Below are 56585 nucleotides of genomic sequence, written 5' to 3'. Positions count from 1 at the left end.
CTCCGGCTGGTCCGCGGACCACGGCGACGCCCGCCCGGTCCTCGGTGCCCCGGCGGTCAACACCACCGTCAGCGAGCTGTCCGTGACGTGGAGCGAGCACCTGCACCGCTTCATCGCGATCTACAACAACCGCGCCAACAACATCGTCATGGCCCAGGCCGAGAGCCCGGAGGGCCCCTGGTCCGGCGAGGACATCCTGGTGTCGTACCGCCAGGTCCCCACCCTCTACGGCGCCTTCGCACACCCGTGGAGCCCGGCCGTCCGGACCGACGGCGCGGAGCTGTACTACACGATGTCCACGTGGGACGCCTACAACGTCTTCCTCATGCGGACCGACCTGTCCGACATCCCGCCTCGCACCTTCCCTAATCCCCGCGCGCGGGTGCGCACCGTCGACGACAGCTGGACCCGCAACACCCCCGACCCCGCCGAGACCGGTGAGACCGTCCTCGTCGAGCGTCGACCCCTCCCGGGAGCCTGAGATGACCCGCCCACTCCCCCGCCTCCTGGGGGCACTCACCGCCGCGTCCGTCACCCTGGCCGCCGCTGTCACCACCGTCGGCACCACCGGGGCCGGGACGGCCTCGGCGGGACCGTGCAGCGAGATGTTCGGCAACTTCGGTTCGCTGCTCGAACACCGCACCGGCGCGGGCATGGCCACCGGGTCGCTCGGCTCCCTCGGATCGTCCGGCGACTCGGGCCTGCTGGGCTCCACCTCCCGCGCCCTCGGCTCGGCGGACCGGTCCGGGTCGCTCGTCCGCGAGCTCGAGACCGGTTCGCTCGGCAACGGCCTCTCGGGCTCCCTCGACCCCATGATCGGCTCGGTCTACGGGATGCCGCCCTGGATCACCGGCGAGGAGGGCACCGTCCCCGTCCTGCGCGGCCCCACCCGGTTCGAACAGCTCGTCACCGGGCCCACCAGTCCCTCCGACTCCATCGGCCGGTTCGGAGTCGGCGGCACCGACCTCGGCATCATGTGGGACAACGGTGACCCCGACGACCCGCAGGTCCTCATGGCCTTCGGGGACACCATGGGTGACTGCACCGTGCCCGGGACCCAGTGGCGGTCGAACGTGCTGTTCCGCTCGGGCGACACCGACCTCACCGACGGCATCACCATCGACTCCGCGGCCATGGGCACCGACGGCCTGGCGAAGTCCATCGTCCCGCGTTCGGGGTTGCCAGGCGAGGTGACCATCATCCCCACCGCGGGCATCGCCGTGAACGGCGTCCAGTACCTGCGGTTCATGTCGGTCGCGCACTGGGGCCAGCCGGGATCGTGGACCACCAACTACTCCGGACTGGCGTACTCCACCGACAACGGGGAGAACTGGACCGTCGTGCCGTCGATGGCCCGGCCGATCACCGACACCGTCCCCACGGGCCCCGGATCCCCCGCCGCCGACGCCGCGTGGCGGGGCGCGCAGATGAGCTCGTTCCTCGCGACCGACGACCACCTGTACGAATACCTCACCCCCTCCGGGCGGCAGGGCGCGGCGATCGTCGCACGCGTCCCGCTGGCGGGGTCACCGGGTGCCGACGACCTCGACGCCCCCGGGCCCCCGCCGGTCGCCGGCGTGCTCGACCCCGGCGCGTACGAGTACTGGGACGGCCGGGCCTGGGTGCGCGACATCCGCGAGGCGAGCCGCGTGCTGCCCGCCCCGGCCAGTGAGATCTCCACCATGTGGAACGCCCACCTCGGCAAGTACACCGCCATGTACTCCCAGGGCTACGACTCCGTCGTCCTGCGCACGGCGGACCGTCCCGAGGGGCCGTGGAGCGCGGCCACCACCCTGGTGGACTACTCCATGCTCCCCGGCGTCTACGGGGCCTTCATGCACCCGTGGGCTCAGGGCGAGGACCTGTACTACCTCGTCACGACCTGGAACGCGTACAACGTCTTCCTCGTCCGCACCCGGCTCACCGAGCTCTTCCCGGAACGCCCCCGCGCCCGCGTCGGGGTGCCCGCACCCGGGGAGGCCGCGCCGGTCGAGTCCGAGATCGTGCGCCGCGTGCCCGTGTCCGAGCTCGTGAACGGGATCGTCCCCACCGAGTGACCCGCCCCGCCCAGCCCCCGCCCGGCCCCGGCACGGCCCCCGCACGGGGCCGGGGTGGGCTGGGCCGAGGCGAGCCGGGGCCGGGCCGGGCCCCGACCTAGCGGTCTCGCATCGACGCCTCGGTGAGCGTCCGCTCGAAGCGGCGCGTCTCCTCCCGGTTGGCGCGTCTGAGGATCTCGGAGTACTCCGCGCGGGCCCCGGGGTCGGCCCCGATCACCTCGGCCATCAGCAGGGCGAACTCGTGCTCCGGGTCGTCCTCGGCCACCACCGTCACCTCCAGCGGCCGCAGGGGGTCGCACCAGTGCAGCAGCGGACGATCGCTCGTACGGTCGCGTACGTAGCCCGCCCCGGTCAGCTTCGCGAGCGCGGCCTCCACCGCAGCCGCGTCGGCGACCGTCACCTGCAGGTCGATCACGTCGGGCGCGTCGAGACCGTCCACCGCCGTGGGCCCGACGTGGTCGATCCGCGTGGCGAGACCCCCCACCACGTGTCGCAGCCGCGCACAGGCCCGCTCGGCCTCCCCCGCCCACTCCGGCCGGAACGGGACGACGGTGCGGTCACCGATGACCGGGGTACCGGTGCGCAGATTGTGCTCGAACGGATCCAGACGGACCTCGATGAGCGCGTTCGTGAGGTCGATGGTCGTCTGCCGGTCCCCGGAGTTGTCGATCAGGACGTCGGCCGCGGCGCGGCGGGCCTCGTCGGTCGCCTGACGCGCCATGCGGGCGCGAGCGTCGTCCTCCGGCATGCCCCGCTGCTCCACGAGCCGCTGCAGGCGGATCGCCGCCGGCGTGTCCACGACGATCACCAGGTGGTACCCGGGGGTCATCCCGCCCTCCACCAGGAGCGGCATGTCGTGCACCACGATCGCGTCCTCCGGAGCGGACCCGAACAGCTCCGCCGTCCGCTCCCCGATGAGCGGGTGCGTGATGGCGTTGAGCGCGGCCGTCCGCTCGGCATCCACGAACGCCTTCGCCGCGAGGGCCGCACGGTCGAGCGCCCCGTCCGGGCCGAGGATGTCCTCACCGAACTCGGCGACGAGCATCGCCAGCCCGGGGCTGCCCGGTTCGACGACCTCGCGGGCGATGCGGTCGGCGTCCACGACCACCGCTCCCGCCTCCGCGAGTACCGCCGTCACCGTCGACTTGCCGGCGCCGATCCCACCGGTCAGACCCACCATCAGCATGGTCTGGAGTCTAGGTCACCGTCCGGTCACCCGTCCGGATGGCCGCCCGCACCGACGACCGGGCGGCCGTGCCGGGACGGAAATAGACCGCGACCCCGGAGGGCACCCACCGTGGTGGGCGACCCTCCGGGGTCGCGGCCGAGGTCGCCGGCGCGCTCAGGCGCCGTCAGCCTGCGAGCCGATCACTCGCCGCCCGCGAGCTTGGCACGCAGCGCGGCCAGCTGCTCGTCCGAGGCCAGCGAACCGCCGGTGGTCTCGGACACGCCGGCATCGGCGGCCGGGCGGGAGGACGGGGCGGACTCCGACGAGTAGTTGGTCGGGGCGGCCTCGGCGGCCTCCGCGGCGGCGACGCGACCCTTCTCGATCTGGGCCGTGTGCATCTTGTGGCGACGCTCGGCCTCCGCGTAGCGGTTCTCCCACTCCTCACGCTGCTTCTCGAAGCCCTCGAGCCACTCGTTGGTCTCGGGGTCGAAGCCCTCGGGGAAGATGTAGTTGCCGGCCTCGTCGTAGCTGTCGGCCATGCCGTACTTCGACGGGTCGAACTCCTCCGTGTAGTCCTCGTCCGCCTGCTTGAGCGACAGCGAGATACGACGACGGTCGAGGTCGATGTCGATGACCTTGACCATGGCGTCGTCGCCCACGGAGACGACCTGGTCGGGGACCTCGACGTGGCGCTCGGCCAGCTCGGAGATGTGGACCAGGCCCTCGATGCCCTCCTCGACGCGCACGAACGCACCGAACGGGACGAGCTTGGTGACCTTGCCCGGGACGATCTGGCCGATCGCGTGGGTCCGGGCGAAGTGCCGCCACGGATCCTCCTGGGTGGCCTTCAGCGACAGGGAGACACGCTCGCGGTCCAGGTCGACGTCGAGGACCTCGACGGTGACCTCCTGGCCCACCTCGACGACCTCGGACGGGTGGTCGATGTGCTTCCAGGACAGCTCGGACACGTGGACGAGGCCGTCGACGCCGCCGAGGTCGACGAACGCACCGAAGTTGACGATCGAGGACACGACGCCCTTGCGGACCTGGCCCTTCTGCAGCTGGTGCAGGAACTCCGAGCGCACGGCGGACTGGGTCTGCTCCAGCCACGCACGGCGCGAGAGCACGACGTTGTTGCGGTTCTTGTCCAGCTCGATGATCTTGGCCTCGAGCTCCTGGCCCACGTAGGGCAGGAGGTCGCGCACGCGACGCATCTCGACGAGCGAGGCGGGGAGGAAGCCACGGAGGCCGATGTCGAGGATGAGACCGCCCTTGACGACCTCGATGACGGTGCCCTTGACGGCCTCGTCCTTCTCCTTGAGCTCCTCGATCGTGCCCCAGGCGCGCTCGTACTGGGCGCGCTTCTTGGACAGGATCAGGCGGCCGTCCTTGTCCTCCTTGGTCAGAACCAGGGCCTCGACCTCGTCGCCCACCTCGACGACCTCACCCGGGTCGACATCGTGCTTGATGGAGAGTTCGCGCGAGGGGATGACACCCTCGGTCTTGTAGCCGATGTCGAGCAGGACCTCGTCGCGATCGACCTTGACGATCGTGCCCTCGACGATGTCACCATCGTTGAAGTACTTGATCGTGGCGTCGATGGCGGCGAGGAAGTCCTCAGCGGAGCCGATGTCGTTGACGGCTACCTGCGGGGACGTGGTGTTGGTGGTCATAGGGTGGGGTGCTCCGAGGTGGATAGGAATCGTAGGTGGACGGACTGAACGCGAACGCTTACGCACGCGTCCGTCAACTGTACGCTTCTGCCGTGACGTCCACAAACCCCCCAGGACATGGAGAATCGGTGCGGGCCTCCCGCGCGTGGTGGGATTCGGAGGCCTCCGGCTACCACGAGGAACACGGCGACTTCCTCGGCGCCCACTCCCCCGACGGCGAGTTCATCTGGTGCCCGGAGGGCCTGCACGAGGGTGACTGGCATCTGCTCGGCGACGTCGAGGGACGCGACGTGGTGGAGATCGGCTGCGGTTCCGCTCCGTGCGCCCGATGGCTCGCCGGACAGGGGGCCCACGCCGTGGCCGTGGACCTGTCGGCGGGGATGCTCCGCGTGGGTGCGGAGGCGGCGCGCCGTTCGACCGGCCCGGCGGCGTCGGTGCCGCTGATCCAGGCCGATGCGCAACGACTGCCGTTCGCCGACGCGAGTTTCGACGTGGCGTTCTCGGCGTTCGGCGCGATCCCCTTCGTGGCGGACTCCGCGGGTGTGATGGCGGAGGCCGCGCGCGTGTTGCGCCCGGGTGGGCGATTCGTGTTCTCGGTGAACCACCCGATGCGGTGGATCTTCCGGGACGACCCGGGCCCCGACGGTCTGCGGGCCGTGTTCCCCTACTTCGACCGGTCGCCGTACACGGAGTACGACGACGACGGCGAGTTGGCCTACGTGGAGCACCACAGGACGGTGGGCGACCGGATCCGCGAACTGGTCGCGGCCGGGTTCGTGGTGCGGGACCTCATCGAGCCGGAGTGGCCGGAGTGGCTCGACCGGGAGTGGGGTCAGTGGAGCCCGCTGCGGGGCGCGATCTTCCCGGGCACCGCGATCTTCGTGGCCACCCTGCCCTGACGCCGGTTGTCCACCGGCGGTCCCGCGTGAGCCGCGGGACCGCCGCGCGTCAGAGGATCTTGGACAGGAAGTCCCGGGTGCGCTGGTGGCTCGGCGCGGTGAGCACGTCGGCCGGCCTGCCGGATTCCACCACGACACCGTTGTCCATGAACGCGACGGTGTCGGCGACCTCGCGGGCGAAGCCCATCTCGTGGGTGACCACGACCATGGTCATGCCCGCGTCGGCCAGCTCGCGCATGACGCCGAGGACCTCGCCGACGAGTTCCGGGTCGAGCGCCGACGTGGGCTCGTCGAACAGCATCAGCTTGGGGTCCATGGCCAGCGCCCGGGCGATGGCCACCCGCTGCTGCTGCCCTCCGGAGAGCTGCGCCGGGTAGGCGTCGGCCTTGGCACCCAGCCCCACCCGGTCGAGGAGGTCGCGTGCTCGTTCCGTCGCCTCGGCCCTGCTCAGCCCGTTGACGAGCATCGGCGCCTCGATCACGTTCTCCAGCGCCGTCCGGTGCAGGAACAGGTTGAAGTGCTGGAACACCATCCCGATCTCACGTCGCTGACGCGCCGCCTGCTTGGGGGAGATCTCGTAGAGCTTGTCCCCCTTCTCGCGATAGCCCACCAGGTCGCCGTCGACGTACAGCCGACCGGCGTCGACCTTCTCGAGGTGGTTGATGCAGCGCAGGAAGGTCGACTTCCCGGAGCCCGAGGGCCCGACCAGGCACAGCACCTCGCCCGCGGCCACCTCCAACGAGATCCCCTTGAGCACCTGCAGCGAACCGAAGTTCTTGCAGACCTGATCGGCCTTGACCATCGGCGTCATGCCATTCCTCCGGACTGGTCGGTCCCTCTGGCCGCCGCGAGCGCGGACGGGGTCAACCCGTCGGCCTCGGCCAGCGCCCGTAGCTGCTTGGCGTTGAGCTGCCGGGTGGCGCCGCGGGAGAACCGCTTCTCCAGGTAGTGCTGGCCCACCATGAGCACGCTGGTGATGACCAGGTACCACGTGGCGGCCACCAGGAGCAGCGGGATCGGCTGGAAGTTCACGCCCGAGATGTCGCGGGCCTGCCCGTAGAGCTCGCCCGAGAACGGGATGGCCACCACGAGTGAGGTGGTCTTGAGCATGGAGATGAGCTCGTTGCCGGTGGGCGGGATGATCACGCGCATCGCCTGCGGCAGGATGGTGCGCCGCATGGTCTGACCCCACGTCATGCCGAGCGCGGTCGACGCCTCGGCCTGTCCCTCCGGGACGGACGAGATGCCGGCGCGGACGATCTCCGCCATGTACGCGGCCTCGTTCATCGCCAGGCCCACCACGGCCAGCCAGAACGCCGAGTACAGGACCATGGTGTCGTCGAAGCGGACGAACTGGATGTCGGTGAACGGGATGCCGAACTGGACCTGGCGGTAGATCGTGAAGATCAACCCCCAGAACAGCAGCTGCACGTAGACGGGGGTCCCGCGGAAGATCCACAGGTACACCCAGGCCACTGCCTTGAGCACCGGGTTGGCGCTCATCCGCATCACCGAGAGGATGACCCCCAGGATCACGGCGAGGATCATCGACAGGACGGTGAGCGCGATCGTGTAGAACACGGCCGTGCCGAACCGGGTGTCGAACAGATAGCGCGCATAGGTGTCCCAGCCGTAGGCGGGATTGGTCGCCGCTCCCCAGACGAACAGGAACACGAGGACCAGGACGATCGTCGCCGACACCCATCGCCACGGGTGCCGGAGCGGGACGGCCTTGATGGGTTCCGGGGCGTCCGCCGCGGGGGCCCCGGCCCCCTTCTCCGCGGTGCTCACGTTGTGGACCCTCAGCCCTTCCGGATCTCGGCGTCGTCGATCATGCCGTCCTCGACGCCCCAGTTCTGTGCGATCTTCTCGAAGTCACCGGTCTCGATGAGCTTGTCCGCGGCGGCCTCGAGGGCGACGGTGAGCTCGGAGCCCTTGCGGACGGGCCAACCGTAGGGGGCGGCGTCGAAGACGTCGCCGGCCAGCTGCATCTTGCCCTCCGACTGCTTGACCGCGTACGCGGTGATGGGCGAATCCGCCGACATCGCGTCGACCTTGCCGAGCGCGACGGCCGTCGACGCCTCGTCCTGGGAGTCGAACTGGACCTTCTCGATCGGCGGCTTGCCGGCGGCGACGCAGGCCTCGCTGCGGGCGGGCACGTCCTCCTGGTCCGAGACGGTGGTCTGCTGGACGGCCACGCTCAGCCCGCACGCGTCGTCCGGGTCCACGTCGGAGCCCGCGGCCGAGGCCCACTGGATCCCGGCCTCGAAGTAGGTCACGAAGTCGACGGTCCGCAGCCGCTCGTCGTTGACGGTGAACGAGGAGGCGCCCATGTCCATGGTGCCGCCCTCGATCGCCGGGATGATCCGGTCGAAGTCCGACTCGCGGAACTCCGCCCGGAGCCCCATGATCTGGGCGACAGCGGTCATCACGTCGATGTCGAACCCGACTATCTCGCCGTTCTCGTTCTTGAACTCGTTCGGCGCGTAGGGCGGGTTGGTGCCGATCACGATGACGCCCTTGTCCCGGATCTCGGCGGGGACGAGCGCGGCGATCTGCTCGTCGGCCTCCAGGGAGACCTCGTTCCTGGGCTCCCCGGAGTCCTGAGGCCCCTCGGTGTTGGTGGTGCACCCGGTGAGGGCGAGGGCCGCGGTGGCGGACAGTGCCAACGCGGCGCGCAGGCCGCGGCGTGAGGTGAGCGTCATGATGGTGCCCTTCCAGGCGTCGGGGTGGCCGAATCTGCAATGAACCTAGGGCATCAGGGGATCGTCACAAAATGAATCGCGCATGAATGGTCAGTGTGCCGCCGAGTCCCAGTCGGGACCGGTTCCCGTCGACACGTCCAGCGGGACATCCAGCTCGATGGCGGAGTACATACGGTCCACCACCAGGTCGCGCACCTCGTCGAGCTCGCCCGGGGCGATCTCGAGGACCAGTTCGTCATGGACCTGCAGCAGGAGGCGACTGTTCAGTCCGCGTTCGGTGAGGTCCGCGTCGACCTTGAGCATCGCGGCCTTGATGATGTCGGCGGCCGTGCCCTGGATGGGCGCGTTGAGGGCGGCGCGTTCGGCGTTCTCCCGCTTGAGACGGTTGTCCGAGTTGAGCTCGGGCAGGTAGCGGCGACGACCGAAGAGGGTCTCGGTGTACCCGTCCTTGCGGGCCTGCTCCACGACGGCCCGGAGGTAGTCACGGACCCCGCCGAAGCGGGAGAAGTAGGCCTCCATCTGCTCGCGCGCCTCGCCCTGGCTGATGCCGAGCTGTGCGGCGAGTCCGAACGCGCTGAGTCCGTAGGCGAGGCCGTAGCTCATGGCCTTGACGCGGCGCCGCAGCTCCGGGGTGACCTGGTCGATGGGGACGCCGAACGCCCGGGAGCCGACGAACGAGTGGAGGTCCTCGCCGGTGCGGAACGCCTCGATGAGCCCGGCGTCTCCGGACAGGTGCGCCATGACGCGCATCTCGATCTGGCTGTAGTCGGCGGTGAGCAGGCAGTCGTATCCCTCGCCCACGACGAACGATCCGCGGATGCGTCGCCCGTCCTCGGTGCGGACCGGGATGTTCTGCAGGTTGGGGTCCGTCGACGACAACCGCCCCGTCGCGGCGACGGTCTGGTTGAACGTGGTGTGGATGCGCCGGTCGTCCCCGATGGTCTTGATGAGCCCCTCGACGGTGGTGCGCATCTTGGTGGTCTCGCGGTGGAGCAGCAGGGCCTCGAGGAACGCCCGACCCGGGGTGTCGCCGGTCTCCTTGGCGAGGAGTTCCTCGAGTGCCTTGGCGTCGGTGGTGTACCCGGTCTTGGTCTTCTTGGTCTTCGGCATGCCGAGGGTCTCGAACAGCACCACCTGGAGCTGCTTGGGCGACCCGAGGTTGATCTGCTCGCCGCCGATCGCGGCGTAGGCGGCCTCCGCGGCCCGCCGTCCGCGGTCGGCGAAGTCGTCGCGCAACCCGTCGAGCGCGGCGGCGTCGACCGCGATGCCGATGGACTCCATCCGGGCGAGCACGGGGACGAGCGGCAGTTCCATCTCCGCCATGAGTGTCGCCCCGTGCACCTGTTCCAGCTCCACGTCCAGTCGCTCGGCGAGATCGACCACGGCGCGGGCCCGGGTCGCCGCGGCGTCGGCGGCCTTCTGCGCCGCCTCGGCGTCGTCGACCTCGTCGAGCAACGACAGCTGCTTCTCCGCGGCCTCCGCCTCGGGTAGCTCACGGCGCAGGTGTCGTTGGAAGAGCTCGGCGAGGCCGTAGCTGCGCTGGCCCGGGCGGACGAGGTAGGCCGCCAGTGCGACGTCCATGGTGACGCCGCCGAGCCGCAGGCCGCGCCCCATGAGCGCGTGGGTGGCGGCCTTGGCGTCGTGCACCGCCTTGTGCACGGCGTCGTCTCCGAGCCAGCCCTGCAGGGCCTGCTCGTCCTCGGGGCCGATCATCGCCAGGTCGAGGTGGGCGGAGGCGCCGCCCGCGGCGGCGATGGTGACTGTCTGGGCGTCGCCCGCGCCGGGTCGGGAGGGGCCGACGACGACGAGGCCGTGCCGCTGCCCGGCCGGCGCGTGGGCTGCGAGCCAGTCGGAGACCTCGCCCGCGTGCAGGAGCGCGGCCTGCTCCAGTTCGACCTCGGCGGCGGGCTCCGGCGCCCCCTCGGGCAGGAACGCCGACAGGAACCGGTCGCGGGCCTGGGGGCCGAACTCCAACCGGTCGAACAGGGCGTTGACGTCGCCCCGCTCCGGGGTGGAGCGGGCCAGGTCGGTCAGCTCGACGCCCAGGTCCAGGTCGCGGGTGAGTTCGGTGATACGGCGGTTGAGCTGGACCTGCGGGAGGTGCTCGCGGAAGCTCTCCCCCACCTTGCCCTTGATCTCGTCGGCGTGGGCGATGAGCTCGGACAGGCTGCCGTACTGGGTGATCCACTTCGCCGCGGTCTTGTCGCCGACCTTCGGCACCCCGGGGAGGTTGTCGGAGTTGTCACCGCGCAGGGCGGCGACATCCGGGTACTGCGTCGGGGTCACGCCGTACTTCGACTCGACGGCCTCGGGCGTGTACCGCGCGAGCTCGGAGACACCCTTGACCGGGTAGAGCACGGTGACCGAGTCGGTGACCAGTTGCAGCGCGTCGCGGTCCCCGGTGCAGATGAGGATCTGCGCGTCCCCCACCCGCGCCGCGTCGGTGGCGAGCGTCGCGATGATGTCGTCGGCCTCGTGACCCTCCAGCGAGAGCGTGCGCACCCCGAGCGCTCCGAGGGCCTCCTGGATGAGCTCCACCTGCCCCTTGAACTCCTCCGGAGCGGCCGAGCGGGTGGATTTGTACTCGGGGTACTCGGCCGTGCGGTGCAGCGTCGCGCGCGAGACGTCGAACGCCACGGCGAGGTGCGTGGGCTCCTCCTCGGTGACCAGGTTCGCGACCATCGACAGGAAGCCGTAGACGGCGTTGGTGTGCTGGCCCGAGGCCGTGGAGAAGTTCTCCGCCGGGAGCGCGTAGAACGCGCGGAACGCGAGTGAGTGTCCGTCCAGGAGCAGCAGACGGGTGGGCCCGTCCCCCGTGGCGCCCCGGGGCGCGGTGCTGGCGGCGGTGTCGGAGTCTGTGGTCTGGCTCGTGGTGCTCACACGGCCACTCTAGGGCGGGCGTCGGACAGGCGCTCATCGGTCGTCGGTTAGACTTCCCGACCAGCGGCTCACCCCGCTCGCCCCCGTAGCCCAATTGGCAGAGGCAACGGATTCAAAACCCGTCCAGTGTCGGTTCGAGTCCGACCGGGGGCACGGTGACGGCCCGGCCCACACGACGCGATCGTGTGGGCCGGCGGTCGTCGTACCGGTTTCGGTACCTCAGCCCTCGAGGTCGCCCTTGAGGTTGGCCAGCAGCTGGTGCTGGATGCGCTTGAGCCCTGCCGGTGCGAAGGTCCGCTCGAAGAAGCCGCCCACGCCCCCTGCACCCTCCCACGACGTGGTCATCTCGACCAGGGATCCGCCGGTGGCCTCCCGGACGGTGTAGGTCGTGGCCATCGAGGAGTTCTCGTCCTTCTCCACCAGCGACCAGTGTGCGCCGGCGTCGTCGACCGTCACCGTCGCCTTGACGTCGCGGTTGCGCTTCTTCGTGGCCTGCAGGTTCCAGGCCGCGACGGTCCCGTGCCCCTGGCCGCCCTCGATGAGGCGGTAGGCGCTGAACTGCTCCGGCTGGATCCGGGGGCGGACCTGGGCGTAGTCGGCGATCGCCGTGGTCACGGCGTCGACAGGGGCCTCGATGACAATCGTGTTGGTGGCGGTGACCCTGGCCATGGTGATGACTCCTCCTCATGAGGTCCGACCGTGTCGCACCGCCCGCGGTGGCGGAGGTGGCGCCGGGGAGCGCGTCAGACCCACCCCATCCTGCCCGACGACGGAGCGAGGTAGCGGCCCGCGGCGGCACCGCCCGGCGTCACACCGGACGGGCCACCGCGGGCCGGTCGCTCGCGCGGGGTGTCAGTGCCCGCGCCTGATCCACTCCTCGAGGTGCGGGGACTCGTCCCCCACCTTGGTGCCGTCGCCGTGACCGGTGTGCACCAGCGTCTCCGCCGGGAGCGTGAGGATCCGCTCGCGGATGGAGGTGATGATGGTCGGGAAGTCCGAGTACGACCTCCCCGTCGCGCCCGGGCCACCGGAGAACAGCGTGTCGCCCGAGAACAGGACGCCCGCCTCGGGCACGTGGAAGACGCACGACCCCGGCGAGTGACCGGGGGTGTTCATCACGTCGACCCGCGTCCCGGCGATCTCGAACTGCTGGCCGTCCTGCAGATCCCCGTGGGAGACGTCCGGGTGCGTCTCGTCCCACAGCATCTTGTCGCCCGGGTGGACGAGGATCGGCGCATCGAGCTTCTCCGACAGCTCCGGTGCCACGGTGATGTGGTCGTTGTGGGCGTGCGAGCACAGGATTCCCTTGACCCTGCGCCCGCCGACCGCGTCGATGATCGGTTGAGCCGTGTGGGCGGCGTCGATCACGAACACCTCGGAGTCGTCCCCGAGGATCCAGATGTTGTTGTCCACCTCCCACTCTCCACCGTCGAGTGCGAAGATCCCGCTCGTGACCACCTTCTCGATGCGCAGCCCGCCGGCGTGGCCGGCACTGGTGTAGGTCTCGCTCACAACGTCACCACCGATCGCAGTACGGAACCGGACTTCATGGCCTCGAACGCCGCCTCGACGGCGTCGATGCCGATCCGCTCGGAGACGAACTTCTCCAGCGGGAGTCGACCCTGCAGGTGCAGGTCGACGAGCATCGGGAAATCCCTCTCGGGCAGGCAGTCGCCGTACCAGGACGACTTGAGCGAACCTCCGCGCCCGAAGAAGTCCAGCAACGGCAGCTCCAGCCGCATCTCCGGCGTGGGGACCCCCACGAGCACGACCGTCCCGGCGAGATCACGGGCGTAGAACGCCTGCTCGTACGTCTCGGGCCGGCCGACGGCGTCGATCACCACGTCGGCACCGAAGCCCCCGGTGAGCTCCTGGATCGCGGCCACCGGGTCCGTCTCGCGCGAGTTGACGGTGTGGGTCGCACCGAAGTCCTTCGCCCACTCGAGCTTGGTGTCATCGATGTCCACCGCGATGATCGTGTTGGCGCCGGCCAGGTGGGCACCGACGATCGAGGCGACGCCCACACCGCCGCAGCCGATCACCGCGACGGACTGACCGCGGGACACCTTGCCCGTGTTGATGGCGGCGCCGATGCCCGCCATCACGCCGCAGCCGAGGAGCCCCGCGACCGCGGGGTCGGCCTCGGGGTCGACCTTCGTGCACTGCCCCTCGTGCACCAGCGTCTTGTCGATGAACGCGCCGATCCCGAGGGCCGGCGTGAGCTCGGTGCCGTCGGTGAGGGTCATCGACTTCGACGCGTTGCGGGTGTTGAAGCAGTACTCCAGCTGTCCGCGCTTGCACGCGCGGCACTCTCCGCACACCGCGCGCCAGTTGAGGACGACGTAGTCCCCCTCCGCCACGTGGGTCACCCGCTCACCGACGGTCTCCACGATGCCGGCGGCCTCGTGGCCCAACAGGAACGGGTACTCGTCGTTGATGCCGCCGTCCCGGTACGCCAGGTCCGTGTGGCAGACGCCGCACGCCTGTACCCGCACGATGACGTCGTTGGGGCCCGGGTCGGGTACGACGACGTCGACGAGTTCGACCTCAGCGCCCTTACTGCGCGCGATGACACCCTTGACGGTCTGCGACATGGATCGCCTCTTTTCCGATAGCTGTGGACTACGGGTCCACTGTGTCAGAAAGTCGCGGGCCACGGCCCCCGACGCAGCGCGCCCCGCCTCCTTCCGGGGAGGCGGGGCGCTGTCGGCGGCACGGCGGGCGGTGCGGGGTCGCGACCTGCCGGTCCGCGGGGCGCGGGCGGGTCGGTCAGACCGCGACGCCGTTGGCGCGCAGCCACGGCACGGGATCGATCCACTGGCCGGCCGGGTTGCGGACACCGAAGTGCAGGTGCGGGCCCGTGGAGTACCCACGGTTACCGACGGTCCCGATGACCTGACCGGCGGTCACCCGCTGGCCGACGGAGACGTGGTTCTGATCGTTGTGGCCGTACTCGAGCAGGTGGCCGTCGTCGGTCTGGATACGGATCCACAGGCCGTACCCGGAGGCGGGACCGGCGGCGACGACGGTGCCCGACTTGGCGGCGAACATCGGTGTGCCGATGGGGGCTCCGAAGTCCGTCCCGTTGTGGAAGGTGCCCCAGCGCGGGCCGAAGCCGGAGGTGATGGGGCCGTAGGTCGGGGCGTGGGCGCCTCCCACGGCCGGCAGGCCGACCGAGCCGAACATCGCCGGGTCGATCGCGTAGTCACGCAGCTGCTCGGGGGACAGCCCCATTCCCTGGACGACGCCCTGCGCCATCTCGGTGAGCTGGTCCACGCCGATCTCGGCGGACTGGGCGGAGGCGGCGGGCGCGGCGGCCAGCGCCGCACCGCCCGTGAGTGCCGCACCGGCGACCGTGCCGGCGACGAGCCGTCCCACGGCGTGGGACGAGCGGGCGGCACGGTGGCGACCGGTGGTCGCGCAGGAGCCCTCGACGCCGAGTCGGTCTGCGAGCTCGGCGAAGGTAATGCGAGTGGCGTCGGACATCAGGGGAAACCTCGGGGTCTGGAGGGGGCTGAGCGGTGAGCCGTCCGGATCCCCGGCGGCCTCCAAGAAGGTAACAGAATTGTCTCGACACTGTCACGCCCACAGCACGAAATAGACGGAAAGCACCGGTGAGCGGGGGTGCTCGCCGGTGCCTCCCGTCGTTATCCGATGGTGACTACCCCGGGCCGCACGTCGCGGCCCCGGCGCAGGTCAGTGGTCGGCCTCGCCGATCCGGTGGACGAGGATGAAGTTGGTCGAACCCTCCACCCCCGGGACGTTGCCCGCGACGATGACGATGAGGTCGTCCTCGTTGTAACCCTCGACCGGCAACAGCAGCTCGTCGGTGACCTTCACCAGCTCCGCGGTCTCGGTGACGCGATCGGTGAGGAACGTCTCGGTGCCCCACGTCAGCGACAGCTGGCTGCGGATGCGCGGGTCACCGGTGATCGCGATGAGGGGCAGGTGGCTGTGCAGACGCGCGAGCCGACGCACGGTGTCACCCGTCGAGGTGACGGCGACGAGCGCCTTGGCTCCGAGCCGCTCCCCGATCTCGCGGGCCGAGTACGAGATCACGCCCCGCTTGGTGCGCGGGATGTGCACCAGATCCGGGGCGGCGGTGGAGTCCGACTCCACGGCCAACGCGATCGAGGACATGGTGCGGACGGCGTCGATGGGGTACTTGCCCACGGAGGTCTCCCCGGAGAGCATGACCGCGTCCGCACCGTCGAGGACGGCGTTGGCCACGTCGGAGGCCTCGGCCCGGGTCGGCCGGGAGTTGGTGATCATCGACTCGAGCATCTGTGTGGCGACGATGACCGGCTTGGCGTTCTCACGGGCGATCTGGATGGCCCGCTTCTGGACCAGCGGGACCTCCTGCAGGGGCAGCTCGACACCCAGGTCGCCACGGGCCACCATGATCGCGTCGAAGGCCAACACGATCGACTCGAGGTTCTTGACGGCCTCGGGCTTCTCGAGCTTGGCGATGACGGGAACGTGGATCCCGACCTCGTCCATGACCTCGTGCACCAGGTCGACGTCCGCGGGTGACCGCACGAAGGACAACGCGATGAAGTCCACTCCCAGGTTGAGGGCGAACCTCAGGTCGGCGATGTCCTTCTCGCTCAGCGCGGGCACGGAGACGTTCATGCCGGGCAGCGAGACGCCCTTGTTGTTGGAGACGGTGCCGCCCTCGGTGACGACGCAGTGGACGTCGTCGCCCTCCACCCGCTCGACGGTCAGCCCGATGTTCCCGTCGTCCACGAGCAGACGATCGCCGGGACGCGCGTCGGCCGCCAACCCCTTGTAGGTGGTGGAGACGCGGTCCTTGGTGCCCTCGACGTCCGCGACGGTGATGACGACGCGGTCGCCCTCCGCCCACTCGTGCCGGCCCTCGATGAACCGACCGAGCCTGATCTTGGGGCCCTGGAGGTCCGCGAGCACGCCGACGGCGCGACCGGACTCGTCGGAGGCCTTTCGGACCCAGTTGTAGTTGGCCTCGTGGTCGGCATGCTCTCCGTGGCTGAAGTTGAGGCGGGCGACGTTCATGCCCGCGTCGACCAGCTCACGGATGCCGGCCTCCGAGGCGACGGCGGGACCCAGGGTGCAGACGATCTTGGTACGACGATTCACCCGACCCAATCTAGCCCCCTCGACCGGCGGGCCGGTTAACCCGAGGTCAACGACCGGCCAACGGGGGTGCGTCGCCGGGGCCGTCGGTCGCGCGGTCGTCGACGGGATCGTCCGCCGCACGCAGTTCCGACGGAGCCTCGCGTCCCCGGCGCGCGCGCCAGAAGTACAGCAGCGCGGCGACCATCACGACCACCGAGACGATGGTGTTGATCCGCAGACCGAACACCTCCGTGGCGGCGTCCGCCCGCAGCAGCTCGACCCAGAAGCGACCGAAGCAGTACAGCGCGACGTAGAGCGCGAAGAGCCGACCGTGACCCAGCCTGAACCGGCGGTCGATCAGCACCAGTGCGACGGCGACGAGGACGTTCCACAGGAGCTCGTAGAGGAAGGTCGGGTGCACGGTCGCGAGCACCTGGCCCGTCGAGCGCCCGATGGTCTCGGAGTAGCCGTACGTCTCGTCGTAGCGCTGGTAGATCTCCAGGGCCCACGGCACGTCGGTCTCCCGGCCGTAGAGCTCCTGGTTGAAGTAGTTGCCCAGACGGCCGATACCCTGCGCGAGCACGACGCCCGGCGCGATGGAGTCCCCGAGCGCGCCGAGTGCGCGGATCCCCTGCTGCCGCAGCCCGATGTAGGCGCCGAGGGCACCGAACGCGACGGCACCCCAGATGCCGAGGCCGCCGTCCCAGATCTTCAGCGCGTCGACCGGATCGCGGCCCTCGCCGAAGTAGCGGTACCAGTCGGTCGCCACGTGGTAGACGCGTCCGCCGACGAGCCCGAAGGGGATTGCCCACAGGGCGGTGTCGATCACGACGCCCTCCCTGCCACCGCGCGCCACCCAGCGCTTCTCGCCCCACCAGACGGCGATGACGATGCCGAGGATGATCCACAGCGCGTAGGCGCGCAGGGGGAAGGGGCCGATCTCCCAGACCCCCTGGGGCGGGCTGGGGATCACGTCCGCGCCGCCGGCCTGCGGACGCCCCGGGCCAGCTCGACGGTCAGCCGCCGGAGCGCCTCCGGCCCCTCGGTCGCCGCGGTGATGAGGGCCGACCCGACGATGACCCCGTCGGCGTAGGACGCGATCTCCGCGGCCTGGTCGCCGTTGCGCACTCCCAGGCCGACACCGCAGGCCAGGTCCGAGACCTCACGGACCCGCTCGGTCAGCACACGGGGGGCGTCCGAGACGACGTCGCGGGCCCCGGTGACCCCCATGACGGCCTGGACGTAGACGAACCCACCGGTGCGGGACAGCGTCATCGCCAGCCGCTCGGGGGTCGACGAGGGGGCGACCAGGAAGACCCGGTCGATCCCGTGGGCGTCGGAGGCGGCGATCCAGTCCTCAGCCTCGTCCGGGATGAGGTCGGGCGTGATCACGCCCGTCCCGCCCGCCGCGGCGAGATCGGCGGCGAACCGCTCGACGCCGTACTGCAGGACCGGATTCCAGTACGTCATCACCACGGGCACGGCCCCGGCATCGGCGACCGCGCGGACCACCTCGAACGTGTCCGCGACCCGGAACCCCGCCTCGAGGGCGGTGTCGGCGGCCGCCTGGATGGTCGGGCCGTCCATCATCGGGTCGGAGTACGGGATGCCGACCTCGATGATGTCGCACCCGCCCTCCACCATCGTCCGGACGGCCTCGATCGACCCCTCGACGGTCGGGTACCCGGCCGGGTAGTAGCCGATGAGTGCGGCCCGGTTCTCCGCGCGGCACCGCTCGAACACGTCACTGAGAACGCTCATCCCTCGACTCCTCCGTCCGCGTACGCACCCTCGCCGTCGTCGGCTCCCCGACTCGAGTCCACCCCTGCCTCCGGTGGCTCCCCACCGCCCAACAACCCGAACCACCGCGCGGCGGTGTCGACGTCCTTGTCCCCGCGTCCGGAGACGTTGACCAGGATCACCCCGACGCCCTCGGCGGCGAGCTGCGCCGCGCCGGCGATCGCGTGCGCGGACTCGATCGCGGGGATGATGCCCTCGGTCCGGCACAGCTGCGCGAACGCGTCCATCGCCTGGGTGTCGGTGACCGGCCGGTACTCGGCGCGGCCGATCTCCGAGAGCCGCGAGTGCTCCGGCCCGACGCCCGGGTAGTCCAACCCCGCGGAGATGGAGTGGGACTCGATGGTCTGACCGTCCTCGTCCTGCATGAGGTGGGCGTAGGAACCCTGGAACACCCCGGGCCGACCCGCGTTGACGGTCGCCGCGGTCCGTCCGGTGTCCACGCCGTCGCCGCCGGCCTCGCAGCCGACCAGGCGCACGGACTCGTCCCCGAGGAACGGGTGGAACAGGCCGATGGCGTTGGAGCCGCCCCCGACACACGCCACGGCGGCGTCCGGGAGCCGACCGGCCTGCTTGAGCATCTGCACGCGGGCCTCCGCGCCGACGATCCGCTGGAAGTCCCGGACCATCGCGGGGAACGGGTGCGGACCGGCGGCGGTGCCGAACGCGTAATAGGTGTCATCGGCGTGGGCGACCCAGTCGCGCATGGCCTCGTTGATCGCGTCCTTGAGGGTGGCCGAGCCGATCTCGACGGCCTCGACCTCGGCGCCCAGCAGACGCATCCGGGCCACGTTGAGCGCCTGCCGACGCACGTCGACCGCCCCCATGTAGATCTTGCACTCGAGGCCCAGCAGCGCACACGCGGTCGCGGTGGCCACACCGTGCTGACCGGCACCGGTCTCCGCGATGACGCGCGTCTTGCCCATCCGCTGCGCCAGCAGGGCCTGGCCGAGCACGTTGTTGATCTTGTGCGACCCGGTGTGGTTGAGGTCCTCCCGCTTGAGGAAGACCCGCGCACCGATCTCGTCGCCGAACCGGGTGGCCTCGTAGAGCGGCGACGGCCTACCCGAGTAGTGCTTCTGCAGCCGGTCCAGCTGATCGAGGTACTCCTCGTCGGCGCGGGCCTTGGCGTAGGCGTCGGTCACCTCGTCCACGACCGCCATCAGTGCCTCGGGCACGTAACGGCCCCCGAACGGCCCCCAGTGGCCGCGCTGGTCGGGCTCGTGTCCGGTGGAGGTGCGGAGCACCTCCCCCATGGTGGGCAGTGACGTCAGATCCTTGGAGTTCACGGCTCCCAGTCTGCCGGAAGCCCACCTCCAGGGACTAGCGGGGTCCCTGCGGGCAGGAGGGGTGAGCACCCGCCGTGGCCAGCGCGTTGCAGGCCGCACGCGGGTCGCCCTGCGTCACGAGCCCCTCGCCCACGAGGACCGCGTCCGCGCCCACGCTGGCGTACGCCAGGAGGTCGGAGGCGTCGCGGACGCCCGATTCCGCGATCTTGACGACATCGGACGGCAGACCCGGCGCGATGCGGGAGAACACGTCGCGGTCCACCTCGAGCGTCTTGAGGTTGCGCGCGTTGACACCGATGACGCTGGCGCCGGCCTCGAGGGCCCGGTCCGCCTCCTCCTCGGTGTGGACCTCCACGAGCGCCGTCATCCCCAACGACTCGGTGCGGTCCAGCAGGGACACCAGCGCGTCCTGCTCCAGCGCGGCGACGATGAGCAGGACCATGTCGGCCCCGTGCGCCCGCGCCTCGTGGATCTGGTACGGACCCACCACGAAGTCCTTCCGCAGGACCGGGATGTCGACCGCCCGGCGCACCGCGTCCAGGTCGGCGAGGCTGCCGTGGAAGCGGCGCTCCTCCGTGAGGCACGAGATGACGCGCGCCCCGCCCTCCTCGTACATGCGGGCGAGCACGGCCGGGTCGGGGATCTCGGCCAGCGCCCCCTTGGACGGGCTGGCCCGCTTCACCTCGGCGATGACCCCCACGCCCGGGTCGCGCAACGCCTTGAGCGCGTCGCGCGGGTCCGGGGCGGACAGGGCCGCCTTCTTCACCGACTCCAGGTCGATGACGGCCTCGCGGGCCGCGACGTCCTCGCGGACCCCGTCGAGAATCGAGTCCAGCACGGTACCCACCGTGACCTCCCTCAGCAGTGATCGGGGCGGAAAGTGTGATCGAGATCAACAATAGAGGTCTCGGGCCGGGTTCGGAGAATCGGGACGGGCCCGGGGCGGCTCACCCGGTCGGATCGCGCCCGTCGTCGAGTTCCTGCCAGAGGTCACGGCCGGTGTCGGCGTCCGGGTCGCCATTCGGACCGGCGTTCACATCATCGTCGTCCCGGCCCCTGTCGGCGCCACCGGCGGCCGCCTCCCCCCGGCGCGCGGCGGGGGTGACGTACCGGTCGTCCCGCCGCACCGGGAGCGCCGGTCGCGCGAGGACGACGATCCCCGCCGCGAGCAGCGCCGCGGCCCCGAACCCGGTGAGCACGGGCCCCGCCGGTCGCGTCGACAACTCGGTGACACGGGACCACTGCGGGATCGACTCCGACCCCTCCGCGCCGGGCCCGGCATCGGTCCGGGCGACCCCCTCGTCGCTCGTGATCACCGAATGGACCCGGTCGGCGTCGACATCACCCACCGACGAGAGCAGCAGCGACGCCGCGGCGACCCCGAGCAGGGCGATCAGCACCCCCACCGCGCGCGCCGCGGCACCCCGCACGAGCGCGACCGCGGCGACCGCGGCCACCGCGCCCAGCGCCAGCGGCACCAGCGCCGGCTGCCAGTCACCGCCGACCAACGCCCGCCGGGCCTCGCCCGACTGGTCGTTGAACGCCACGACGTCCAACCACACCATCCGGGAGGCGATCCACAGCAACGCCGCCCCGACGAGCAGCAACGTGACGGGCGCGAGGAGCCGGGCGCGCCGACTCACCGGGACTCCCCCGCCGGCCGTAGCGTCTCCGCCGCCGAGACGGCCCGCAGGACCGCCATCGCCTTGTTCCGGCACTCCGCGTCCTCGGACGCCGCCACCGAGTCCGCCACGATCCCCGCACCGGCCTGGACGTACGCCGTCCCGTCCTTGATCACGGCCGAACGGATCGCGATGGCCTGGTCCGTGTTGCCGGCGAAGTCGACGTACCCGACCACACCGCCGTACACCCCGCGGCGGGTGTCCTCCAGATCCTCGATGATCTGCAGGGCCCGCGGCTTGGGGGAACCCGAGAGCGTGCCGGCCGGGAAGCACGCGGTCACCGCGTCGATGCCCGTCCGCCCGTCCGCGAGGCGCCCCGTGACCGTCGACACCAGGTGCATCACGTGGCTGTAGCGCTCCACCTGCCGGAACTCGGTCACCTCGACCGTGCCCGGCACGCAGACCCGGCCCAGGTCGTTCCGACCGAGATCGACCAGCATCAGATGTTCGGCGTTCTCCTTGGCGTCGTCCACCAGGTCCTTGGCGAGCAGGATGTCGTGCTCGTCGTCGTCGCCCCTCGGCCTGGTCCCCGCGATGGGGTGGGTCGTGGCGACCCCGTCGACCACGGTGACCAACGCCTCCGGGCTCGAACCCACGATCGTGAAGGCCGTCCCACCGAACCCGTCCGGCCCCGAGCCGTCCGGGATCGTCATGAGGAACATGTACGGACTCGGATTGGTGGTGCGCAGGATCCGGTAGACGTCGCGGGGCGAGGCGTCGGTGTCCACCTCGAAGCGCTGGCTCAACACGACCTGGAACGCCTCGCCGGCGTGGATCTGCTCGATGATGTCGGCGACCCGCGAATGATAGGTCTCCTCGTCGGTGCACCGCCGCACCCGCGGATCAGGGGTGTCGAACACGCTCACCCCGCCGGCGCCCGGCTCCGCCAGGCGCGCCGTCATCGACTCGAGCCGCGCCACCGCGTCCGCGTACGCCTCGTCCACGCGCTGGTCGCTGCCGTCCCAGTTCACCGCGTTGGCGATGAGGTGGATGCGCCCCTCGTGGTGGTCGAACGCCGCCAGATCCGTGGCCAGGAGCTGCACCAGCTCCGGGACCCGCAGGTCGTCCACCGTGTCCGCGGCGATGCGCTCGAGCCGCCGGACGATGTCATAGCCCAGATAGCCGACCATCCCGGACGTCAGCGGCGGCAACCCCACGATCTGGTCGGTCCGCAGCAGCTCGAGGGTGCGCCGCAGCGCGTCCAGCGGATCGCCACCCGTCGGGGCGCCCGCGGGCACGTTGCCCCACCAGGTGGCCTCGCCGACCTCGTCGACGGTGAGCGCGGCCGCCGCCCCACAGCCGATGAACGACCAGCGGGACCACGAACGCCCGTGCTCGGCGGACTCCAGCAGGAACGTGCCCGGCCGGTCCCCCGCCAGCTTGACGTAGGCGGACAGCGGGGTCTCCGAGTCGGCGAGAACCGTACGCACGACCGGCACCACCCGGTGTCCGGCCGCGAGCGACCGGAACTGCTCCAACGTGGTGGTCGCGGTGCTCATCCGAGAGCCTTGCCGCCGATGCCGAAGGACTCATGCGGCATGTCGTTGACGTGGACCCACACCTTCGCCGGATCCTTGCCCGAGGCCTCCGCGTACGCGGCGGTGACCGCCTCGATGACGCGGGCCTTGTCCTCCGCTGTCATGCCGTCGAGCTGGTTGATCTGGATGAACGGCACGGCGCTCAGTCCTCCCCGAGAAGTGTGGCGGTGTCGAAACAGCTGGTCGTACCGTTGTGGCACGCCGCCCCTGTCTGGTCCACGCGCAGCAGGACGGTGTCGCCGTCGCAGTCGATCTCCACGCTGCGGACGTGCTGCACGTGGCCGGAGGTCTCCCCCTTCACCCACCGCTGCCCCCGCGAGCGCGAGTAGTACACCCCACGGCGGGTCGCGAGGGTCTCGGCCAGCGCGGCGTCGTCCATCCACGCCATCATGAGCACCCGACCGGAGGTCGCGTCCTGCACGACCGCCGCGATCAGACCGTCGGCGGTGCGGGAGAGCCTCCCGGCGACCGCGTCATCCAGCACGTACCCGGTCATCGGACGGTGATCCCGTCGTCCGCGAGCGCCTTCTTGACGTCGCCAATGGTCATCTCACCGAAGTGGAACACGCTGGCGGCCAGTACGGCGTCGGCGCCGGCGTGGACGGCGGGCGCGAAGTGCTCGACCGCCCCCGCTCCGCCCGAGGCGATGACGGGGATCGAGACGGCCTCGCGGACCGCCCGCACCATCCGCAGGTCGAAGCCCTCCTTGGTGCCGTCGGCGTCCATCGAGTTGAGCAGGATCTCCCCCACCCCCAGGTCCTGGCCGCGCCGGGCCCACTCGACGGCGTCGATCCCGGTGCCGCGGCGCCCACCGTGCGTGGTGACCTCCCAGCCGGACGGCGTGGGCTCGGAACCCTCGGGCACGGTCCGCGCGTCGACCGACAGCACGATGCACTGCGAACCGAAGCGCCGGCTGAGTTCGGCGAGCAGCTCGGGGCGGGCGATGGCCGCGGTGTTCACGCTGACCTTGTCGGCACCGGCCCGCAGCAGCTGGTCGACGTCCTCCTCGGTGCGGACCCCGCCGCCGACGGTGAGCGGGATGAAGACCTGCTCGGCGGTGCGGCGGACCACGTCGATCATGGTGCCGCGCCCGGAGGACGACGCGGTGACGTCGAGGAACGTCAGCTCGTCCGCGCCCTGGGCGTCGTAGGCGGCGGCGAGTTCCACCGGATCACCGGCATCGCGCAGATCGAGGAAGTTCACGCCCTTGACCACGCGGCCGGCGTCGACGTCGAGGCAGGGGATGACCCGGGTGGCGAGTGTCATGGCCGGATCACCGCCCACCGGCGAGCCACGGGCGCGGGCTCTCCGGTTCCGGTGTCGCGCGGCGTCGCCCCGCCTCGAAGAAGTTCCCCGGCTCGCCGAGCTGCCGGACCGTGTCCAGCACCTCCGCGTGGGCGCGGGGGGCCGCCGCCAGCAGCGACGGCGAGTCGACGGACCACGGCTCCCCCGTCAGATCCGTGACGACCCCACCCGCCGAGCGGATGTGGGAGGCGCCGGCGGCGTTGTCCCACGCGTAGTTGCCGAAGCTCACCGCGGCGGACAGTCGGCCCGACGCGACGAACGACAAGTCGACTCCCGTGGAGCCGAACTTGCGGGTGCGGGCGGCGGCGAGGGTCAGCTGCTCGAACACCTCGCGGCGGTAGGCCGGCGGGTACGTGGTGCGGGCACCGGTGTTGAGCGAGCCGAGCCCCAGCGCCACGTCCCGGATGGAGACGTCGGGCATCGCCGGCGACTCGACACCGTTGACCTCGAGCGGGCCCCCCGCGACCGAGGTGAACCTCAGGCCGAGCAGCGGCAGCCACGTCAGACCGAGCACCGGCTGGCGCTCGTGGACCAACGCCACGAGGATCCCCGCGGTGGGGATTCCCAGGGAGTAGTTGGCGGTCCCGTCGATCGGGTCGACCACCCAGACCGTCCCCTCGTTCACGGGCGGGCCGCCGTACTCCTCGCCGTGCACCTCCAGCCCGGTCCCCTCGCGCAGCGCGTCGGAGATCCGCCGTTCCAACTCGAGGTCGAGTTCGGTGGCGAAGTCGTTGCGCGATCCCTTGTTCTGCACGCCGGGGGCGCCGACGCCCTCGACGAAGCGGGGCGCCACCTCGTCGAGGACCCCCGCCGCCAGCGCGAGCGCCTCGGCGGGGTCGACGGGTAGATCCGTCGGCAGGGTGTTTCCGGTCTGGTCGGGCATCTCGGGCCTCCTGCTCGAGGTCGTGCGGGTGGAGCTACCGGGTGGACTCGGCGCTCGACGGGGTCAGCGACCGCTGACGGCGGCGAGCGCCTCGGGGAGGGTGAACCGGCCGGCGTAGAGCGCCTTGCCGACGATCGCACCCTCGACACCCTGCGGTACCAGCGTCGCGATGGCCTCGAGATCCGCGACCGACGACACCCCGCCGGAGGCGACCACCGGGGCGTCCGTGACCGCGCACACCTGGGAGAGCATCTCCAGGTTGGGGCCGTTGAGCATGCCGTCCTTGGACACGTCGGTCACCACGTAGCGGGCGCACCCGTCCTTGTCGAGACGCTCGAGCACCTCCCAGAGGTTGCCGCCGTCGGAGACCCAGCCCCGGCCGCGCAGGCGCGGTTCACCGTCGACGACCCGCACGTCCAGCCCCACCGCGATTCGGTCACCGTGGCGGGCGATCGCCGAGGCGCACCACTCGGGGTTCTCGAGCGCGGCCGTGCCGAGGTTGACGCGCGCGCACCCGGTCGCGAGGGCGGCCTCGAGCGACTCGTCGTCACGGATCCCGCCGGACATCTCGACCTTCACATCGAGCGCACCGACGACCTCGGCGAGGAGCTCGCGGTTGGAGCCGCGCCCGAACGCGGCGTCGAGGTCCACCAGGTGGACCCACTCGGCGCCGTCGTTCTGCCACTGCAGCGCCGCGTCGAGCGGTGCACCGTAAGAGGTCTCCGTCCCGGCCTCACCCTGGACGAGACGGACGGCCTGTCCGTCGGCGACGTCGACGGCGGGCAGGAGTTCGAGGTATTTGGCGTTGGTCACGGGCATCAGCCTAGTCCGTCGCCACCGGGCCGCTCCGCCTGCCCGCCGGGCTCCTCCCCGTACTCCGCGCGGATCGCGCGATCGGTGAGCCGTCGGGACGTCCACCCCATCGCCGCGACCGTCGCGACGAGGCCGAGGAGGGCGGCGACAGCACGCCCGGCGGGCGGAACGGGCAGAAAGGCGGTCGCCAGCGCGGTGAGTGCCAGACCCGCCACCCCCGCCCCGGCCACCGCCAGGGCGAGGACGGCGAACGACATGTGGGCCGCGCCCCGGGCGCCCTCAGGAGACAGAGCGGATCCAGTTCTCGAGGAGCTGCAGGCCCGCGTCACCGGACTTCTCGGGGTGGAACTGGGTCGCCGAGAGCGGACCGTTCTCCACGGCGGCGATGAACCTGGTCCCGTGCTCGGCCCAGGTCACATCCGGGGCGCGGAGGTGGTCCGAGGGCTCCATCTCCCATCGCTGCACCCCGTAGGAGTGGACGAAGTAGAACCGCTCATCCGCGGGCATCCCGGCGAAGAGCACCGTGCTCGACGGGGCCTCGACGGTGTTCCATCCCATGTGCGGCAGCACCGGGGCGTCCAACTTCTCGACGACACCGGGCCACTCCCCGCAGCCCGGCGCACCCGGGGAGTCCTCGTGCTCGCCGTCGGAGAACTCGGTGCCGCGCTCGAACATCACCTGCATGCCCACGCAGATACCCAGCACCGGGCGGCCACCGGCGAGGCGCTCGCCGATGATGCGCGGTCCCTTGACCGCCTCGAGGCCCTTCATACAAGCGGCGAACGCACCCACACCGGGGACGACCAACGCGTCGGCCTCGGTCGCCACCCGCGGGTCGGAGGTCAGTTCGACCCGCGCCCCGACGCGTTCGAGCGCGCGATGGGCCGATCGCAGGTTGCCGGAGCCGTAGTCCAGGAGCGCTACCCGCGGGGCCGTCTTCGTCATGGAATCACCTTATCGCCGCTGTCGGAGGTCAGATCTCGTACGGGTCGGGTGCGACGTGCGCCCACCGCCGCCGGCCCGCCCACCACCAGGACGATCCCGGCCGCGACGGCGAACAGCGCGACGTACCCGAAGCCGGCGAACACGCCCATGACGACCGACCCTAGTCCGGTGCCGGCGTCGAAGGAGATGTTCCACGACGCGGACGCGGTGCCCAGCCGGGAGCGCGGCATCCGCTCGAACGAGCCCACCAGGGCCTCGTTCTGGACGGCGCCGAACCCGAGGCCGAAGACCACGGTCGGGACGAGGAACCACCACGGGTTCGCCTCCAGGGTCAACAGCCCGGCGATGCCCAGCATTCCGAGAGCTGCGACACCCAACCCCGGCCACACCAGCGCGCCGGGGCCGCGGCGGTCCGACACGAGTCCCGCGACGGTGCGGCCGACGATCACGCCCACACCCAACAGGCCGAGCCCGAGCCCGGCGACCACGGCCCCGCTGCCGGAGACGATCGAGTCGAGGGCCGGTGACAGGAACGACGCCGCGGCGCCGTAGGGCAGCGTCACCGCGACCATCACCAGGAACGGCCCGGCGAGGAGGAACATCACCGTGCGGGGCCCCATCCCCTCGTCGCCGGACTCCTCGGGCGGGGCCGGGAACACGTGGGGCAGACGCACCGCGGCGACGAGTCCGACGACGCCGAAGGCGGTGGCGGCCCAGGCCACGGTCGGCAGCCCGAACACGTCGAGCAGCCACAGGCCGACCGGGAGGAAGAGCGCCTCGGAGATCCCCACGGCGAGGCCGATCAGCGAGGTCGCGCGTCCCAGCATCCCGGGCGGCGCCAGTTCGGCGACGAGCGCGGAGCCGGCGACCGTCATCATGCCGAAGCCGGCGCCGCGCACCCCGCTGACGGCCAGCACCGCGAACGGCCCGTCGAAGACCGCCAGCAGGCCCGACGGCAGGCCCAGCAGGGCGCTACCGATCCCGAGCACCCACCGGTAACCGAGGAACCCCGTGAGCCGGGGGGTGGCCAGCTGGAACAGGACCGTCACCGTCATGAACACGCCGGTGGTGGCCCCGGCGACGAGTCCACTGCCGCCGCCGCGGACCACCGCGAGCGGGACGACCGGCAAGAGCAGGGAGAACCCGCCGAAGGCGAGCAGGACCAGGACGAAGGCCGCGGGGACGCCGGGCGTGCGGACGAGACGCGCGAGCGCCCCCGGGTTCTCGACGCGCGCGCTCACGCCGGCATCACAGCGCGCCCTTGGTCGACGGGATCCCCGTGATGCGGGGATCGGGCTCGACGGCCGCGCGCAGTGCGCGGGCCACGGCCTTGTACTCCGCCTCGGTGATGTGGTGCGGGTCGCGGCCGTAGTGCACACGGACGTGCAGCGCGATCCGCGCGTTGTAGGCGAGGGTCTCGAACACGTGGCGGTTGAGGACGGTGCCGTAGGGCGCGCTGTCGTGGCCCACGATGAGGTACCCGAGCATCATGTCCGGCTCACCGGTGTGCACGCAGTACGGGCGCCCGGAGACGTCGACGACGGCCTCCGCGAGGGTCTCGTCCATGGGGATCGAACACTGTCCGAACCGTCGGATGCCGCGCTTGTCCCCCAGTGCCTGCCCGAAGGCCTGGCCCAGGACGATCGCCGTGTCCTCGACGGTGTGGTGGGACTCGATCTCGATGTCACCCGTGGCGCGGACCGTGAGGTCGAAGGCGCCGTGCTGGCCGAAGGCGGTGAGCATGTGGTCGAAGAACGGCACCCCGGTCGAGATGTCGGTCTGCCCGGTGCCGTCGAGGTCGATCTCCACGACGATGGACGACTCCTTGGTCGTCCTCTCGACGCGGGCCCGCCTCGTTGTCTGCTCGCTCATCGTCTCTCCTCGGTTGCGGGGGCGATCTCCTCGACCGCCAGTTCGGCGCTGACCTGCAGCAACCTGTCGTTCTCGTGCTCGAGCCCGATGGTCGCCCGAAGGCGCCCCGGGATGCCGACGTCACGGATGAGCACGCCTGCGTCCAGGTATCGCCGCCATGCCCGCCCGGCATCGGTGAAGGGTCCGTAGAGCACGAAGTTGGCCTCGCTGGGCAGGACCTCGTAGCCCTGCTCCTCGAGTCCGGCGGTGACGCGTTTCCGCTCGTCGGCCAGGAGCGCGACGGAGGCGAGCGTCTCGTCCGCGTGACGCAGCGCGGCGCGCGCGGCGGCCTGCGCGATCATCGACAGGTGGTACGGCAGCCGGACCAGCAGGACCGCCTCGACGAAGGACGGGTCGGCCGCGAAGTATCCGAGCCGACCGCCGGCGAACGCGAAGGCCTTGCTCATGGTCCGCGACACGACCAGCGTGGCCGGGTACTCCGCCAGCAGGGTGCACGCGCTGGGCGACGGGGAGAACTCCGCGTACGCCTCGTCCACCACGACGATCCCGGGGGCCGCGTCGAGCAGCCTGCGCAGGTCCGCGAGATCCACGACGTGACCGGTGGGGTTGTTCGGCGTCGTGACGAAGAGCAGGTCCGGCTGGTGCTCCTCGATCGCGGCCAGCGCGGCCTCGATGTCTATCGACAGGTCCGTCCCCCGCGGCACGGGGATCCACCGTGTGTCCGTCCCGGACGCGAGGATGGGATGCATGGAATAGCTGGGGACGAAGCCCATGGCGGAGCGCCCGGGCCCACCGAACGCCTGCAGCAACTGCTGGAGGATCTCGTTGGAGCCGTTGGCGGCCCACACCATGTCGACGTCGACCGCGACCCCGGTCTGGCGGGTGAGATAGGCGGCCAGATCGGTGCGCAGTCCCACCGCGTCGCGGTCGGGGTACCGGTTGAGGTCCGTCGCGGCGGCGGACACCGCGGCGGCGATGTCGGCGACCAGTGCGGGGCTGGGCGGGTGCGGGTTCTCGTTGGTGTTGAGCTGCACGGGGACCTCGAGCTGCGGAGCGCCGTACGCGCTCTGACCACGGAGGTTCTCGCGCAGCGGCAGCGCGTCGAGCCCGATCCCGGGGCGGGGGCCGGCGGTCATCGCTCGTCCCGCCCGGCGGAGAGGTCCTCGAAGCGCGCACGCACGGCCTCGCCGTGGGCGGGCAGCCGCTCGGCGTCCGCGAGCGTCACGACCGTCGGCGCGATCTCCTTGAGGGCGGCCTGGTCGTAGTCGACGACGTGGATGCCGCGGAGGAAGGTCTGCACGCTCAGACCGGACGAGTGGCGGGCGGTGCCGGAGGTGGGCAGCACGTGGTTGGAGCCGGCGGCGTAGTCACCGAGCGGGACCGGCGAATAGGCGCCGACGAAGATCGCGCCCGCATTGCGGACGCGGGCGGCGTCGGCCGACGCGTTGCGGGTCTGCACCTCGAGGTGCTCGGCGGCGTAGGCGTCGACCACCCGCAGCCCGGCGGCGATGTCGTCGACGAGGACTATCCCCGACTGTGGGCCCTCGAGGGCCTCGCGCACGCGCTCCGAGTTGAGGGTGACGTCGTACCGGGCCTCGATCTCGCGGTCGACCTCGTCGGCGAACGATTCGGAGTCGGTGACCAGGACGCTGGCGGCGTTCGGATCGTGCTCGGCCTGGCTGATGAGGTCGTAGGCGACGTGCACCGGGTCGGCGGTGTCGTCGGCGAGGACGGCGATCTCGGTGGGGCCGGCCTCGGAATCGATGCCCACCACGCTGCGGCACAGGCGCTTGGCCGCGGTGACGTACACGTTGCCCGGTCCGGTGACCATGTCGACGGGCTCGAGTTCCGCGTCATCGGTGTCGCGGCCGCCGTAGGCGAGCAGGGCGACGGCCTGGGCACCACCGACGGCCCAGACCTCCTCCACCCCGAGGAGAGAACACGCCGCGAGGATGGTCGGGTGTGGCCACCCGTCGGAATCGGCCTGCGGCGGGGAGGCCACCACCAGCGAACCGACGCCGGCGACCTGCGCCGGGACGACGTTCATGATGACGCTGGAGGGGTAGACGGCCTTGCCGCCCGGGACGTAGAGCCCCACCCGCTCGACGGGCACCCACTTCTCGGTGACGAACCCTCCCGGGGCCACCTCCGTCACACTGTCCTTGCGCCGCTGGGCGGAGTGCACGATGCGCGCGCGCCGGATCGCCTCGGACAACGCGGACCGGATGTCCGGATCGAGCTCCGCCGCGGCGCGGGCGATGACGTCGGCGGGCACCCGCACCGTGGCCGGGCGTACGCCGTCGAACGTCTCGCCGTGGTCGAGCGCCGCCGAGGCGCCGTGCTCGCGTACCGACTCGACCACCGGACGGACGGTGTCGACGACGGAGTCGACGTCGGCGGCGCCGCGCGGGAGCGTACGCCTCAACTCGGCCGTGCCGAGCGAGCGACCGCGCAGGTCGATGCGGGAGAGCATGGTGTGGCCTTTCCTCGGGAGCACCGTGGCCGCGGGCCGGATCGGCGCCTGTGTCCCCGGGACGACGGCGGCCATGACCCGCGCGGCCACCCGACCAGTCTAGTGCCGCTCACGTGGTCTGCGACTCGGGCCACCCGCCCACGCGCCCGGCCCGCGCGCCGGGGCCGTCCCCGGACGCCGTGCGCACAGATTGTCAGCCCACGCTCATCATTCGACCGGCACGGTTTCCTAGTCTCACCCGTATGCGGAAACTGCTCTGGGTCATCGGCGCCCTCGCCGTCGTCCTCGTCGTCGTCCTGGCCGCGCCGGCGGTCTACAAGGCGGCGCGCGGTGGCGACGACCCGGCGGCGACCCTGATCGATCCCGGCGCCGCGGACGCGGCGGCGACCGACCTGGACGGCACGTGGGCGGTGGTCCCCGGGGAGTCGCCGCACGAGACGGTGGCGGGCTACACGGTCGACGAGGTGCTGCGGGGTGAGCCGGTGACGGTCGTCGGCACCACCGGCCAGGTCGGTGGCGAGGCCCGCATCGCCGAGGGCGTGCTCGAGGCCGCCCGGTTCGAGGTGCGGATGGACGGCCTGGCCACCGACATCGGCGCGCGCGACGAGCGCGCCCGCCAGCCCGACATCCTCGACGTGGAGGGGCATCCCGTGTCGACGCTCGTCGTGGCCGAGCGAGTGGACCTGTCGGGGATCCCCGACGACGGGACGACCGCGACCGTGCCGGTACAGGTCGACCTCACGGTCAAGGGCACGACGGTCCGCACCCCGGTCGAGGTCACCGTGCTCCGCTCGGGCGACCAGGTCATCGCGTCCGGCGCGATCCCGGTGACGTGGACGGACGTGGGCGTCGAACCGCCGAGCCTGGGGTTCGTCACGGTCGCCCCGGAGGGCACGGTCGACTTCCGGGTGGCACTGCGCAAGCGCTGATCGTCGGGCTGCGGAACCCGGGGGACCCCGACCGCGCCGAAGTTGAGCCACCTCGACTCACCCGAAATTGTCCGGGTGAGTCGGGAATACTCAACTTCGGGGATCGGTTGTAGGGGGCGAGTCCCGGAGAGTCCGGGCGCTCCCCGACCAGTCCTGAAGGAGACCTGCCATGGCCACCAGCAACCGCTTCGATCCGTTCCGTGAGCTCGACCGCCTCCTGGGCGAGGGGCTGCGCAGCGCGACCGCCTCGACCTCCCTGCCGATGGACCTCTACCGGGAGGGCGACCGCTTCATCGGGCTGATCGACATGCCCGGCATGGACCCCGCGAGCATCGACATCGACGTCGAGGACCGGACCCTCACGGTGCGCGCGGAGCGTCGCGCCCCGCTCGACGGTGACGGCCAGTGGCTCATGCACGAGCGCCAGACGGGCACATTCGCCCGCCAGCTCGCGCTCGGCAAGGGCCTGGCCACCGACAAGATCGAGGCCGACTACACCGACGGCGTCCTCCGCCTGGTGATCCCCGTGGCCGAGGAGGCGCAGCCCCGCAAGATCGCCGTCTCGCACGGTGCCCAGCGCACCGAGCAGGCCCAGATCGTCGAGGGTTCGTCCGACCTCGGCAGCTGACCCGGGGAGTCGACACCCACGCGGGTGCCCCGCCGACACGCCGCCGCCCCGGCCTCCCACGAGGTCGGGGCGGCGGCGTGTCAGGCCCCGGCGGTCAGCAGGCGGCGTCCCCCACCACGACGAGGACGTCGGTCGCCCGCGACAGGCCCACGTAGATGCGCTCACGGAGGCGGTCGATCCCCTCGTAGCCGTTGCACACCAGCACGACCGCGCGCCGCTCGAGGCCCTTGAACCCCAGGACGTGGCCGTAGAAGATGTCCTCGCCGGACCAGAAGGTCTCCCAGTAGGCGTCGTTGCCGTCCTCCTGCAGCTCGACCTGCATGGGATGCCGCGAGCCGATGGTCAACAGCGCCACGTCACCGGGCTCCCAGCCCTCGTCGAGCAGCCGCACGGCCTCCTCGTCGCCCACCGCGACCGGGTCCACCCCCTCCGGCACGTCGACGTACCGCACGGCCGGCCCGGTCCCACCGCGTAGCTCCATGCGGTGGCCGGCGAGCGGCAGGAACGCACTCGCGATCTGCCGGGTGTTGCGCAGGTTGTGGTCCAGCACGAGCGGCACCAGATCCACGGGCGGACGCCCGGCGCGTTGGAACACGCTCTGGCCCGCGTCACCGACGATCATCAGGCGACCGTTCTCGCGGTCCCGTAGGGCCCCGACCACGGGCTGCCACCAGCTGTCCGCGAAGTCCTGGGCCTCGTCCACGATCACGGCGTCGAACCTCCTGCCCTCGGGCAGGCCGTCGGCCAGCCCGGACATCAACCGCGGGAGCTCCTCCTCCCACCACCGCCCGGTCTCGGCGGAGCGGATCCGCTCGTCGGGCCCCTCCGGCGCGCCCCACTCCACGCCGAGCGCGTGGAACTCCCCCACGTAGGCCGGCCGCTCGCGGCGCTTCCACCCGCCGGTGACGCGCCTGAGGTAACTGGCCAGCCCGTGGGAGTAACAGATCAGGGCCACCCGCTGCCCGTCCCGGGACAGCCGGCGCGCCTGTTCGAGCGCGAGGTACGTCTTCCCGCTGCCGGCGCCCCCGCGGATCTCGACCCGCGGGAGGGCGTCGACCGCGCGCAGCAGCACGGACTGCTCGCGGGTGAGGGCGTCGGCGATGTCGGCGTTCTCCGCGGCCCGCGCCACCACGTCCCGCTGCGGCAGACCCCGGCCACCGAGGATCTCGGCCAGCGCGTCGACCAACCCCGGGGCGAGCAGCGGCCGGTCCGTGGGGCCGGAGTCGCGGGCCAGCCGGTGGGCGATCGACGCGAGCCGGTCGAGCTGGTCGCGGTCGACGATCCGGTCGCGGGTGATCTCCGGCAGCGCGAAGTCGGCCGGGATCGAGGCGTGGGGGAACACCAGCAGGTGGGTCCACCGCTGGTGCTGCCGCGGCCAGCGCGGATCGTCGTGGACGTATCCGCGCAGGGCGTACAGGGCGTCGCGACACTGGGTGACCGGGTCGATCGTGAACTGCTTCCCGGCACTGCCCTGCAGCCAGCGCCCGTCCTCCACGGTGATCTGTCCCGCCTTGATCTCCATCGCCACGATGCCGGCGCCGGGCATCGCGACGAGGACGTCGACCTCGTGCTCCTTCTCCGCCGTCGACACCCGTTGCCCCACCACGACGAGGCAGTCATCCGCGAGCTGGTCGCGGAGGAGGTCGACGACCGTCTCCTCGGAGGGGTGACCGTAGACGGGGTGAGCGGGGATGACACGGGCCATGAGAGAACTGTTACCCCACGCCGCGCCGGGCGCGGCCGGTACACGCCGGGCCGTCACGACCTCCTGGTGGCCCTGACGACGACGTCGTGGACGGTCGCGGGGACGCCGCCGCGGCCGGCCATCTCGCGCGAGCTCTCCTCCACCGTCGCGATCTCCCACTGGTCGCCGCCCAGGAGCGCGGCGATCTGCGCGGCGGTCACGCTCGCCTCGGCGGGAGGCTGAGATCCCTCGAGCGCACCGGCGTCGCCACCGTGCCCGTGGTGGCCGTGGTGACCGTGGCCGCGGTGCAGGTGCAGGTGCCCCACGATGAACAGCGTGCCGCCCGGCGCGACCCACCCCGCGAGCCGCTCGTAGAACTCCAGCTGCGGGATCGACGGATGGGCGTAGTGGGTCGTGACCAGGTCGTAGCGCCGCCCGGGTTCCCACTCCGCCAGGTCCGCCTCGACCCATGCCACCCGGTCGCCCAGCCCCTCGGCCGCTGCGCGTCGATCCGCGACCTCGAGCGCCCCGGCGGCGATGTCCACCCCGGTCACCCGCCAGCCCCGCGACGCCAGCCACAGCGCCTCGGCCCCGGCCCCGCACCCGGCCTCGAGCGCCGTGCCGGGTTCCAGACCGGCGACCTCGCGCACGAGGTGGGGGTTGGGTGGCGCGACGGACATCGACGAGCCCCGTGCGCCGGCCCAGACCGCGTCCCAGTAGTCGGCGTCGAAGTCGTGCGTCATCGGTCCACCCCCGCGGTGCCCGCGACGCGCCCCTCCGCCCGGGCCCCGGCGCGCGCGGCGACCGCACGCTCGAGATCCGCGGTGATCAGCGCCGTGTTGAGGAACTGCGCCGCCCGGGCGCCCTGCGCGGCGGCGGCCCCGACCTGGGCCATGAGGTCCGTGCAGTTGCCGGCCGCCCACACGCCCGGAACCGGGGTGGCGCCGGTCTCGTCGGTCGCGATGTACGTGCCCACCGGGTGATCCGCCGCCGTCACGCCGATCGCCGTGTACGGCCCCGTCCGCACCGTGAGACGACTGCCCACCACCACCGCGTCGAGTCCGATGACCTCGTCGTCGTCGACCCTCACGCCGACCACCCGCCCACCGTCGACCTCCACCCGCGAGATCCCACCCTCGACGATCGGGATCCCCAGCGCGTCCAGGTGCTCGCGGTCCCGCACCTCGACCGGCCGCCCGTCGGTGAGGAAGGTGATGTCGCGGCTCCACTGGTGGAACAGCACCGCCTGGTGAGCGGACATCGGGCCGGTCGCGATGACGCCGATCCGGCGGTCGCGCACCTCCCAGCCGTGGCAGTACGGGCAGTGCAGGACGCCGTGCCCCCACTGACCGCGGAGGCCGGGGATGTCCGGCAGTTCGTCGGTCACGCCGATCGCCAGCAGCAGCGTACGGGTGTGCAGCTCCGACCCGTCGGCCAGCACGACGTCGAACCCGTGCCCGGCCGCCCGCGTGTCCACGACCTCGCCCCGGAGCACCTCCCCGCCGTAGCGCCCGACCTCCGCGCGGCCCCGTGCGAGGTACTCCGACGGCGCCACTCCGTCCAGCGCGAGCAGGCCGTGGATCCCCTCCGCCGGCGCGTTGCGCGGCCGCCCCGCGTCGACGACCGTCACGTGGCGCCGGGCCCGGGCCAGCGTCAGCGCCGCGCTCAGACCCGCCGCCGCGCCGCCCACCACGATCACGTCCCTCACGTTCCCGACCTGCGTGTCCATCACGGTCTCCCCCGCTCCGGGCCGTCGGTATCCGGCCCTCGTCCCACGACGATGACCCCGCCGACGTGCCGGCGCAAGATTCCTTGCCGGAGTGGCAAAATGGGTCCATGAGCGACCCGACCGCCCAGACCCTCACCGGCGTGGGCCCCCGCCTGCGGTCCCTGCGACGGCGCCGCGACATGACACTCGCCGAGCTCGCCGACAAGACCGGCATCTCCACCAGCACGCTGTCGCGACTCGAGTCGGGACAGCGCCGCCCCACCCTCGAACTGTTGCTGCCGCTCGCACGGGCGCACGGGGTCACGCTGGACCACCTCGTCGACGCCCCGCCGACCGGCGACCCCCGTATCGCCCTGCGGCCCGTCACCACCGACTACGGCGCCACCGTGATCCCGTTGTCACGCCGGCCGGGCGGGATCCAGGCCTACAAGTTCGTGCTGCCCACCGGGAGGGACGACGACGAGCCGCACCTCCACGTCCACGACGGCCACGACTGGGTGTTCGTCCTGGACGGCCGACTCCGACTGGTCCTCGGCGAGCACGACCTCGTCCTCACGCCGGGCGAGGCGGCCGAGTTCGACACCCGCACCCCGCACTGGTTCGGCGCCACCAGCGCCGGCCCGGTCGAGTTCCTCAGCCTCGTGGGGCGGCAGGGCGAGCGGGCGCACGTGCGGGCGCGGCCGGCGCGGGAGTGAGCCGCCTCGGCCTGCGGAGTGACATCCGTCCCGTCTTGCCGACACCATGTCGGCATCTTGTCGACACGGTGTTAGCATCTTTCGCGTCCACAATGACGACGCCGAAAGGCCCCCATGTTCCTCGCCCTGCGCGAACTACTCCACGCGCGCTCCCGATTCGCCCTGATGGGTTCGGTCGTAGCCCTCATCAGCGTCCTGATGGTCCTCCTCGCCGGGCTCTCGTCCGGTCTGGTCAACGACGGCGTCTCCGGCCTGCAGCGGATGCCCGTCCAGGCCGTCGCCTTCGCCCCCGAGACCAAGACCGACTCCGCCTTCACCCGCTCGGTGGTCGGCCCCGACCAGGTCGAGGCCTGGGCGGCCCGGCCCGACGTCGAGGTGGCCACCCCGATGGGGCTGTCCATCATCAACGCCAAGAACTCCGCCGGCACCCCGGTGGATCTCACCCTCATCGGCGCGGACACCGCCAGCCCGCTCGTGCCCGCCGCGGCCGAGGGGCGGATCCCGGCCGCGGACGGCGAGATCCTCGTCAGCTCCACCGCCGCCGAGAACGTCTCCATCGGCGATACCGTCACCGTCGACCGGCTGGAGATCCCGCTCACCGTGGTGGGGATCGCTGCCGACCAGCACACCTTCGGGCACGTCGACATGGCCTACACCACCCTCACCACCTGGCAGGACGTCAACTCGGGAACCCGCTTCGGCGAGGAGCCCCGGGCCGGCGCCCGCGACGAGTACAGCGTGGTGGCCCTGGCCGGCGTGGACGGCGAGGTACCCGACCTCGCCGCAGGTGACGCCGCCGCCGACACGTCGGCACGCACCATGGACGAGGCGTACAACGCCTCGCCCGGCTACCAGGCCGAGACCATGACCATGTCCATGATCACCTGGTTCCTCTACGCGATCTCCGCCCTTGTCGTGGGCGCCTTCTTCGCGATCCTCACCGTCCAGCGGTCCCGCGAGATCGCGGTGCTGCGGGCCATGGGCGCCTCCACCGGCAAGCTGCTCGTCGACGCGGTCGGCCAGGCGTTCATCCTCCTGGTGGCCTCCATCGGCATCGGCGTGGCGATCGGCGTGGGCGTGGGGTCGTTCCTCGTGGGTACCGGGATGCCGTTCGCCCTCGAGGCCGGCCCGATCGCCCTGGGCGCCGCCCTCCTGCTGCTGCTCGGCCTCAGCGGCGCCACGCTCGCCACGGTCCGCATCAGCTCCGTCGACCCGCACAGCGCACTGGGAGAGAACCGATGACCACCTCCGCACCCACCCCCGACACCGCCACCCCCGGCCTGCGGATGAGCGGCGTCGAGCTCGCCTTTCAGGACGGCGACCAGACCCTCTACGCCCTCGCGGGGATCCACCTCGAGGTGGCCCGCGGTGAAGTCCTCGCCGTGGTCGGCCCCTCCGGGGCCGGCAAGTCCAGCCTGCTCGCCGTGGCGGGCGGACTCGCGACCCCCACCGCCGGCACCGTCGAGGTGGGCGGCCGGGACATCGGCGGCCTGGGCCGCCGCGAACTCACCCGGTTCCGGCGCGACCACGTCGGCTTCGTCTTCCAGTCCGGCAACCTCGTGCCCGCCCTCACCGCCCGCGACCAGCTGCGTCTGGTCGGTCACCTCGGTGGCGACCGCTCGCGTCTGCGCGACCCGGACGCTCTGCTCAACGCGGTCGGACTGTCCCACCGTGCACGGCGAAAGCCGGCCACCCTGTCCGGCGGCGAGCGTCAGCGCGTCGGGATCGCCCGCGCGCTGATGGCCCACCCGGACCTGCTGCTCGTCGACGAGCCCACCGCGGCTCTCGACCGCAGGAACAGCCACGACGTGGCCCGCCTGCTCGCCGAGGAGACCCACGAACACGGCGTCGCCACGGTACTGGTCACCCACGACCACGAGATCCTCGAGCACTGCGACCGCGTCCTCGAGATGGTCGACGGCGGACTCCGGCCCGTATCATCATCCGTCTGACCGACCGTTCCAGCCGGAGGACACCATCCCACGAATAGACGCCCCCACCGTGGGCGAACACCGGGACGCGCGGCGTCGGGCCCTGCTCGACGCCGCGCGGGCGATGCTGTCCGACTCTCCCGGCACACCGCCGGACATCGCCGAGCTCACCTCCCGCGCGGGGATGACGCGCTCGAGTTTCTACACCTACTTCCCGTCCCGCGGGGAACTGATCGTGGCCGTCGCGGAGGAGCTCATGCCCCGCTGGATCGCCGCCGTCACCGACGCCGTCCGCAGGACCGACGGCGGACGCGGCGGCGTCCTGGCGTTCATCCGCGCGACGCTCGACCGGGTGGCCGCCGGCGACCACGCCGTCCTCACCGCGCTCGCGGCCCAACTACCCGACGGCCCGGCGCGGGACCGGCTCCACGGGATGCACGGTGAGATGACCGCGCCTCTGCGCGACGCCCTGGAGCACGCCTCCACTGCCGACGCCAGCCTGACCACCGACCTCGTGATGGCGATGGTGTTCAAGGCCTCCGAGCTGGTCGAGGCCGGGCGCCCGGTGGACGAGGTGTTCCGCGCCGTCGAGTCCCTCATACTCGTCCCCGAATAGGGCCCGGTTCCTCCCTCGCCCGGGCCCGCCGCCGGCGTTACGGTGGGGCCAGCCGACATCGGAGGCGAGGAGGACGTCATGACGGGCGACGGCGACGGCGGACCGCGGCTGCTGAGCGGCGGCAACCCGCAGATCCCCAAGGGCGAGGGCCCCGGTCCGGTCCGCGACTACATCGCGGCGATGCCGGAGTGGAAGCAGGCGATCGGACAGCACCTCGACGACCTGATCGTGCAGACCGTCCCGGACGTGCACAAGGGCGTCAAGTGGAACCAACCCCTCTACGGCCACGAGGGCGCCGGGTGGTTCCTGTCCTTCCGGTGCTTCACGCACTACGTGCAGGTGCAGTTCTACCGGGGGACCTCGCTCGACCCGATGCCGCCGAAGGGCTCCAGGCATCCGGAGATGCGGTACTTCGACATCCGCCGCGACGACGAGTTGGACGACGACCTGCTGCGCTCGTGGATCGAGCAGGCCAGCCGGTTACCCGGCCAGGACCTCTGACGGCGGGGCCGCGGGGGCGATCACCCACCCGGTCGTCATCTGGCCGACGAAGGCCGGCAACCGCGCGAGGATCCGGTTCTGCTCGGCCCGGGGCCGGAACTCGACGCCGAGGTAGCGCGGGGCCTCGGTGGCCCGGTCCCGCACCAGCGACCGGAACGCCGGCACCAGATCCTGCTCGATGTAGTCCCACCGGGGCTCGCGGTCGGCCCAGTTGAACCCGGGCAGCGGAGTGTGCACGACCGTCTGGCGCCCGCCCACGTCGGCGCGGACGGTCAGCGGCCGGAACTCACCGAGCGCGGAGGCGCCCGGGATGTCGGGCGCGCCACCGATGGTGGTGATGTAGGTCAGCACCCGCCCGACGTCGCCGCGAGCGGCGGCGGTCGCGTCCCACTGGTCGGCGATGATCTGGTTCTGCTCCCGCGAGGCCATCCGCATCAGCGCCTCGGAGCGGCCCTCCGGGGTGCCGCTGTCGAGCTGCCGCCACGCCTCGACCACGTAGTCGTCGTAGGCACCGCTCGCCGCGAGCTCCTCGATCGCGGGCATCCCCTCCGCGGCGTACGCCTCGTGCATCGGGACCATGTCCATGAAGATGTTGCGCTGCATGATCAGGAGCCGGTGCAGGTACCAGTCGACGTCAGCCTGCCGCAGCGTCGGCCCGACGGTGGCCAGCAGACGCACGTCGGCCGGCATGTCCTGCGCCAGTTCCCACGGCATCCCGGCGAGCGCGCCGCCGACCCCCGCGCCCAGCTCGTGCACCCCGGGGACGCTGAGCAGGCCACCCACGTCGTCGAGGTCCCAGAATCCGGCGGCGAAGGACATCCCGGCGAGCCCGGCCATACCGGTCCACCAGAAGCCGTCGTGGGAGTTGTGGAGCCGCAGGTAGTTGACGTACACCTTGTCGACCGTGTCGAGGTTGGCCTCGAGTCCGCGCGCGGGATCCCACGCGCCGAGGTCGATGCCGGCGTTCTCGGCGCCCACGGCCAGCCAGTACTGCCGCGTGAGGGTGCCGTAGCGTTCGGGCGCCACCCCGGCCGCGCGCGCGGACTCCAACGCGGCCCGTAGCTCGTCGGGATCGGTGGGCAACGCGGTCGCGAATCCACCTGGCCGCTCGCCGTGCGGGTTGTCCGCGGCGATGTCGAGATAGGAGATGTCGAGATCGCGGGTGTACGGCTGCGCGCCGACGGGGGCGGGTGACGCGACCGCCGCCAGGGCGACCACCACGGCCACGACGACGGCGGCGACCCGGTGACGTGGCGCTACATCTGGCTGAGTCGGCACAACCCTCCCCCACTCCCGATGTGATCCAGCTCACTCTATCTCGGGAACCGCACCGCGAGGGGCGTCACGTCCGGGGCGGCGCCGCCTCCGGCGACCCCACTGTGCGCCGGCCCACCCCCCGTGCCACAATGAACGGTGTTCAGGTCGCCCCGCGGCCGCAGCATCACCAAGGAGTGTCATGAGCATGTCGATCGACTCGGCACCGGCCCGCAGCGCGACCCGGGACCTCGCCCAGATCGCGGTGTTCGCCGCCCTCATCGTGGTGCTCGGGCTGCCCGGCCAGATCAGCATCGGCTCGGCGGGCGTGCCCATCACCCTGCAGACCCTCGGCGTGATGCTCGCGGGGTCACTGCTCGGCTGGCGCAAGGGCGCCCTGTCGGTGCTCGCGGTGATGATCATCGGCCTGGCACTGCCGGTACTCGCGGGTGGCCGCACCACCCTGACCTCGCTGGCCGGCCCCACGGCGGGCTTCCTCATCGGCTGGATCCCCGCGGTGATCGTGATCGGCCTGCTGACGGCGTGGGTCCTGCCGCGCTACCGCGTGCTGCCGGGGCTGCTCATCAACATCGTCGGCGGCATCGGGGTGATCTACGCGGTGGGCGTGGCCGGGATGCTCCTCCGCACCGAGCTCACCGTCACGGGCGCGATCGCCGCCAACACGGTCTTCCTGCCCGGCGACCTGCTCAAGGCGGTGGTCACCGCGGTCGTGGCGGCGCAGGTGCACCGCGCGCGTCCCGGGCTGATCGCCCCGCTGCGCGGGCAGCGTTCCACGGCAGCGTGACCAGCTCGAACGACCCGGGCCCGCGCGGCGCAGAGATCCGCTTCGACGGAGTCGGTCACGCCTACGGTGACCGGCCCGTCCTCGCGGACGTCGACCTCACCCTCACCGAGCGCCGCATCGGCATCGTCGGCGTCAACGGCGGCGGCAAGTCGACGTTGGCGCGCATGATCAACGGACTGGTCGTCCCCACGTCGGGCACCGTGACGGTCGACGGTCTGGACACCCGCCGCAAGGGCGCGCAGGTCCGTCGCCGGGTGGGCTTCTGCTTCACCGATCCGGACACCCAGATCGTCATGCCCACCGTGGCGGAGGACGTGGACTTCTCCCTGCGGCGCTCCGGGATGGGCAAGGAGGAACGACGACGACGAGTCGCCCAGGTGCTCGAGACGTTCGGCCTCGCCGGGCATGCCGGTCATCCGTGCCATCTCCTGTCCGGGGGGCAGAAGCAGTTGCTCGCGCTGGCGGCCGTGCTGGTGATCGAACCCTCGGTCATCGTGGCCGATGAGCCCACGACTCTCCTCGACCTGCGCAATCGCCAGTTGGTGGCGGAGACGTTCGCCGCTCTCGAGCAGCAGCTGGTCGTGGTCACGCACGACCTGGACCTGGTCGCCGATTTCGATCGCATACTGGTGGTCGACGGCGGCCGCGTGGTGATCGACGACTCCCCCGGGCCCGCGCTGGCCGGCTACCGGCGCATCGCGCTGGAGCGCTGACGTGTTCGCGACGTACATCCCCGGGAACTCGCTGCTGCACCGCCTTCCCGCCGGGCTGAAGATCCTGCTGGTGTGCGTGCTCGTCCTGGCCGCGACCCTGCTGATCCGCGAGCCGTGGCACGTCCTCCCCGCCCTGGCCCTGACCGCGGTGCTGTACGCGATCGGTCGCATCCGCCCGCGCGCGGCGTGGGATCAGGTCCGGCCGGTCCTGCCGATGCTGATCACCATCCTCGTGCTGCAGTGGATCGTCGCCGACCTCGACACCGCCCTACGGGTGTGCGGTGCGCTGCTGGTGGCCATCGCGGTGGCAGGCCTCGTCGCGCTGACGACCCGCATCTCCGACATGCTCGACGCGGTCACGCGCGCCGCCGGCCCCCTGCGCCACGTCGGTGTCTCGCCGGATCGCATCGCACTGGTGCTCGTGCTGACGATCCGTGCGATCCCGCTCATCGCCCGCCGGCTTCGGCAGGTCACCGAGGCCCGCAAGGCTCGCGGCCTGGGAATGTCGATCCGCGCGCTCGTGGTGCCCACCGTCCTCGGCGCGCTCACCACGGCCGACCAGCTCGGGGACGCCCTGGCCGCGCGCGGCGTCGACGACTGAGCCGGGCCACCCGCCACCGCCCGCTGTGAGCGGCGCCACTCCCGGCTCCGGATCGCTGGGTATCGTGGCGGCATGTCCCGAGACACCCGGAACACCGACCGCGGCGCGACGCCCCCGGCCGAGACGGACCGCACGGAGGGCGCCGGCGACACCGACGACACCCACGACACCGGAGCAGGCGCCGCGCTCGTGCCGCGGACGGCGGAGTCGACGCGGGTCGCGCTCCGCGACGCCCCGATCTCCAGCCTGGTGGGCACGGCGTTCGGCGCGGTCGCGGCGGTGGCGCGACTGGCCCGACCCAAGGCCCTGCACCCGAAGGGGATCACGGCGAGGGCGACCCTGAGCGTCACCGGCGTGGGTCGTACCGGGTCGCCGCTGCTGGACATCACGGGCCGGTGGCCGGCGACGATCCGCGTCTCCCGCGCGGTGGGCCTGCCGGACGCCGTGCCGGACATCGGCGGCATGGCCGTGCGCATCCACGCCGAGCGCCCCGTCGACATCCTGCTGGCCAGCACGGGCACGGGACCGCTGAGCCGCTACGTCCTCACGGCGGGGTGGCGCACGACCGGCCGCACGATGACCTCCATGTTCCCCGTGCTCATCGCGGGCCGACCACTCCTGCTGGCCGCGATCCCGGGCGCCGACGGCGGGACGTGGACGCTGCAGCACGCGACGCCGCTCGGCCGGTGGCGGACGCTGGGTCGCCTCACGGTGGACTCGTGGGAGAACGACGACGAGGGCCTGCACTTCGACCCCGTCGGTAACCGTCTCCCGGGATCGCGTTATCCGCGGCTCCTCCGGGCGCTGCGGGACCCGTCGTACCCGCCGCCGGACAACTCCTAGTCGCCCGCGGGTGCGGCGCGGGTCAGCACTCCGCGGCGCCGCGCCTCCAGTAGCCCATGAACGCCACGGCCTCCTTGGGGATCCCGGCGGCGTCCACGGCCAGACGGCGCATCGCCCGGACCAGGCTCGCCTCCCCGGCGAGGAAGACGTACGGGTCGCCGGCGGAGACGGCGGTCGCCGGCTGCCACTCGCGCTCGGCGGGTCGACGCCCGCCGAGGACCGTCTGCACGCACTCGTCACCCAGGTCCAACACGCCGGCCAGGTGCCGCGCGACCGCGACGCCGGGGTCGCCCGCGCGGGGGATCACGGTGACGAAGTCGGGGGCGCCGTGGGCGAGCGCCGCCGCGTCGCCGGGGGTGGGGACCTCGATGACGATCCGCACCTCCCGCCGGACGGCGGCACCGGCCGCGCCCTGCTCCTCGGCGAGCTCGTCGGCGATCGCCAGCAGCGCCGGCGCGGCGGTCTCGTCGCCCGCGCACACGATGCGCGCGGCCTGCCCGGGCGCCCAGGCCGCCCACGGCGCGTGGCCGCGTCCGGGACCGGCGATGTGGACGATCTCACCCGGACCCACGGTCCGCGCCCACGCCGAGCCCGGCCCCTCCTCGTCGCCGGGGTGGACCACCATGTCCACGGTGAGGGCCGGCACGGCCTCGCCGTCCAGCTCGACGGTGTCGGCGCGGCGCACGGTGTAGGTGCGCATCCACCCGCGCTCCGCCTCGGGCAGGGCGAGCCAGTCGCGGATCCCGTCGGCGTCGGGGATCACCCCGCCCCCGCCGGGCGGGGGCACGATGAGCTTGATGTAGCAGTCGCGGACCGTGCCCGGGTCCACGACGTCCGCGGACCACCGGTGCAGCTCGGGGCCGGCCACCACGAGGCGGACGAACGAGTCCCCGAGCGCGCGGGCCTCGAGGACCCGGGTCTGCGAGACGACGATCGGTGTCTCTACGGCGATGGCGGTCATGTGGTCCCCTTCCGTCGTCCCCGCGGAAGCACCACGGGGTGGCCGGTGGCCGGGTCGGTGATGATGTCGGCGTCCAGGTCGAACACGCGACGCAGTGTCTCGGTGGTGATCACCTCGTCGGGCGGGCCCGCGGCGACGACGCCGCCCTCGGCCACGGCCACCAGGTGGTCGGCCACGCGCGCGGCCAGGCTGAGTTCGTGCAGCACCGCCACGACCGTCCGTCGGCCCGTGCCCTCTCCTGCGCTCCCGCCGTGGCCCGAGGGCAGCGGCAGGTCGTGCACGAGGTCCAACACGTCGAGCTGGTGCGCGAGGTCGAGGAACGAGCAGGGCTCGTCGAGCAGCAGGGTGGGCGTCGCCTGCGCGAGCACGAGCGCGATCCACACGCGCTGCCGCTGACCGCCGGACAGCTCGTCGACCCGCCGGTGGGCGAATTCGGCGGTGCCGGTCATGGTCAACGCCTCCGCGACGGCGGTGTCGTCGTCGCCCCCTCCCCACCATCGACGGTGCGGGTGGCGGCCACGGGCGACCAGCTCGGCGACGGTCAGTCCCTCGGGGACGAGGGGTGACTGGGGCAGGAACGCGACCGACCGCGCGTGCTCGCGGGCCTTCACCGAGGCGACGTCCCGCCCGCCGGTCTCGATGCTCCCGGACTGGGGCCGCAGCTGCCGGCCCAGCGCGCGCAGGATGGTGGACTTGCCGCACCCGTTGGCGCCGATGAACACGGTGGTCCGGCCAGCGGGGATCTCGAGGTCGAGGTCGCGGATCACCGGGTCGGCGCCATAGCCCAGGGTGAGGCCGCGCAGGCGGAAGGCCGGTTCGGACGCGGGCTCCGGCTCCACGGGGAGGGAGCGACGCACGGGCGCGACGGGCGGATGGATGATCATCAGGCCACCTTTCTCGAACGCAGGAGGATCCACAGCATGGCGGGGGCACCCAGGGCGCCGGTCACCACGCCGGTGGGCAGGTCGACGGTGCCCAGCGCCTCGGAGGCGACGATGTCCGCGGCCACCACGATCACCGCGCCCGTGAGCGCGGCGGCCCCGATGCCGGGGCGGCCCCGTCCGAGCGCGGCGGCGACGGGCGTCGCGAGAAGGGCGACGAACGCGAGGGGGCCGGCCACGGCGGTCGCGGCGGCGGCGAGCAGGCTCCCCACGCCGAGGGCGGCGGCGCGGGTGGGGACGGGACGGGCGCCCAGGCCCACCGCGAGCTCGGGCCCCAGCTCGGCGGGCCGCAGGGCCGTGTGCAGCCACGCGGCGGCCGGCAGCAGCACCGCGAGCGCCACGGAGAGCCACGCGATCCGCTGACCCGACGCCCCGGACAGGGAGCCGACGGTCCACACCGCGGCCTCCTGGGCGCCCGTCAACGGCAGCCGGGCGATGAGCTGGGTGACCACGGCGGTGGCCAGGGCCGCGACGGCGACACCGCCGATGAGGAAGCGCTGGCCGACGATCCCGGTGTGCCGACCCGCGGCGGCCGCCAGGACGATCCCGAGCGCGACCGCGGACCCGATGAGCGCCGCGGGGATTATCGCCACCCCGCGCAGACCGAACAGCGCCATCCCGGCCACCGCGCCCGCGGACGCGCCCTGGGAGATGCCGAGGATGTCGGGGCTGGCCAGCGGATTGCCGAGCACGCGGCGGAACAGTGCGCCGGACGCGCCGAACGCCAGCCCGGCGAGCGCGCCGAGCACTGCGCGCGGCAGCTTGTCCTCCATGACGACGAACGTCGCGCCGGGGATGGAGGCGCCGCCGAGGATGGCGACGAAGTCCGGGATGGTCACCGTGTAGCGACCGAGCAGGACCCGCACCGCCATGACGGCGACCAGGGCGACGGCCAGGCCGACGACGACGAGGATCGCGTGTCGGCGGCGGTCCGCGGACAGCCGCCGGACCGTCCGTTCGGTCTCGGCGTGCGCGGCGGGGCGGTCGAGCAGGGCGGTGCTCACGAGGTCGACACCCCCCGGTTGGCGCGCAGCAGGACGATGAGGAACGGCACGCCGATCGCCACGGTCATCACGCCCACGGCGATCTCCCCGGGCGGGGCGATGACGCGGCCGAGGGTGTCGGCGAACAACAGGACGGCGGGCCCCACCAGCACGGACAGCCCCAGGACGACCCGGTTGCCGACCCCGACCAGGCGGCGCAGCAGGTGCGGCACGAGAAGGCCGAGGAACGCGATGGGGCCGGCGAGCGCGGTGGCGACCCCCGACAGGATGACGACCCCGCCCAGGACGACCGCGCGTCCGGCGACGGGCCCCACGCCGAGGCCGCGGGCCATGTCGTCGCCCAGGGCGAGCGCGTCGAGCGCGGCGGCGCCGGCGAGGACCAGGACGAGGCCGAGCAGCAGGAACGGCACGGCGGCGCCGATCTCGGCGGCGCCGGACCGGGCAACCGAGCCCAGGCCCCAGAAGCGGAACCTGTCGAGCACCCCGGGCAGCGCGATGACCAGGGACGACGTGACCGCGGTGCAGCCGGCGGTGACGGCGGCGCCGGCGAGGACGAGCCCGGTGCCGGAGTCGGCGCCGAGCCGGCCGGCACCCACGACGACGAGGCCGGCCACGAGCGCACCGATCACGGCGAACAGCGCGACGACGGACGGGCCGGCGGTCGGCGTGAACGCCAGGCCCAGCACCACACCGAGGGCGGCGCCGGCGGTGAGCCCGAGCAGGCCCGGGTCGCCGAGCGGGTTACGGGTGGCGCCCTGCAGCCCGGCGCCGGCGACGGCCAACGCGGCCCCGACGAGGACCGCGGTGATGGTCCGGGGCACGCGCGCGGCCACGACGACCTCGTCCATCCCCGCACCGGAGCCCGGCGCCACGACGACGGCGAGGTCTCCGGCGAGCAGCTGCCCGGGCAGCGCCCCGAGTACCGACCACACGACGGCCGGGTCCACTGTGCGGGCGCCCACGAACAGCGACGCGGCGATCCCCGCGACGAGCAGCACCGACGACGCCACCGCGCCGATCACGACACGGTGGCGTCCGGGGGCGCTCGGCACGACCGGCCCGCCCGCCGTGGGGGCGGGCGCGATCGTGGCCGTCGCGGGGCTGGTCACGGACCTCAGGCCTGCTCTGCGGCCGCGAGGATGTCGGGGACGACGTTCTCCAGGGCCCACGGCAGGCTCAGCGGGGAGGACGCGGAGATCGACAGCACCTGCTGCTCGTCGGTCTGGACGACCATGCGGCCGGCCTCGACCGCGGGGATGCGGCCGAGCAGCGGGTCGGACTCGATGGCCTGCCGGACGTCGGGCGACGTGGCGTAGGTGACGAGGATGTCGGAGGCGAGCTCGTCGGCGCGCTCGGGTGACCAGGTCACGGCGAACTGGTCGGGCGAACCGCTGGAGGCCTCCGCGACGGCCGGGGCCTGGACCATCCCGAGCTGGGTGAGGAAGCGCGGGCGGTTGTCCACGTCGGTGAACGCGTAGATCTTCTCGGCGGCCGCGGGATCGACGGTGGCCCAGACGAAAGTCGTGCCCTCGATGCCCGGGTTGTCCTGCGCGACCTGCTCGATCTGCCCCTCGACGTCGGCGATGAGCTCCTCGGCGGCGTCGCTGCGGCCGAGCGCCTCACCGATGAGACGGGTCGAGTCCTGCCAGGCGGTCCCGAACGCGACGTCGCCCTCGGGCATCGCGATGGTGGGGGCGATCTTGGAGAGGGTCTCGTACTCCTCGGCGGTCATGCCCGAGTACGCGCCCAGGATGAGGTCCGGCTCGAGGGCGGCGATCGCCTCGGTGTTGATGCCGTCGGTCTCGGAGTACAGCTCGGGCATCTCGCCGCCCACCGCCTCGAGTTCGGCGTCGAACCAGTCGGTGGAGCCGTTGGCGTTGGCGCCGAACGAGTTGCGGGGCATGCCCACCGGGACGACGCCCAGGGCGAGCGCGACGTCGGCGTTGACCCAGGAGATCGTCGCGACCCGCTGCGGCGGCTCGGTGATCTCGGTCTCGCCGTACGCGTGGGTGATGGTGCGCGGGAACTCGCCCTGCCGCTCGACACCGGTCGTGTCGGCCGTCTCGCCGCCGCCGTCGACGGAGCCCGTCGAACACCCGGCGAGGAGCGCCAGGAGCGCGATGATCGCGGTGAGAACCACGGCCACCGCACCGGTCCGGGAGCGGGATCCGCCGGACTCCGCGGGATCGAGTCGGGAACGTGCCGGTGCGGTCATGTGGTCTCCGTCTACGTGTGGTCGCCGGTCAAGGGTCGACGTGGCCGATTTAGGCTTGGCTAACCTGAGCAGGCGCCACAGTAGAGGTGACCGGGGCCATAACGCAAGGCTCCGACGAAAAAATTCCACATCCGTTGTGCCAGAACGTGATTCATATCACCCAACGGTTGTTTAGGTAAGCCTAACCTGCTTAGCGTGCCCCGGTACCGATTACCCCCGAGTAGGCCGGAGCACTTGTGAACGATCCATTGTTGACCAGCGACAACCGGGAGGCCCACGCCGCGGCCCTGGCGGCGGCGACCGCCGAGGTCAGCCGGTACCTCGACGGTCGGACCACGCCGCGGTCCTCCGCGTCCCCGTCGGCGCTCGCGGCCCAGACCGCGGCGGTCGACCTGTCGGCGCCGCTCGGCACGCTCGACAAGGCGCTCGAGGAGGTCCGGGAGCTCTACCTCGACCACGCCGTGGGGTATCACCACCCGCGCTACCTCGCGCACCTCAACTGCCCCATCACCATCCCCGCCGTCGCGGCCGAGGCCCTGGCGACCTCGGTGAACACGGCGGTCGAGACCTGGGACCAGGGCACGTCCGCGTGCCTCATCGAGCAGAAGCTCATCGACTGGGTCACCGCGCTCATCGGCTTCGAGCCGGCCGGGCCCGCCGCGAGGACGCCTCGTCCCGACGGGGTGTTCACCACCGGCGGCACCGCGTCCAACCTCCAGGGTCTGTTCACCGCCCGGGAGGACCGGCTCAGCCGACCGGCACCGGGCCGCGACGACGCGGGCGACCGCTGCGCCCGCCTGCCGGGCCTGAGAATCGTCACCGGCGAGCACGCCCACCTCAGCGTGGTCAAGGCCGCCCGACTGCTCGGCCTGGCCCCGGACGCGGTGATGACGCTGCCCGGTGTCGGCGACCGTATGGACCCGGCCACCCTCGACCGTACCCTGGCGGCGCTGGCGGACGCCGGGCACGAGGTCGCGGCCGTCGTCGCCCTGGCCGGCACCACCGATCACGGGGCGATCGACCCGCTGCGCGCGGTCGGCGAGGTGTGCCGGCGCCACGACGTGTGGATGCACGTCGACGCCGCGTACGGGGGCGGGCTGCTGGTCTCCCCCACCCGCCGCGGGCTGCTCGACGGGATCGAGCTCGCCGACTCGGTGACCGTCGACTTCCACAAGACGTTCTTCCTCCCGGTCGCCGCCTCCGCCCTGCTGCTGCGTGACGGCGCCGGTTTCCGGCACTCCACGGTGAGCGCCGACTACCTCAACCCCGCCGACGGCGACGACCACGCGGTGGACAAGTCGCTGCAGACCACCCGCCGCTTCGACGCGCTCAAGTTGTGGATGACCCTGCGGGTGATCGGCGCGGACGGGATCGGTCGCCTGCTGGACGACGCGATCGACGTCGCGGCCCGCATCGGCCGCACCGTCGAGGCCGACGCCGAGCTCGAGCTGGTCCGCGTCCCGGCCCTGTCGACGGTGCTGTTCCGCCCCCGCCCGGCCGGCGCGGACGGCCGGCCGGTCTCCGACGACGAGTCCGACGCGCTGGTGCGCCCCATCCGGGACGCGCTGTTCGCGGAGGGACGCTCGCTGGTGGCGGCGACCGTGGTCGACGGCCGGCCGTGCCTCAAGCTCACCGTCCTCGACCCGAACCTGGCCGATGACGACGTGGCCGCCGTCCTGTCCGACGTGCGCGGCGCCGCGCGCTACCTCGCGCAGGGGATGCGGGAGGCCACGACCGCGGGGGTGCTGACGTGACGGGAGAGATCCACGACCTGCTGGGGGTGGGCATCGGTCCGTTCAACCTGGGCCTGGCCTGCCTCGCCGAACCACTCGACCTGGACGCCGTCTTCCTCGACGCCCGCGACGGCTTCGCCTGGCACCACGGGCTCATGTTCGAGGACGCCACCATCCAGGTGCCGTTCCTGGCCGACCTGGTCACACTCGCCGACCCGACCTCGCCGTATTCCTTCCTGGCCTATCTCAAGCAGATCGGCCGCCTGTACCCCTTCTACATCCGTGAAGACTTCCAGCCGTTGCGCGCCGAGTACGACGCCTACTGCCGGTGGGCCTCCGAGCGGGTCGGCGGGCTGCGCTGGGGCCGCGAGGTGGTCGACGTCCGGCGGGAGGAGAGTCCAGGCGACGACGGCGACGACGCCCCCGTCTACCGGGTCACCGCCATCACCCGCGAGGGCACCGAGACCTACCGCGCGCGGCACCTGGTCCTGGGCGTCGGCACGACGCCGTGGGCGCCGATCGACCACGAGCCGCTGGACGGCGACGGGACGGTGGCGCTCCACGCGAGCGACTACCTGCACCGACGGGAGGAGCTGCTGTCGCTGGGGTCGGTGACCGTGGTGGGCAGTGGCCAGTCGGCCGCGGAGATCTATCACGACCTGCTCTCCGGCGCCGGGGCCGACGGCCCGCGCGTCGACTGGGTGACGCGCTCACCCCGGTTCTTCCCGATGGAGTACACCAAACTGACGTTGGAGATGACCTCCCCGGAGTACATCGACCATTTCCACGCCCTGCCCGCGGACCAGCGGGACCGGATGCTGCGGGAGCAGCGTTCGCTGTACAAGGGCATCAACGCCGAACTCATCAACGAGATCCACGATCTCCTCTACCGCCGATCGGTCCACGGACTGGGCAACGGTCTGCTCGCGGCCGCCACGACGCTCGACGGCGCCACCCGTGAGACCGCCCGGGGCAGCGCTGGGAGCACCGGAGGCGCGGGGAGCGCCGGCGGCGCCCTGCGACTGGAGCTGAGCTGCGCCGACACCGGGCGCCCGTGGTCGCACCACACCGACGGGCTGGTGCTGGCGACCGGCTACTCCCCCACGCCGCCGCGGTTCCTCACCGGCATCGCCGACGAGATCGACCGCGACGAGCGGGGCCGCTACCGGGTGGCCCGCGACCACACCGTCGACCGGGCGCACCGGACGGTCCACGTCCAGAACGCCGAGGAGCACACGCACGGTCTCACCGCCCCGGACCTGGGCATGGGGGCGATGCGCAACAGCATCATCCTGCGCTCCATCTGCGGGCGTGAGGTCTATCCGGTGGAGACGTCGATCGCCTTCCAACAGTTCGGTGCCCCGCCGCGCCCGGACACCCGACCCGCGCAGCACACGCCGACCGCACACCACAGCACGCCGGACACCCGGCACCAGGAGGCACGATGAGCCACGCCGACGCCACCACCTCTCCCACCTCGCGCCCCGGGCCCGCGCCAGTCAGCACGGTCGCGACCCCCGCCGGACTGGTCACGCTCGAGCCACTGGTCCTCGGCCCCGCCGACACGCTCCGCACCCTGCACGCCTGGCTGGACCACCCCGGCTCGGCCTACTGGGGCATGCGGGGCTCGACGCCGACGCAGGTCGGGGAGTTCCTCGCCGACTGGTCGTCGGACCCGCACCGGCGGGTGCTCATCGTCCGCATCGACGGCCTGCGGGTGGGCCTGGCCGTCTTCTACGACCCCGCCGCCGTCGAACTCGACGGCCGGTACCCGCACGAGCCGGGCGACCTGGGCATGCACCTGCTCGTCGCGCCGACCCGCACGCCGGTGCCGGGCACCACGGCGGCGGTCATGGGCGCGATCTGCGCGACCGCCTTCGCGCCGGCGACCCCCGATGCAGAGGCCGGCGGCGGCGTCGCGCTCCCGGTCCACGGGGGCGGGCCGGCCCGCCGGGTGGTGGTGGAGCCCGACATCCGGAACACCGCCGTGCACCGGCTCAACGCCCGCGCCGGCTTCCGCGAGGCGGGCCCCGTCGACCTGCCCGACAAGACGGCACTGCTCTCCTTCTGTACCGCCGACGCGTTCAGCGCGTCGGAGATCGGTGCGGAGACGCGGCTGATCTCGTCGTCGTCGTCGCCGTCGCCGTCGGGCACCCACACCGGCCCCACCGGTCCCACCCACGCCGGCCCCACCGGCCCGGTCGAGCACGCGCACCTCACCGGCCACGCCATGCGCCGCGCCCACCGGCACCTGTGCGCCAAGGCCCTCGCCGAGTTCTCCCACGAACGGCTCCTCGCGCCGCACCTCGACCCCACCACCGACACCTACACGGTCCGCGCGGGCCACGAGAGCTGGACGTTCCGGGCCCGGGTACTGCCGCTGGAGCACTGGGTGATCGACGAGGCGTCGCTGCGTCGCGAGGTCCACGGCATCCCGGCGGAGCCGGACGCGCAGGAGCTCGTGATCGCGCTCGCGCCGCAGCTGGGGATCCCCGAGTCGCTCATGGGCGTCTACCTCGAGGAGATCGCCGCGACACTCGGCTCGGCCGCGTTCTGCCTGCACCACCGCGACCGGCCCGCCCAGCAGCTCGCCGAGGCCGGCCTCCAGGAGGTCGAGGGCGCGATGACCGAGGGCCACCCCGGGTTCGTCGCCAACAACGGCCGCGTCGGGCTCGGCCTCACCGACCGGCACCACTTCACACCCGAGGCGCGCGCGACCGTGCGGCTCGTGTGGCTCGCCGCCCGGCGCGACCTCAGCCACCTGGCCACCGTCGCCGGCCTCGACGAGCGCGAGCACTACCGGCGCGAGTTCGGCCCCGAGACCCTGGAGCGGTGCGACGAGCACCTGCGCACGCTCGGCCTCGACCCCGCCGGGTACCGGATCCTGCCGGTCCACCCGTGGCAGTGGCAGCACGAGGTCGCCGTGGCGTTCGCTCCCGACCTCGCCCGCCGCGACCTCGTGTACCTCGGCGAATCGGAGGACGAGTACCGGCCGCAGCAGTCCGTTCGGACGTTCTTCGACGTCACCCGACCAGAGCGCGGCTACGTCAAGACCGCCCTGGCCGTGCAGAACATGGGCTTCACCCGCGGACTGTCGCCCAGGTACATGCGCGACACCCCGGCGGTCAACGACTGGGTCGCCGGCATCGTCGAGCGCGACCCCGTCCTGCAGGCGCTGGACTTCCAGGTCCTGCGGGAGGTCGCGGCCGTCGGCTACACCGGCGACGCCTACCACCGTGCGGCCGCCGCCGGCGTCTCCGACGAGGGACCGCACACCAAGATGATCGCCGCCCTGTGGCGCGAGAGCCCCGTGCCGCGACTGGCCCCGGGCGAGCGGGCGGTCACGCTGGCGTCGATGCTGCACGTGGACCTGCACGGGAGGGCCCTCGCCGTCGAACACCTCGAGCGTTCCGGCCTCGATGCCCACACGTGGCTCCGCGCGCTGCTCGACGCCTACGTCCTCCCCGTCGCGCGGTGCCTCCTCGCGCACGGCCTGGTGTTCATGCCGCACGGCGAGAACGTCATCCTCGTGCTGGGCCCCGACCACACGCCGCGCCGGGCGCTGTTCAAGGACATCGGCGAGGAGGTCGCGATGGTACGCGACCTGCCGCTGCCCGACGGCATCGAGCGCGTCCGGCACGTCGTGGACGCCGAGACCGCCGCCCTGAGCATCCAGACCGACGTGATGGACGGGGTGCTACGCCACCTCGCCGCGATCCTCGACACCGCCGGCGCGCTCGACGCGGAGGCGTTCTGGGACGAGACGCGCCGGTGCCTGGAGGTCCTGGCGCCGGGAGGCGGCGACGACGGCAGCGGCGAGGGCGAGGGCGACGGCAGCGGCGAGGGCGACGACGGCGAGGTGCACCGTCCCACCTGGGAGGCGCTGCTCGCCGAGCGGTTCAAGCACTCGTGCCTCAACCGACTGCAGCTGCGCAACACCAAGCAGATGGTGGACCTGACCGATCAGGCCGGGTCCCTGCAGTTCGCGGGCACCCTGGCCAATCCGCTCGTCCCGTCACCCGGCGAGCCGGCCGTGGTGGAACACGCTGACGCCCGCGCGGTGACGGTAGCGTCCACCGGGTAGACCGGCGGGATCTGTGGACGAGGGGGCGGCGTGAACGGACGGGAACTCCAGCGGTGCGCGGCGGGGCGGGCGCGCGAACTGCCCGCGACCACACTGGAGTTCCCGTTCGGCCCCGACGTCGACGTGTTCAAGGTGCGCGGGAAGGTGTTCATGTTCCACGCCGAGGTCGAGGGCGAGCCGTGCGTGACCCTCAAGGCCCTGCCCTCGGACTCGATGTCGCTACGCGACGCGCACGCCGACATCACGCCCGGGTACCACATGAACAAGCGTCACTGGATCACACTGCACCCCGGCGGCACCCTGACCGCCGGGATGGTGACCGAGCTCGTCACGGAGTCCTACCGGCTGGTCGTGGCCGGCCTCCCCCGGTCGCTACAGCCGGTCGAACCGCACGCGTTCGGCCGCGGCCAGCGGTCCTGACCGCGAGGTCGGGGCGGCAGCGGGGTCGGGGTGGCCGCGGCGCCGGGGTGGCCGCGCTCCGTGGGCGGGGACCGGCGGCGCCGGGCCGGCGGCGCCGGGGGCCGTACTCAGCCCGCGGGGGCCAGCGACGCCTCGGTCAGCGACCCGAGCCGCTCGCTCACCGAGCCGAGCCGCTCTCCCACGGATCCCTCCACCGACTCGGTCGCGGACGCCGTGTCGAGTTGATCCGCCAGTGACGTGCCCACCAACGGCACGCCGCCGAGGACCGCGTCGACCGATCCGGCGACGTCCCCGGCCAGCAGGGCGTCCGCGGACTTGGCAGCGGGGTTGAGGATGGAGCAGATCACGCCGACCGGGACCGGCAGCGGCGCGCCGACCGCGTTGGCCGCGAGCCCGGCCGCGGATCCGACGTTGCAGGCCACAGTGGCCGCGGAGCCCAGGGGGCCCGTGGTGTAACCCGGGAGCGATCCCGTCACCGATCCGGGCAACAGCTCACCGAACTCCCCCAGCGGTCCCGTCTCGCCGTCGGCGTCGTCGCCCGCGCCGGTCTCGGAACCGCCGACCGAACCGGTCCCGCCCGCGCCGTTCTCGTCTGCGCCGTTCTCGTCTGCGCCGTTCTCGTCTGCGCCGGACGATGATCCCGGGATGGAGCCGGTGTCGCCGGGAAGAGAACTCTGAGCGGAAGCCGTCCCTGCAGTGACGACCAGGAGTGCCGCGGCGACGGCGCCGACGTAGGCGATGGACTTGGACATGGTGAGCCTCCGAACTCTCGTGCGTCGGGCGGTCTCCCCCGATCGACTAATGAGGTTCCCATAGATCTCGCCTTAACGGGACCTCGTTATCTCGAGAGCACGCCGGCCAGGCATTTCTCACATTGCCCTTGTCGTGGCGAACACACGTGCGTAGAATAGAACACGTATTCGATACGATGTGCGGCCGGGGGGCTGCGCGGGCGAGGCGCACTAACAAGNTTTCTCACATTGCCCTTGTCGTGGCGAACACACGTGCGTAGAATAGAACACGTATTCGATACGATGTGCGGCCGGGGGGCTGCGCGGGCGAGGCGCACTAACAAGGGGGGTGGGGGCATGGCAGGTCAGACTGGCGAGGCAGCCGGTGGCTCCACCTCGGTGTTGGTGGCGTTGCGGGCGGCCGCGCACCAGGGGTGGGCGACGGAGAACCGCGCCGCCGCCGGGCGTCTGGTGGCGTGCTACCAGCTGCTGCA

General features: G+C 72.1%; 56 protein-coding genes and 1 tRNA gene (1 of these 57 running past the window's edge). 19 read left to right on the top strand and 38 right to left on the bottom strand.

From position 1 onward, the window contains the following. Nucleotides 1–481, top strand: the 3' portion of a protein-coding gene (locus RWK90_RS16400) for a DUF4185 domain-containing protein (protein ID WP_314038692.1). Its footprint begins 899 nt before the window's first position; the window shows 481 of its 1380 coding nt (coding positions 900–1380); its start codon lies off the left edge, out of view; its stop codon occupies nt 479–481. Nucleotide 482: 1 nt separating this feature from the next. Beyond that, on the top strand, nt 483–2057 hold the full coding sequence (locus tag RWK90_RS16395; protein ID WP_314038691.1) for a DUF4185 domain-containing protein: 1575 nt from the start codon (nt 483–485) through the stop codon (nt 2055–2057). A gap of 97 nt (nt 2058–2154) precedes the next feature. Here the strand turns inward: RWK90_RS16395 and coaE are convergent, their stop codons facing one another. Together coaE and rpsA are read right to left on the bottom strand one after the other, a co-directional pair. Beyond that, on the bottom strand, nt 2155–3243 hold the full coding sequence (gene coaE, locus RWK90_RS16390; protein WP_314038690.1) for a dephospho-CoA kinase: 1089 nt from the start codon (nt 3241–3243) through the stop codon (nt 2155–2157). 182 nt (nt 3244–3425) lie between these two features. After that, nucleotides 3426–4898, bottom strand: coding sequence for a 30S ribosomal protein S1 (gene rpsA, locus RWK90_RS16385; protein WP_314038689.1), 1473 nt, complete (start codon nt 4896–4898; stop codon nt 3426–3428). A 77-nt stretch (nt 4899–4975) separates the two neighbouring features. Here rpsA and RWK90_RS16380 point away from each other — a divergent pair, with 77 nt between their 5' ends. Continuing rightward, nucleotides 4976–5797, top strand: coding sequence for a class I SAM-dependent methyltransferase (locus RWK90_RS16380; RefSeq protein ID WP_314038725.1), 822 nt, complete (start codon nt 4976–4978; stop codon nt 5795–5797). 49 nt (nt 5798–5846) lie between these two features. Here the strand turns inward: RWK90_RS16380 and RWK90_RS16375 are convergent, their stop codons facing one another. From RWK90_RS16375 to polA, 4 genes are all read right to left on the bottom strand, one after another. After that, complete coding sequence (locus tag RWK90_RS16375) at nt 5847–6608, bottom strand: amino acid ABC transporter ATP-binding protein (protein ID WP_314038688.1); 762 nt, start codon at nt 6606–6608, stop codon at nt 5847–5849. Further along, a complete protein-coding gene (locus RWK90_RS16370; protein WP_314038687.1) occupies nt 6605–7588 on the bottom strand; it encodes an amino acid ABC transporter permease in 984 nt (327 codons plus the stop codon). Before RWK90_RS16370 ends, RWK90_RS16375 begins: the two co-directional genes overlap by 4 nt. An 11-nt stretch (nt 7589–7599) precedes the next feature. After that, complete coding sequence (locus tag RWK90_RS16365) at nt 7600–8502, bottom strand: ABC transporter substrate-binding protein (RefSeq protein ID WP_314038686.1); 903 nt, start codon at nt 8500–8502, stop codon at nt 7600–7602. 90 nt (nt 8503–8592) lie between these two features. Next, nucleotides 8593–11382, bottom strand: coding sequence for a DNA polymerase I (polA, locus tag RWK90_RS16360; RefSeq protein ID WP_314038685.1), 2790 nt, complete (start codon nt 11380–11382; stop codon nt 8593–8595). Nucleotides 11383–11461: 79 nt separating this feature from the next. Between polA and RWK90_RS16355 the strand changes: the two genes are divergently transcribed. After that, nucleotides 11462–11535 (top strand) — tRNA-Leu (locus tag RWK90_RS16355). A gap of 66 nt (nt 11536–11601) precedes the next feature. Here the strand turns inward: RWK90_RS16355 and RWK90_RS16350 are convergent. From RWK90_RS16350 to hisD, 22 genes are all read right to left on the bottom strand, one after another. After that, nucleotides 11602–12051 (bottom strand): SRPBCC family protein, encoded by a 450-nt coding sequence (locus tag RWK90_RS16350; RefSeq protein ID WP_314038684.1) that lies wholly within the window; start codon nt 12049–12051, stop codon nt 11602–11604. 183 nt (nt 12052–12234) lie between these two features. Beyond that, a complete protein-coding gene (locus RWK90_RS16345; protein ID WP_314038683.1) occupies nt 12235–12894 on the bottom strand; it encodes an MBL fold metallo-hydrolase in 660 nt (219 codons plus the stop codon). Further along, a complete protein-coding gene (locus RWK90_RS16340; RefSeq protein ID WP_314038682.1) occupies nt 12891–13976 on the bottom strand; it encodes an S-(hydroxymethyl)mycothiol dehydrogenase in 1086 nt (361 codons plus the stop codon). The genes RWK90_RS16345 and RWK90_RS16340 overlap by 4 nt, the downstream gene beginning before the upstream one ends. Nucleotides 13977–14151: 175 nt before the next feature. After that, nucleotides 14152–14868: a M23 family metallopeptidase gene (locus RWK90_RS16335; protein WP_314038681.1), complete on the bottom strand. Its 717-nt coding sequence runs from the start codon at nt 14866–14868 to the stop codon at nt 14152–14154. Between the two features lie 210 nt (nt 14869–15078). Then, nucleotides 15079–16497 carry a pyruvate kinase gene (gene pyk, locus RWK90_RS16330; RefSeq protein ID WP_314038680.1) on the bottom strand — a complete coding sequence of 473 codons (1419 nt, stop codon included), beginning with the start codon at nt 16495–16497 and terminating at the stop codon, nt 15079–15081. A gap of 46 nt (nt 16498–16543) precedes the next feature. Continuing rightward, nucleotides 16544–17449: a prolipoprotein diacylglyceryl transferase gene (gene lgt / locus RWK90_RS16325; protein WP_314038679.1), complete on the bottom strand. Its 906-nt coding sequence runs from the start codon at nt 17447–17449 to the stop codon at nt 16544–16546. Then, the gene (gene trpA, locus RWK90_RS16320) at nt 17446–18237 is read right to left on the bottom strand and encodes a tryptophan synthase subunit alpha (protein ID WP_314038678.1); all 792 of its coding nucleotides are present in this window, start codon (nt 18235–18237) and stop codon (nt 17446–17448) included. Before trpA ends, lgt begins: the two co-directional genes overlap by 4 nt. Further along, on the bottom strand, nt 18234–19529 hold the full coding sequence (trpB, locus tag RWK90_RS16315) for a tryptophan synthase subunit beta (protein ID WP_314038724.1): 1296 nt from the start codon (nt 19527–19529) through the stop codon (nt 18234–18236). Before trpB ends, trpA begins: the two co-directional genes overlap by 4 nt. Before the next feature lie 67 nt (nt 19530–19596). Further along, nucleotides 19597–20409, bottom strand: coding sequence for an indole-3-glycerol phosphate synthase TrpC (trpC, locus tag RWK90_RS16310; RefSeq protein ID WP_314038677.1), 813 nt, complete (start codon nt 20407–20409; stop codon nt 19597–19599). 100 nt (nt 20410–20509) lie between these two features. Next, nucleotides 20510–21205 carry a TIGR02234 family membrane protein gene (locus RWK90_RS16305; protein WP_314038676.1) on the bottom strand — a complete coding sequence of 232 codons (696 nt, stop codon included), beginning with the start codon at nt 21203–21205 and terminating at the stop codon, nt 20510–20512. Beyond that, entirely contained in the window at nt 21202–22743 is a 1542-nt protein-coding gene (locus RWK90_RS16300) for an anthranilate synthase component I (protein WP_314038675.1), read from the bottom strand. Before RWK90_RS16300 ends, RWK90_RS16305 begins: the two co-directional genes overlap by 4 nt. Next, a complete protein-coding gene (locus RWK90_RS16295; RefSeq protein WP_314038674.1) occupies nt 22740–22919 on the bottom strand; it encodes a tautomerase family protein in 180 nt (59 codons plus the stop codon). Before RWK90_RS16295 ends, RWK90_RS16300 begins: the two co-directional genes overlap by 4 nt. A gap of 5 nt (nt 22920–22924) precedes the next feature. Beyond that, a complete protein-coding gene (gene hisI, locus RWK90_RS16290; RefSeq protein ID WP_314038673.1) occupies nt 22925–23278 on the bottom strand; it encodes a phosphoribosyl-AMP cyclohydrolase in 354 nt (117 codons plus the stop codon). Then, a complete protein-coding gene (gene hisF, locus RWK90_RS16285) occupies nt 23275–24048 on the bottom strand; it encodes an imidazole glycerol phosphate synthase subunit HisF (protein WP_314038672.1) in 774 nt (257 codons plus the stop codon). Before hisF ends, hisI begins: the two co-directional genes overlap by 4 nt. A 7-nt stretch (nt 24049–24055) precedes the next feature. Next, entirely contained in the window at nt 24056–24970 is a 915-nt protein-coding gene (locus tag RWK90_RS16280) for an inositol monophosphatase (RefSeq protein ID WP_314038671.1), read from the bottom strand. A gap of 63 nt (nt 24971–25033) precedes the next feature. Beyond that, complete coding sequence (gene priA, locus RWK90_RS16275; RefSeq protein WP_314038669.1) at nt 25034–25789, bottom strand: bifunctional 1-(5-phosphoribosyl)-5-((5-phosphoribosylamino)methylideneamino)imidazole-4-carboxamide isomerase/phosphoribosylanthranilate isomerase PriA; 756 nt, start codon at nt 25787–25789, stop codon at nt 25034–25036. Next, entirely contained in the window at nt 25789–26040 is a 252-nt protein-coding gene (locus tag RWK90_RS16270; RefSeq protein ID WP_314038668.1) for a hypothetical protein, read from the bottom strand. Before RWK90_RS16270 ends, priA begins: the two co-directional genes overlap by 1 nt. Before the next feature lie 22 nt (nt 26041–26062). Next, nucleotides 26063–26728, bottom strand: coding sequence for an imidazole glycerol phosphate synthase subunit HisH (hisH, locus tag RWK90_RS16265; protein WP_314038667.1), 666 nt, complete (start codon nt 26726–26728; stop codon nt 26063–26065). Further along, nucleotides 26725–27969, bottom strand: coding sequence for an MFS transporter (locus RWK90_RS16260; protein WP_314038666.1), 1245 nt, complete (start codon nt 27967–27969; stop codon nt 26725–26727). The genes hisH and RWK90_RS16260 overlap by 4 nt, the downstream gene beginning before the upstream one ends. Nucleotides 27970–27976: 7 nt before the next feature. Next, on the bottom strand, nt 27977–28600 hold the full coding sequence (hisB, locus tag RWK90_RS16255) for an imidazoleglycerol-phosphate dehydratase HisB (protein WP_314038665.1): 624 nt from the start codon (nt 28598–28600) through the stop codon (nt 27977–27979). Continuing rightward, complete coding sequence (locus tag RWK90_RS16250) at nt 28597–29736, bottom strand: histidinol-phosphate transaminase (protein ID WP_314038664.1); 1140 nt, start codon at nt 29734–29736, stop codon at nt 28597–28599. The genes hisB and RWK90_RS16250 overlap by 4 nt, the downstream gene beginning before the upstream one ends. Next, nucleotides 29733–31073: a histidinol dehydrogenase gene (gene hisD / locus RWK90_RS16245; RefSeq protein ID WP_314038723.1), complete on the bottom strand. Its 1341-nt coding sequence runs from the start codon at nt 31071–31073 to the stop codon at nt 29733–29735. The genes RWK90_RS16250 and hisD overlap by 4 nt, the downstream gene beginning before the upstream one ends. 242 nt (nt 31074–31315) lie before the next feature. On the opposite strand from hisD, the gene RWK90_RS16240 reads away from it, so the two are divergent. Both RWK90_RS16240 and RWK90_RS16235 read left to right on the top strand, forming a co-directional pair. Then, nucleotides 31316–32002, top strand: coding sequence for a YceI family protein (locus RWK90_RS16240; RefSeq protein WP_314038663.1), 687 nt, complete (start codon nt 31316–31318; stop codon nt 32000–32002). A gap of 169 nt (nt 32003–32171) precedes the next feature. After that, nucleotides 32172–32630, top strand: a complete 459-nt coding sequence (locus RWK90_RS16235) for an Hsp20/alpha crystallin family protein (RefSeq protein WP_314038662.1) — start codon at nt 32172–32174, stop codon at nt 32628–32630. A gap of 94 nt (nt 32631–32724) precedes the next feature. Here RWK90_RS16235 and RWK90_RS16230 read toward each other — a convergent pair whose 3' ends face one another. From RWK90_RS16230 to RWK90_RS16220, 3 genes are read right to left on the bottom strand one after another with little or no spacing between them, the layout of a single operon-like run. After that, nucleotides 32725–34335 carry an AAA family ATPase gene (locus RWK90_RS16230; RefSeq protein ID WP_314038661.1) on the bottom strand — a complete coding sequence of 537 codons (1611 nt, stop codon included), beginning with the start codon at nt 34333–34335 and terminating at the stop codon, nt 32725–32727. Nucleotides 34336–34388: 53 nt separating this feature from the next. Further along, nucleotides 34389–35057 carry a class I SAM-dependent methyltransferase gene (locus tag RWK90_RS16225; protein WP_314038660.1) on the bottom strand — a complete coding sequence of 223 codons (669 nt, stop codon included), beginning with the start codon at nt 35055–35057 and terminating at the stop codon, nt 34389–34391. Next, nucleotides 35054–36043, bottom strand: a complete 990-nt coding sequence (locus RWK90_RS16220; protein WP_314038659.1) for an NAD(P)/FAD-dependent oxidoreductase — start codon at nt 36041–36043, stop codon at nt 35054–35056. The genes RWK90_RS16225 and RWK90_RS16220 overlap by 4 nt, the downstream gene beginning before the upstream one ends. A gap of 107 nt (nt 36044–36150) precedes the next feature. Here RWK90_RS16220 and RWK90_RS16215 point away from each other — a divergent pair, with 107 nt between their 5' ends. The 5 genes from RWK90_RS16215 (at nt 36151) to RWK90_RS16195 (ending at nt 39786) form a co-directional block, all read left to right on the top strand. Continuing rightward, on the top strand, nt 36151–36738 hold the full coding sequence (locus RWK90_RS16215; RefSeq protein WP_314038658.1) for an XRE family transcriptional regulator: 588 nt from the start codon (nt 36151–36153) through the stop codon (nt 36736–36738). A 114-nt stretch (nt 36739–36852) separates the two neighbouring features. Then, nucleotides 36853–37980: an ABC transporter permease gene (locus RWK90_RS16210; protein ID WP_314038657.1), complete on the top strand. Its 1128-nt coding sequence runs from the start codon at nt 36853–36855 to the stop codon at nt 37978–37980. After that, entirely contained in the window at nt 37977–38690 is a 714-nt protein-coding gene (locus tag RWK90_RS16205; RefSeq protein ID WP_314038656.1) for an ABC transporter ATP-binding protein, read from the top strand. The genes RWK90_RS16210 and RWK90_RS16205 overlap by 4 nt, the downstream gene beginning before the upstream one ends. Nucleotides 38691–38739: 49 nt before the next feature. After that, nucleotides 38740–39285, top strand: a complete 546-nt coding sequence (locus RWK90_RS16200) for a TetR/AcrR family transcriptional regulator (RefSeq protein WP_314038655.1) — start codon at nt 38740–38742, stop codon at nt 39283–39285. Between the two features lie 78 nt (nt 39286–39363). Further along, nucleotides 39364–39786, top strand: coding sequence for a DUF1801 domain-containing protein (locus tag RWK90_RS16195; RefSeq protein WP_314038654.1), 423 nt, complete (start codon nt 39364–39366; stop codon nt 39784–39786). On the opposite strand, the gene RWK90_RS16190 is transcribed toward RWK90_RS16195, so the two are convergent. Further along, nucleotides 39766–41064 (bottom strand): hypothetical protein, encoded by a 1299-nt coding sequence (locus RWK90_RS16190; RefSeq protein ID WP_314038653.1) that lies wholly within the window; start codon nt 41062–41064, stop codon nt 39766–39768. The two genes, RWK90_RS16195 and RWK90_RS16190, sit on opposite strands and share 21 nt — an antisense overlap. 178 nt (nt 41065–41242) lie before the next feature. On the opposite strand from RWK90_RS16190, the gene RWK90_RS16185 reads away from it, so the two are divergent. From RWK90_RS16185 to RWK90_RS16170, 4 genes are all read left to right on the top strand, one after another. Next, nucleotides 41243–41845: a biotin transporter BioY gene (locus RWK90_RS16185; RefSeq protein ID WP_314038652.1), complete on the top strand. Its 603-nt coding sequence runs from the start codon at nt 41243–41245 to the stop codon at nt 41843–41845. Continuing rightward, nucleotides 41842–42558, top strand: coding sequence for an ABC transporter ATP-binding protein (locus tag RWK90_RS16180; RefSeq protein ID WP_314038651.1), 717 nt, complete (start codon nt 41842–41844; stop codon nt 42556–42558). Before RWK90_RS16185 ends, RWK90_RS16180 begins: the two co-directional genes overlap by 4 nt. A 1-nt stretch (nt 42559) precedes the next feature. After that, entirely contained in the window at nt 42560–43159 is a 600-nt protein-coding gene (locus tag RWK90_RS16175) for an energy-coupling factor transporter transmembrane protein EcfT (RefSeq protein WP_314038650.1), read from the top strand. Between the two features lie 72 nt (nt 43160–43231). Beyond that, entirely contained in the window at nt 43232–44002 is a 771-nt protein-coding gene (locus RWK90_RS16170; protein ID WP_314038649.1) for a phosphodiesterase, read from the top strand. Nucleotides 44003–44024: 22 nt separating this feature from the next. On the opposite strand, the gene RWK90_RS16165 is transcribed toward RWK90_RS16170, so the two are convergent. From RWK90_RS16165 to RWK90_RS16145, 5 genes are read right to left on the bottom strand one after another with little or no spacing between them, the layout of a single operon-like run. Continuing rightward, nucleotides 44025–44963: a siderophore-interacting protein gene (locus RWK90_RS16165; RefSeq protein ID WP_314038648.1), complete on the bottom strand. Its 939-nt coding sequence runs from the start codon at nt 44961–44963 to the stop codon at nt 44025–44027. Continuing rightward, entirely contained in the window at nt 44960–45847 is an 888-nt protein-coding gene (locus tag RWK90_RS16160) for an ABC transporter ATP-binding protein (protein WP_314038647.1), read from the bottom strand. The genes RWK90_RS16165 and RWK90_RS16160 overlap by 4 nt, the downstream gene beginning before the upstream one ends. After that, nucleotides 45847–46908, bottom strand: a complete 1062-nt coding sequence (locus tag RWK90_RS16155; RefSeq protein WP_314038646.1) for an iron ABC transporter permease — start codon at nt 46906–46908, stop codon at nt 45847–45849. The genes RWK90_RS16160 and RWK90_RS16155 overlap by 1 nt, the downstream gene beginning before the upstream one ends. Then, nucleotides 46905–48017: an iron ABC transporter permease gene (locus RWK90_RS16150; RefSeq protein WP_314038645.1), complete on the bottom strand. Its 1113-nt coding sequence runs from the start codon at nt 48015–48017 to the stop codon at nt 46905–46907. Before RWK90_RS16150 ends, RWK90_RS16155 begins: the two co-directional genes overlap by 4 nt. Before the next feature lie 5 nt (nt 48018–48022). Further along, the gene (locus RWK90_RS16145) at nt 48023–49123 is read right to left on the bottom strand and encodes an iron-siderophore ABC transporter substrate-binding protein (protein WP_314038644.1); all 1101 of its coding nucleotides are present in this window, start codon (nt 49121–49123) and stop codon (nt 48023–48025) included. A gap of 251 nt (nt 49124–49374) precedes the next feature. Here RWK90_RS16145 and RWK90_RS16140 point away from each other — a divergent pair, with 251 nt between their 5' ends. Genes RWK90_RS16140 through RWK90_RS16125 form a run of 4 tightly spaced genes read left to right on the top strand, consistent with a single transcriptional unit; the run spans nt 49375 to nt 55360 of the window. Continuing rightward, nucleotides 49375–50877, top strand: coding sequence for a pyridoxal-dependent decarboxylase (locus tag RWK90_RS16140; protein ID WP_314038643.1), 1503 nt, complete (start codon nt 49375–49377; stop codon nt 50875–50877). Beyond that, complete coding sequence (locus tag RWK90_RS16135) at nt 50874–52304, top strand: SidA/IucD/PvdA family monooxygenase (RefSeq protein WP_314038642.1); 1431 nt, start codon at nt 50874–50876, stop codon at nt 52302–52304. Before RWK90_RS16140 ends, RWK90_RS16135 begins: the two co-directional genes overlap by 4 nt. Next, a complete protein-coding gene (locus tag RWK90_RS16130) occupies nt 52301–54940 on the top strand; it encodes a GNAT family N-acetyltransferase (protein WP_314038641.1) in 2640 nt (879 codons plus the stop codon). Before RWK90_RS16135 ends, RWK90_RS16130 begins: the two co-directional genes overlap by 4 nt. A gap of 30 nt (nt 54941–54970) precedes the next feature. Next, nucleotides 54971–55360 carry an MmcQ/YjbR family DNA-binding protein gene (locus tag RWK90_RS16125; RefSeq protein WP_314038640.1) on the top strand — a complete coding sequence of 130 codons (390 nt, stop codon included), beginning with the start codon at nt 54971–54973 and terminating at the stop codon, nt 55358–55360. Nucleotides 55361–55467: 107 nt separating this feature from the next. On the opposite strand, the gene RWK90_RS16120 is transcribed toward RWK90_RS16125, so the two are convergent. After that, nucleotides 55468–56112, bottom strand: a complete 645-nt coding sequence (locus RWK90_RS16120) for a hypothetical protein (protein ID WP_314038639.1) — start codon at nt 56110–56112, stop codon at nt 55468–55470. Nucleotides 56113–56585 lie beyond the last annotated feature (473 nt).

The sequence above is a fragment of the Dietzia sp. CH92 genome (assembly GCF_032248695.1).
Classification (GTDB): domain Bacteria; phylum Actinomycetota; class Actinomycetes; order Mycobacteriales; family Mycobacteriaceae; genus Dietzia.
This window is presented reverse-complemented; position numbering and strand designations above follow the sequence as displayed.

What these genes read in the sequence shown, in the direction of transcription:
- RWK90_RS16205 (WP_314038656.1), top strand. Translation starts at nt 37,977, where the DNA reads ATGACCACCTCCGCACCCACCCCCGACACCGCCACCCCCGGCCTGCGG.
- RWK90_RS16145 (WP_314038644.1), bottom strand. Translation starts at nt 49,123, where the DNA reads ATGACCGCACCGGCACGTTCCCGACTCGATCCCGCGGAGTCCGGCGGA.
- hisI (WP_314038673.1), bottom strand. Translation starts at nt 23,278, where the DNA reads ATGACCGGGTACGTGCTGGATGACGCGGTCGCCGGGAGGCTCTCCCGC.
- hisH (WP_314038667.1), bottom strand. Translation starts at nt 26,728, where the DNA reads ATGACGAAGACGGCCCCGCGGGTAGCGCTCCTGGACTACGGCTCCGGC.
- RWK90_RS16395 (WP_314038691.1), top strand. Translation starts at nt 483, where the DNA reads ATGACCCGCCCACTCCCCCGCCTCCTGGGGGCACTCACCGCCGCGTCC.
- RWK90_RS16365 (WP_314038686.1), bottom strand. Translation starts at nt 8,502, where the DNA reads ATGACGCTCACCTCACGCCGCGGCCTGCGCGCCGCGTTGGCACTGTCC.
- coaE (WP_314038690.1), bottom strand. Translation starts at nt 3,243, where the DNA reads ATGCTGATGGTGGGTCTGACCGGTGGGATCGGCGCCGGCAAGTCGACG.
- RWK90_RS16300 (WP_314038675.1), bottom strand. Translation starts at nt 22,743, where the DNA reads ATGAGCACCGCGACCACCACGTTGGAGCAGTTCCGGTCGCTCGCGGCC.
- RWK90_RS16220 (WP_314038659.1), bottom strand. Translation starts at nt 36,043, where the DNA reads ATGGACACGCAGGTCGGGAACGTGAGGGACGTGATCGTGGTGGGCGGC.
- RWK90_RS16120 (WP_314038639.1), bottom strand. Translation starts at nt 56,112, where the DNA reads ATGTCCAAGTCCATCGCCTACGTCGGCGCCGTCGCCGCGGCACTCCTG.
- RWK90_RS16185 (WP_314038652.1), top strand. Translation starts at nt 41,243, where the DNA reads ATGAGCATGTCGATCGACTCGGCACCGGCCCGCAGCGCGACCCGGGAC.
- RWK90_RS16210 (WP_314038657.1), top strand. Translation starts at nt 36,853, where the DNA reads ATGTTCCTCGCCCTGCGCGAACTACTCCACGCGCGCTCCCGATTCGCC.
- hisB (WP_314038665.1), bottom strand. Translation starts at nt 28,600, where the DNA reads ATGAGCGAGCAGACAACGAGGCGGGCCCGCGTCGAGAGGACGACCAAG.
- RWK90_RS16375 (WP_314038688.1), bottom strand. Translation starts at nt 6,608, where the DNA reads ATGACGCCGATGGTCAAGGCCGATCAGGTCTGCAAGAACTTCGGTTCG.
- RWK90_RS16130 (WP_314038641.1), top strand. Translation starts at nt 52,301, where the DNA reads ATGAGCCACGCCGACGCCACCACCTCTCCCACCTCGCGCCCCGGGCCC.
- RWK90_RS16270 (WP_314038668.1), bottom strand. Translation starts at nt 26,040, where the DNA reads ATGTCGTTCGCCGTCCTCGCCCTGGCGGTGGCCGGGGCGGGGGTGGCG.
- RWK90_RS16170 (WP_314038649.1), top strand. Translation starts at nt 43,232, where the DNA reads ATGTCCCGAGACACCCGGAACACCGACCGCGGCGCGACGCCCCCGGCC.
- RWK90_RS16165 (WP_314038648.1), bottom strand. Translation starts at nt 44,963, where the DNA reads ATGACCGCCATCGCCGTAGAGACACCGATCGTCGTCTCGCAGACCCGG.
- RWK90_RS16350 (WP_314038684.1), bottom strand. Translation starts at nt 12,051, where the DNA reads ATGGCCAGGGTCACCGCCACCAACACGATTGTCATCGAGGCCCCTGTC.
- RWK90_RS16235 (WP_314038662.1), top strand. Translation starts at nt 32,172, where the DNA reads ATGGCCACCAGCAACCGCTTCGATCCGTTCCGTGAGCTCGACCGCCTC.
- RWK90_RS16335 (WP_314038681.1), bottom strand. Translation starts at nt 14,868, where the DNA reads ATGTCCGACGCCACTCGCATTACCTTCGCCGAGCTCGCAGACCGACTC.
- RWK90_RS16280 (WP_314038671.1), bottom strand. Translation starts at nt 24,970, where the DNA reads ATGCCCGACCAGACCGGAAACACCCTGCCGACGGATCTACCCGTCGAC.
- RWK90_RS16250 (WP_314038664.1), bottom strand. Translation starts at nt 29,736, where the DNA reads ATGACCGCCGGCCCCCGCCCCGGGATCGGGCTCGACGCGCTGCCGCTG.
- hisF (WP_314038672.1), bottom strand. Translation starts at nt 24,048, where the DNA reads ATGACACTCGCCACCCGGGTCATCCCCTGCCTCGACGTCGACGCCGGC.
- hisD (WP_314038723.1), bottom strand. Translation starts at nt 31,073, where the DNA reads ATGCTCTCCCGCATCGACCTGCGCGGTCGCTCGCTCGGCACGGCCGAG.
- RWK90_RS16195 (WP_314038654.1), top strand. Translation starts at nt 39,364, where the DNA reads ATGACGGGCGACGGCGACGGCGGACCGCGGCTGCTGAGCGGCGGCAAC.
- RWK90_RS16215 (WP_314038658.1), top strand. Translation starts at nt 36,151, where the DNA reads ATGAGCGACCCGACCGCCCAGACCCTCACCGGCGTGGGCCCCCGCCTG.
- trpB (WP_314038724.1), bottom strand. Translation starts at nt 19,529, where the DNA reads ATGGGGGAGGTGCTCCGCACCTCCACCGGACACGAGCCCGACCAGCGC.
- RWK90_RS16225 (WP_314038660.1), bottom strand. Translation starts at nt 35,057, where the DNA reads ATGACGCACGACTTCGACGCCGACTACTGGGACGCGGTCTGGGCCGGC.
- RWK90_RS16240 (WP_314038663.1), top strand. Translation starts at nt 31,316, where the DNA reads ATGCGGAAACTGCTCTGGGTCATCGGCGCCCTCGCCGTCGTCCTCGTC.
- RWK90_RS16230 (WP_314038661.1), bottom strand. Translation starts at nt 34,335, where the DNA reads ATGGCCCGTGTCATCCCCGCTCACCCCGTCTACGGTCACCCCTCCGAG.
- RWK90_RS16160 (WP_314038647.1), bottom strand. Translation starts at nt 45,847, where the DNA reads ATGATCATCCATCCGCCCGTCGCGCCCGTGCGTCGCTCCCTCCCCGTG.
- trpA (WP_314038678.1), bottom strand. Translation starts at nt 18,237, where the DNA reads ATGAGCGTTCTCAGTGACGTGTTCGAGCGGTGCCGCGCGGAGAACCGG.
- RWK90_RS16340 (WP_314038682.1), bottom strand. Translation starts at nt 13,976, where the DNA reads ATGTCGCAGACCGTCAAGGGTGTCATCGCGCGCAGTAAGGGCGCTGAG.
- rpsA (WP_314038689.1), bottom strand. Translation starts at nt 4,898, where the DNA reads ATGACCACCAACACCACGTCCCCGCAGGTAGCCGTCAACGACATCGGC.
- priA (WP_314038669.1), bottom strand. Translation starts at nt 25,789, where the DNA reads ATGCCCGTGACCAACGCCAAATACCTCGAACTCCTGCCCGCCGTCGAC.